The organism is Bacteriovorax sp. BSW11_IV, from assembly GCF_000447755.1.
GTDB lineage: Bacteria > Bdellovibrionota > Bacteriovoracia > Bacteriovoracales > Bacteriovoracaceae > BSW11-IV.
Window position 1 is genome coordinate 1 of the sequence record NZ_AUNE01000038.1, and the last position, 57,240, is coordinate 57,240.

Here is a 57,240-nt window from a genome sequence, read left to right on the forward strand (position 1 = left end):
ACATTTTAACAACATCAACTTTAGTACTGTGATTTAGTTACGCCGAATTCCTCATCTTAAACTTCAAGGATTCTTTCTCATCTTTTATCACCGAAGTGATAAACTTTAACTTTCTATTAAATTGTAAAAGAGCAGAACAATATTCACTCAAGTGGTGGAGATGACAGGAGTCGAACCTGCGACCCTCTGCGTGCAAAGCAGATGCTCTCCCAACTGAGCTACACCCCCACAGTTAATTTCTCAACCGTTTCGTAAGTGCGTTTCGTTCTGAGGTGACGCTGAATTTAAGGCACCCTAGTTAAAGTGTCAACACTATTTTCACTTTTTTTTTATTTTTTTTGATTTTTTTTACATTTTTTTTCAAAATGATATTAATTATTTATACATTATTATCTTAAGATAATGCTTAGTATAAGCTACAGCTTAAAAAAGCCCCTTTTTTGAGGATTACACATGAAAAAGACCGCGTTTTTCACCATGCTCTTTCTAAGTTGCCAGCTCACTTCGTGCTTTTTTCAAGAAAACATTAGTAATAAAGACAAAAAAAGTGCTGAAAATGAGAATAATTCTCTTTTATTAGTAGATGAGACCGGTACTTCTACTATTTCTGCCGTTATTAAGACTGTTCATGGAAATATAACGATCAAATTTTTTCCAAAAGATGCTCCCGTTAATGTAGAGCGCTTTCTAGAGCTTATTCAAAATGGCTTTTACGATGGTTTACTATTCCATAGAGTAGAAAAGAACTTCGTTATTCAAAGTGGTGATCCTACCAATACAGGTAACGGTGGTAGTGGAAGAAAACTACCTGCAGAGTTTAACTCTCATATACACACACTTGGCACTGTAGGAATGGCACGTTTTCCCAATGATATTAATAGTGCTGATTCGCAATTCTACATTTCTTTAAGTGAAAGTCCTGAATTAGATGGCAAGTATACTATTATAGGTAAAGTAACCAAAGGCCTTGAGATACTTCATAAAATTAATAAGGGTGATAAAATTATTAGTCTTATTCTACTTAAGTAATCCATTCTTGGAGCACATTCTCTTATAAAACATTCACATTAACTTCCAGTATTCATATGATCTTCTTAATCGGAGGTTGTATGAATTTCTTTTTCCTTTTCTTTTTTTTATTAAACCAATCATACGCTATAAGCTTTAGTAATGGAGATACTTTCACTTCACATAAGTTGAGGGGTTCGATTACTATATTATGCAAAGACAATGATCACTCTATGATTAAGAATACTTTTAACTGTGAAGACGAACAGTTGTTTCCCTCTTCATTTGATTATTTTGTTGATGATTTTTTAGACGCTGATTTATTAACCATTTCATATAGAGATCATCACGGTGATGAAAGGGATATGAGTCTTTTTTATGATCCGTCTAACTATAGAAGCGCAAGTAAAGTTAATCTCTGGGCAAATTATTCTAAACATCCTCCACTCCTACACTATGGAGAAAACTTACTAAGTATTAAGGCAATGAAAAAGGGTCTTACTGTTAGAAGGCAGAATTTTTCTGTTTTTGTGGAGAAGGGTTCTAATAAAACTTGTAATAATATCTCCCTTTTCACCCTAGATACAAATGAGTGTTCAAATAAGAATATGGCCTGTTCCTTATATTTTAGTAGTGAAATTTCCTGCAATTAAAAAAAGGCCCATTATCGGGCCTTTTTTTATTCTGTTATTTTGTTTCGATTTTTGAATATCGTATTTTTCAAATAATACTGCCTTAGTGAACAGTAATTCTCTCTCTGTCCTCTCTTTGATACATAGTTATATCTTCCAGAAACTTTCTTATGCTCTACATAGTCATTCCATGCTAATTTTGGACCGTTTTTATACTCTTGCAAAGTAACACCATTACATCTATCAAATATTTTACTTAAAAATTCTCTATTATTTTTCTGGTCACCAGCATAAGGAAGTAATCTAAAACATAAGTTTGCGAGTACATTTTCGGTCATTTTTGCTTTTTCTAACGTCTTATAGATTTGATCTGCAAAAGTTTCAAAGAATATGTCAGTCGTCTCTACTGTAATACCAAGGGAAGTTTCAAATCCAGTCTCAACGACTTCTAGAGGTAAATCTCCTTCTTTTCCATAGGTAGATACAAGCGAGTGTACAAGATCAGATCTTGTCGCATAAAGTATATCTTTTATTCTCTCGGAAAATTTATCATCAGAAACCATCGCTTCCACTTCATAACTCACAAATGATCGAACTTTTCCAAAAAAGAAATCAACTCCTCTATCGTTCAGTTTTAGAATTTTACTTATACATATTGATACTTTTAAAGCTCTTTCATCTATTTCATAATCAATATCTGGCAAAGTTAAATCTGATTTTTCTTCTGTCGTTCTACACAATTCGGGCCATTGGTCGTTAGCAATATCCCTGTGAGCAAGAGCACTTTTTAATAAATAAAGAATCGTATCGTTTATTGCCTTTGTATTTTGAACATCTTTAATTCGATCAAAGTAAGCGTTAAAAATAGTTGGTATCCCACTCTCACATTCTTCAGGATCTTTTACACATGCAATTTCTGTCAAATATGATGAAACTCGTTCGGCGTTCTTAGAAATCATTTTCAAAGAATTGTATGCATTAGTTTTACCTATACTTCCAGTATCCCTTCTTGCCCCGGCCAATACTTGAAATGGATCTGCTGAAATAGTCTTTGCTCTCATAAGATTAACTTCATCAAGTGTCACTTCAACAATTCTCAAAGCATTTGATGTAAATTGAATCCAGTTTTCATCTGAAAAAGTTAATCCACTTGATCTTACATAAGTTCTAAAACTATCACAGGGTGTTCCATCTGAATTACAACTTGGTACATTAGTTATTGCTGGATTGAAAATTTGATAGGCCAACAAACTCATAGATCTCTTTTCAAAAATTGGATTCTCAACCTTGCTTTCACAACTAGATCCATAACAACCAGATGAACCAGTTGATTCAGTTGATGGACTAAGTGTTGGCTCTTTTAAGATATTTGCAAGTCCAACAATACCACCTGCAATAACTTCTGTTTTTTCCACAGTTGTTGTGGCAGTGGAAATCAACTGCCTTCTCATATTTTCATAAGTTTTAATATGATCTTTAATTTTAGTGAGCAGTACCCATTGATCAAAAGGCTTTGAACGCCTTTGCATCTCCCCCTCATCTGAAATCGGACTTCCCGCATGGATTTCAGTTAACCAACGTCTTAATTCGACCATATGTTTAGAAATAAGATCAATACCTTCAAATCGATGAATATCTTTACCAAATTCTTCTTTATAAGTGTCGATTAGGTCCAATGTATCTGCAGCATCACAATATTGATTCGAAAGAGCTTCCGAAACACATCGAACAGCCGTAGGCATTTGAATATCACTTAAATTTTCTAAAAGTTTATTGTGCTTGAAATTAGCAATGAATTGTCCGATTGAATTTACTAATACGCCTCCAGTTGCCAAAGCAATTGCTGTCCCTGGATCAGTGAAAGAACTCGCGGCCATTAGCCCATTACTAATTAATGAAGATATATTTGAAGTTTGCTTATCAAAACATTGTGGACTTTCTGCCCATGACTGTAAAAAACCGTTCACACTAGTTAAAAACTGTGATGTTCCTAGACCAAAATCTTTAGATAAATAGTTAAAACGAGCAATTTCAGATTCAAGCCCTATAATTTCAGATTGTGAATTAAAAATGGCCTCTTCCAAATATTCTCTCTCTGTTTCAGAGAGACCCGGCATATTCATAGCAATTACTTGCTTTCTTACCTGTTGTTCTAGCTTTAATTTATCACCACGAATATTTCTATAAATTTCATAATTTGAATAAGTTTCATGAAAAGGACCAAAAACTCCTGAAAAATCACTACCTGAGTAACAACTTGAATTCTTTTTTATGTCTTCAACAACTGAAATAAGTTTCTGAACATTAATTAATGACCCCCTAACTGCTGAAGTAACAGTCTGTGGACATTGAGAAGAATAGGCATTTAATAAAATTTGGGCCGGCGACAAAGCGGCTAATGTAGAAAAAGAACCCAAAAAGAGTGCCAATGAAATCCATTTCATAATTTTCATCCTGATTTTTTATAAAATTGTAAGAAATTCTCCAAAGTAATGGCAAATTTTGGACTATTGACTAAATATTTAAAATTGCGTGAAAAATTAAAATAAAAGAAAAAAGTTCTGAATATTAACTATAAAGCGTCAATCATTTGCAAGTATGTACAATCAGTGAACATCGAATTGCTGTAAATCCCCAAAAATCGACATTCTTTTTGGCCATAATCTTGCTCCATAAGAATTAAAAAACTTCATTGGATTAATTATGGTTAAAAAAAGACTTCTTCTCATTTCTTCCTTTATTTTAATTCAGCAAACATTTGCCTGGAGCTACACGCCCGAGAATATTTCACAAGCAAAGACAAGTGAAAATGGAATTACTTTAGTTGCGAAATTTCAAAATTTAAAAGAAAAGTCTGTCGAAGCAAGAAGTTGTGCAATCACAGATGAATTTCTAGAAAAACATCGAATTAATAAGATTGAACTACTTAGTGCAATTTCAAGATCTGAACTTGATATCATATGTACAAAGAATACAAATAGTCCTGATATTAGTGAAAAAGACTTAGCAATTTCAATTCAGGCCCATATCCAAGAAAAGAAACAGAAGAAATTCTTCTTCGATTAACAAAAAAAAAGACCCTTTCGGGTCTTTTTTATTTTCCATCTCTTTTGTCGTCTTTAATGTAGATAAAAGTTTTAAGAAGGATTAGAGCTACAACCAGAAATCCGATAATCCACCAAGTTTCGAAATGAAACTGGCCATCTTTTATCGGCACAGTCTTCTCAGATACAATTGAAGAAGTTTTTGATTCGTTTTCCATAATAACATCCTTGTTACAAACAAATTCTATCTAAACATGCTCTCGATTACAAGTACTGCTGCATACAAAAATGCCGAACATGGAATTGCCGCAACAAACTTTAACCACTTTGTTTCTTCATTTAAGTGCATATAAAAATAAGCAACTAAAAATGCTTTTCCAAGCGCAAGGAAAGTAAGTGAACTTCCTTTTTGGAATTTTGTAAGACTCGCCATTCCAGGAATTACTACCTCAATAGCAGTAAGTGCAGCTAGAGCAACGAAAATAATCATATAAAGTTTAAAGTGGCTATGTGGCTTCGTTCCTTCTGACATATATACTCCTTAAAAATTTTCTGTTGAGTTAACTAACAAACCAACGTCAATCATCATTTTATTAACGCTGTCTTTGTCTGAATTATAGTACCCACGAATAAATCCATCGCGATCAACTAATACAAACTTTTCACTGTGGGCGATGTCCATCATTGTAACTTCTTCTCCGTCCACAAGTCCCTTCACTGGCATCTTTTCACCCATAGGAACATTGAATCCATTAACAATTGTTTTATTCAAGTCTTCGAATCCACCTGTTAAAAAATTCCAGATGTATGGATTAGCATTATGTTTACGTGAATATTTAAACAATTCTTCAGGGCTATCGTTCTCTGGATCTACAGTGAAAGAAACTAGAGCAATCTTATTTCCAAGGCCTCTTACTCTTTTTTGAATTTTTTCCATTTCCTGAGTTAGTCTTAAACAAGACGAAGGACAGTTTGTGAAAATAAAGTTCGCAATATAAGTTCTTCCCTTAAGTTCCTCAGTTCCAAATGGTTTTTTGAATTCATTTGTAAAACTATACACAGGAATTTGAGAAATTTTTGGCAATGGAGCAGGTAGCTCTCTCGTAATTGATCTATATATTGGATAAGAAAAGTTCGCGATTACAAAAAGAAGCCAGAAAAGCTTGCTAGTCACAAGCTTTTCTACTTTTGAATTATTTCTTTTGAATCCTAAACTTTTTGTCTCTTCCATAATTATTTAGAAATTGAATCCATTAATGCCTTTCTTGCAGGCGTGTTTTTAAGATCCATTAGATACTTCACGTAGTGAGCAACTGCCCATACGTCTTCATCAGAAATTGTATCTTTCCAGCTTGGCATTGCAGTTCCACCAACACCAGCATTAAGTCTGATATAAAGATCTTGAACTGTTGTTGCTGAACGAACAAAGTCCCAAGTAAATTCAGGTGGCATTGACTTAAATCCCCACTCTGTTTCTTGCATTTTGATCTTGTACATATCTGGATCGAAATCTGTAACTTTCTCACCGTTTACTTTAAGGTTGATGTCACTAAATTCTTTGTGACCAACATAAGCTCTGTGACAAGACTGACAGTTTGCAACCGCGTGATAAACTTCTTTACCTCTTTGGATAGCACTTGATTCGTGAGCTGGGCCATATGGATCTTTTGTAACAACAATCGCAGTTCCTAGCTTCTTATCCTTACCTTCCCAAACAGCTGGTGCGAAAGTTTTGATATATTGAACAACTGCAAACATTTGATCGTGTGTAAGGTCCCAAGGAAGCATTGCTGTTCCGTGTAGTCCTTCTTTAAGAATTTTGTAGAAGTCTCCATCGTGTGGAAGTTCACCAGTTGGAACTTGACCAAACTTGAATACACCTTTTGTAAAATCTCTTGGTGGCACTTGAAGACCTTTCGCCGCAACACCATGTCCATCACCGTTTACACCGTGACATGCCATACAGTATTCCGTATAGATTGACTTCCCTTTGTTTAGTGCAGCTTTTGGCGCATACACTCCACCAGCAAAAACTTTATCCTCTAAAAAGTGTTTCTCACCACATCCCACAAGAGATGCTAAAACACTGAATCCAATTAGAAGCTTAAATGCTTTTCTCATAGCTATCCTCATTATAAAACAAACATCACAACATACATTAAAAGCCAAACGATGCCTAAAAAGTGCCAGAACTTACTCACATTACTTACTGTAGTAATGTATTTGTCATAGTTCTTAGAAACCATCGCTGGAATCAAAAATAACAACGAAATCAAACCTGCAACGATGTGGGCCGCGTGAATCCAAGTTAGAGAATACATTAATGATGGGAAAACCCCACCTTCAACGAAAATTCCCATGTCTTTCATTGAGCTCCAAAGTCTGAATTGAACACCCATGAAGGCGCATCCAAGAACAACTGTGCCAATAAAAGGCAGAAGAAGATTTTCATATTTCTTCTGCTCGAAGAATTCCTCAAACTTCCAAAGGGCCAAACTGCTTAGAGCGATAATAAATGTACTTACCGTTGGTAAGAACAATGGCACTCTTTGCATTCCCATTGGTGGCCACTCGTCGGCCGTTACGCGATAAATCGCATAACCTAAAAGTAAAGTTGCAAAAAGCATTGAAAAAGAAACGAGAAGAAAGATCATCCCAATTGATGATGTGATCTTTCTACCTTCAACGCTTGCGATTTCTGTTCTTGCAACCATTTTTTACCTTACGCCAGTTCTTCAGTTTGATATTGGAAATCTCTTGAACCAGTTAGATTTGGGTTACCAAACTCGTGTGGTCCGCATTTAACAACAGGGATTTCCTTAAAGTTATAGTTCGGTGCTGGAGATGGAATAGTCCATTCAAGTGTTCCAACTTCCCAAGGGTTGTCAGAAGCTTTTTCTTTCTTAAAGAAAACAGCGTGAACAAAGTTAATTACAAAAATAATTTGAGATAGACCCATTACAATTGCTGACCAAGTAATAAATGTATTAATTGGAATCATCTTTTGCATGAAATCGTAAACAAATGGGTTGTATAGACGTCTGTGCATACCTGCGTACCCTACAATCATCATACCCATGAAAATTCCGTTCAGACCTAGCATTGTGATCCAAAAGTGAACTTTTGCCCAAAACTCGTTCATCATAGTTCCAAACATTTTTGGCATCCAGAAGTAACAAGCAGCAAATCCACCAAGAAGAACTGATGCGGCCATAGTGTAGTGGAAGTGACCAACTACAAAGTATGTATCGTGTAGGTAAAGGTCAGTTGTAACTGTACCTAAGTAAAGACCTGTAAGACCACCAAGACCAAATACGAATACTACCCCAAGAGAGAAAAGCATTGGTGAATGGAATCTGATAGATCCTTTCCAAATAGTCCCTAACCAGTTAGCAAAGAAAATTGCAGATGGGATAGAGATAGTCATTGTTAGAGTCATAAATGATTGAGTCAGAAGTGGAGACATCTGAGTCGTAAACATATGGTGACCGTAAACAATTGTTGAAAGAATTGTAATTGAAGTCATTGAAAGAGCTGTTGCTTTCGCTCCAAATGCTGGCTTTCTTGCAAAGAATGAAAGAAGGTCAGATACAATACCCCAAGCTGGAAGAATTAGGATGTAAACTTCAGGGTGACCGAAAATCCAAAATACGTGTTGGAATAAGATCGGGTCCCCTGTCCCAGAAGTTGCAGCAGCACCAGCTAGGAAGAAAGTTGTTCCGAAAACTCTATCAAAGATAAGAAGTAGTACACCAGCTCCAAGAACTGGAAGGAAAATAGCATTAAGAATTGCTGTTAGACCTAGACCCCAAACAGATAGTGGCATATCGAAATATCCCATCCCCGGAGCTCTAAGAACAATAATTGTCGTAATGTAGTTAATTGCACCCATTGTTGACGAAACCCCAAGGACAAAAATGGCCATGGCCCAAAGAGTTTGTCCAACACCTGGAGATCCAATTAGTGTTGAAAGAGTTGGATAAGATGTCCATCCACCTGCAGCGGCACCTAGAGGAGTGAATAGTCCAGCAAGAAGTAAAATCGCTGAAACAAACGCAATCCAAAAAGATAGCATATTAAGTAGAGGGAAAACCATGTCTCTTGCCCCAATCATTAAAGGAATGAGGAAGTTACCAAACGCTCCGATAAGAATTGGAGTGATTGCATAGAAGATCATGATCGTACCGTGCATTGTAAATAGCATGGCGTATGTATCTGGTGGAACTACTCCTCCCGTTTCTGGGAACATTAGTTTACCAATTAAAGGAAAAGCAACTCCAGGGAATGCTAGTGTCCAACGAATCATGAGTGCCATGATTCCACCAACACCTAGGAAGAAGATTCCGTACCATAAAAACTGCTTACCAATGACTTTGTGATCGAATGAAAAAATATACTTCGACAAAAAAGTCTTCGGCGCTTCGTGAATGTGTTGTTCAAAAAATGCCATTTTCTTATATCTCCTTAAAGAGTTCTAATTACTTTTAAATTACCAGTCCCAACGCCAGCCCCAGAAAAGTTCTGGATTTTCTGGATCATTTACTGATAATGCTTTCTCTTCAGCTTCATCCATCCAACGCTTGAAATCTTCTTCAGAGTAAGTTGTAAGGTGAGCTTTCATTCTGTAGTGATATGTTCCACACATTTCAGCACAAGCAATATCCCAATCCCCAGCTTTTGTAGGTTGGAACCAAAGTCTTGTTAAACGTCCAGGAATCGCATCAACTTTTCTTCTCGCATTCGGAAAATAAAGTGAGTGGATAACGTCTTTAGAAAGAATTTGGAAAAGAACTTTTCTCCCAACTGGAAGGCGTAGATCATTTAGATAAACTACGTCGTCTTCAGTATTGAAAACCCCGTCTTTACCTGCATAACGAAAGTTCCATGCCCATTGTTGCGCAAGAACTTCTACCTTAAGTGGATTCTCATCCTCTTTTGGCCAGTTAGCAAAAACGCCAATGTAATCATTGTTCGACATTCTTGTAATGTTCATATCGATACCAATAAATACCGATAGACCAATAATTGTCGCAACAATTACGTGAATCTTTTTGTTCCCGTAAGTGTAGTGCGCTTTCGGATGTCTTTTTGCTGAATAGAAAAAAGAAAAACCAAATAGCCCTGCACATACAAGCGCAAAGAAGAAAATGTTCAGGTAAGTCGTGTAGGCAAATAGCCAATCGATCAAGTGACCATGAACAGAAATATCTTCAGGAGGCGTCATGCGTTCCCAAAGACTCATTGATTTTGTTGCAGTATCAACAGCTGCAGCAGAAAGTAACGGCATAAAAAAACTCATAAACTTTTCCCTTCAAAAATCATGAAGTCATTATAAAAACATATGTCATATTAAAATCTGTTCTATTCTATATTTTTTTGGACGTTTTTTCTACGCTTTAAAGCTCGAAATCGAACCTATCTGAAGAAAATCATGGAACCTAGCAATAAAGGTAAATAAATTATCGACGCCCAAAAATAATTTCTTGCCCAATCTTTTTGCGATGCTTCATCAGATTTAAAGAAGCCAACAAACGAAAGTGCAACAAAAGCTAAATTTAAAATAAAACTAAACCAAGCAAAAACTTTTGTATTAAGCCCATTAACATAAGGCATAATCGCTACAATTGCGAGAACAACTGTAAAGGCCGCAATACCAATCTTCGTTGGACCCATTCCATTTTGGTTTGGATAAACTTTAATGCTCGCCGCACCATAATCCTGTGAATGATAAATTGAAATGGCCAGGAAGTGCGGAAGTTGCCACACGAAAAGAATTGCAAAAAGTACCCAGGCCATCACATCCATCTCACCCATAACAAGCGTCCAACCTAAAACAGGAGGGATTGCGCCAGGAATGGCCCCAACATAGACGGCCGTTGGGCTTTTTTGCTTCAATGGCGTGTAAGCATATAAATATAGAACTGCAGCGATCGCAGCAAGGTACGAAGTCACAGGGTTGATATAGAAATAAATGAGTGGCAAAGAAATAATCAGGCAGACCCAACCATAAACGAGGGCCACGATTGGCTTCATTCTGCCAGCTGGAAGTGGTCGGTCCTTTGTCCTCTCCATCTTCGCATCAACATCTTTTTCGATGTAGCAATTCAAAATGGCCGCGCCCATTACAACAAGTTGCACCAAAAAGAACGATAAAATGGCCTTAAAAAAACCGATTGGTTTAGGAGCGAGTAAAATTCCTACCCCAACAGTAACCATTACAAGTCCTGCAAGCTTTGGCTTTGTCAGCATCACAAGATCAGACCAAAGTGTATGAAGTCCACTTGGGAACATCTTTGATTCAAGATCTTCAAGCATTTTATTAATTGTCCAAAGTTTGAATAAAGCAATAATGGCCGCTGCAAAGTGAAGACTTACAAAAATATCTCTGTTTTCAAATTGAAGTAATTTTTTGGCAGTAAAGGCCAATACAGACAAAAGAACCAAAGTTAGCGACGTGCTTCTCATTAAACTTTGTGCAAACGAACTATTCAAGGCCTTACGACATAATACTACGACATTGGTACTAAAATAGAACGAGATCAGGATTGTCAAAATTCCTAAAAAGCGATGGGCCATATTCAACTGCCCTTCATTAATTGGAGGCCAAAATGAAAATTGCCCGAGTCCCTGAACGACACAAAGGTGAACATCTTCAACGCCGAGGCCACAAACTTTTCCTGCTCCTGATTTTTGAACAAGAAGTCCAAGCATTGCTTGGATGAAAACTAGAGCAAAGCAAAACAAGATACCATTACGAGTATTTGCTTTATAACCTTTTTTAAATTTTTCAATTAGCTCTTGAGCAATGTCAGTTTCTGTTAAAAGTGATTTTAGATTTACCAACGAGCAAATATAGAAAATAGAAAGAGCAAAGTGGCAAATTGAAACAAGTGTAGGCAACTTATAGATCGCACTAACAGCTCCTAGGCCGCCTTCTGTAATGATTATAAAAAAAGGAATAAGCGCTTTTTTCTTCAATACAGTGTCTGTTGTACTTTTTCTGATCGAGAAAGTTACGATAATCGTAAAAATGAAGGCCACCAGTCCGAGGATTCTGTGAAAAGTTGGCAGCATGCCTTCAACTGTGAATGATGTCTCATAACACACTGGCCATGAAGGACAATTAAGTCCAGCACCCGTTTGTTGCAATAGACCTCCGGCCGCCATTAATAGGAAGCCGATGAGGATGAGAATATTTATAAATAAAATATTTTTTTTCATTATTTTCTTGAATACATAGTATGGCCTGTCTTATACCCAAGAGGTCATGCTTGTGCAAGAAAAGGCGTACTTTTTATGCTCTGTTGTTCTTCTTTGGAGCGAGTAAATTTATGTCGCAAAAACAAGTATACTGGAAGCCCATTAACATTACCGCTGCCACTAAATGCACTGGCTGCATCGAGCGCGGAAAGTGGAAATATACGAGCGAAATCCCCGCAATTAACGACAATAAAACAGAAAAAATCATTCCTAAGTTATGAAATCGTAGTCTTGGATTAACGCCACTCATCAAAAAAAGTTTATAAGAAAAGAAACCTTGAATCAGTACTAATAAGATTGAATACGATCTGTGAATATAAAAGACTGGGCCTAGAGTTGAAAGCCAGGCCTCTCTCTCCCCTTCCAGTAATCCTTTTGCAACATGATCAACCGCCTCTCGAACTTGGGTCCCAAGAACAACTTGGATCATTGTCAGAACCATTACAACAATTGAAAGTCTTCTTAAAAGAGTAAAATCCGATTGTGACAGAGTCTTTGTGACAACTTCTTCTTCCAGTAGATATTTCTTTTTTTGTAGAAGTATAAAAACAATCACGATGGCCATTACCATGTGAAGGGTTATGATCACTGGTTTTAAATGTGTTGAAACAACGACTGCACCAAGCCAACCTTGGAAAATGACGGCAATCAAATTAAATTGCGCAAGCCAGAAAATTCGCTTATCTGATTTTCTATAAGAAAATGCTAAAACGGATAGGATGAGAATAAAAAATCCTGTTAGCATTCCAAATAATCTATTTAAATATTCAGTCCATGTTTTAACGACATTGAAATCAGCAATCTCTTTGCCTTTAATAGCAAATTGCATCTTATAATCCGTTGGTAACTGACTAATATCTGTTGGGGGGACAATCTTACCAAAACAAGTTGGCCAATCAGGACACCCTAGTCCAGAACCAGTGCTGCGCACGATGCCACCGATTAAAATTAAGATATAAACAGTTATAAGAACAATGTTAATGAAGCTTTTAAAATTACGTTTACTGACAAATGCCATGGAAAAACTCACCTTGGAAGATTGAGGAACCTCTTTCAAATACAGTAGAATAACTAAAAAAGTCAAAAGAACAAAAGGATGGTTTTGATCATGAACCGAAATATTGGCCCAACATATTATAGCGACTACTTACATCTGAATAAACTTCTTGATAGCCAACATGCTAAATCAAAAGAAGTTGGCCATGAGGCCCATGATGAAATGCTTTTTATTGTTGTTCACCAAGTATACGAACTTTGGTTTAAGCAAATCATCCATGAACTAAAATCAATTAGAGAGACTTTCAGTCTTCCTTCAATTGCTGAGAAAGAACTTTCAAAATGTGTTTTTCGTCTTGAAAGAATAAAAAAAATTCAAGGCCTTCTGTTAAATCAACTTGAAGTTATGGAGACGATGACTCCAATGGATTTTTTAGAATTTAGAGATCTGCTAGTTCCAGCTTCTGGATTTCAAAGCGTTCAGTTTCGAACAATTGAAATTATGATGGGATTAAAAACCACAGATCGTATCGATGTCGATCGTGAATTCTTTACTGGTAGACTAAATGACGAAGACAAAGAAGTTATCAATGAAGTTGAAAAACATGAGTCGCTACTTGTTTTAGTTCAGAATTGGCTAGAGAGAATGCCTTTTACAAAATTCGAAGGTTTCGACTTTTGGAATTCATATCGTGATGCTGTTGAAGGAATGTTTAAAAGAGATGAAGAAATCATTTCAGGAAATATAGCTTCTCTAACAGATAGGGCGAGAGAAATTCAATTAGAAAATCTTAAGGCCACAAAAGAAACTTTCAACTCACTTTTAGACGAAGATGCTCATAATAAACTCATTGAACTTAAGAAAAGAAAGCTCTCAAGAACTGCAACTTTAAATGCTCTTTTCATTCTCATGTATCGTGAGGAACCGATTCTACATCTTCCTTATGTATTTCTTAGAAACCTAATGGACATAGATGAGAACTTTACAACATGGCGCTATCGTCACTCCATCATGGCCCATCGAATGCTAGGAACAAAGATTGGAACGGGAGGAAGCTCTGGTCACGTTTATTTAAAAAGAGCGGCCGATAATAATCGTGTATATAATGATCTTTTTGATCTTTCGACATTTATTATTCCAAAATCTGAGATGCCAAAACTGCCTGTGCAACTAACTGATCATTTAGGTTTTCATTTTAGAGGTTAAAATGTTCAAGAAGTATTATTCAAGATTTCTAGAAGCAAATAAGGGCAAACTTCATATGGCCTGTCACAGTCACCACTATTGGCCAGACTGTACAAGAGAAGCAACGCTAGAGTATTGGGATGATACTGCAAAATATGTGGATGAAAAATGGGGGCATATATTTTCGAATGTTATCCCCAAAGCGCAGAGACTTATTGCTAAAAATTTGAATATTGTAAATCCCTCGAGGATTGCGTTTGCTCCAAACACACACGAGTTGGCCTTTCGTCTTTTGAGTGCTCTTGATTTAAGAAATGAAATCTCAATTCTAACAACTGATAGTGAATATCATTCATTCGAAAGACAAATTCAAAGACTAAGCGAGTGGGAAAACATTAAAGTAAAAAAAATTCCAGTTCTCCCTATCGAAACTTTTGAAGAGCGTTTTTTAGCTGAACAAGAACATACTTACGATCTCGTCTTCTTTAGCCATGTTTTCTTTAACAGTGGACTAGCAGTTAAAGGATTTAAGAATATCGTTAATGCTTTTTACAAAAAGAGTATTGTGGCCGTAGATGGTTACCATGGCTTCATGGCCATTCCAACAGATCTCAGTGATATCGAAAATAAATGCTTCTATATTGCTGGTTCATATAAATATGCTCAAGGTGGAGAAGGCTGCTGTTTCATGTCATGCCCAGACAATGACTTAAGACCAATGCAAACTGGCTGGTTTGCAGAAATGGATAATTTAGAAAATAAAACTGAAGGACAAAACGTTACCTACTCTTCAAGTGGATTCAAATTTGCTGGAGCAACAATGGATTTCACTGCGATGTATAGATTAAACGCGACCCTAGGACTGTTTGACCTTGAGCATATTTCAACTTCAGCTATTCATAAGCATATTCAAAAAATTCAATCAAATTTCCTTAAAGAACTTCCTGAGCATGGTCTCGTAAGCAAGAATTCATTGCTTATAAATGAAGCCGATTACCATGGGCATTTCTTTACATTTCAAATAGGTGATCCCGTAAAGACTAAAGAACTCTATAATCAATTATCAAAAATTGGTATTCAGACAGATTTTAGAAATGATCGACTCAGATTTGGTTTTGGGATGTACCATGATGAAAGCTTAGATTTCTCTTTTTTGAAAAATCTTAATTAAAGATTTTTAAGAAGAAGAAAATGGCCACTCCAGTAATTGAAACATAAATCCAAATTGGAAAAGTGAACTTTGCAATTTTCTTGTGAGATTTAAAATTCCCTCTAAGTCCGTGCCATAAAGTAGCAAATATCATGGGAACCATTACTGTGCTCAAAACAATATGAGTAATAAGAATGAAAAAATAGATTGGCCTAACTAGTCCTTCACCCAAAAATTTCGTATCACCATGGTAGTGGTGATAAATAATATAGCTAATAAGAAAACAAGCTGATGTTGCAGTGGCACCCAACATTGAGGCGATATGCTTAGACTTCTTCCCATTCTTAATAAACCAGTAGCCAACAATCAGTAAAATTGTTGTTAGAGTATTAAGAGCTGCATTCAGAGCAGGTAGATAAGAGATCATTACATGGTCTGAACTACGACCTTCATTCACATAAATTAACCAAAATAAAAAAGCGATAACCAGTGTGCTTACAACACCAATTACCGCATAGGCCTTTTTATCTACTGAGTTAATTTCGCTTGAGCTCATTACGCTTTTGGTTCAGTTATTTGATTCAAATTTCTATTCTTATAGATCGTTCTATAAAGAAGATAGAAAGGAATATAGATAAGTGCGATGAAAATCATTAAAGAATAAACAAGGAACTTATCTTTTGGATTTTGAAGAGAACCTGCGCATGCAGGACAGGCCATAACCTCTCCCGCAAACACAATAAATAAGAAAAAAATTGAAATTAAGTACTTCATCTTTTTATTACAGTAGGTAGATAAATGTGAAAACTAGAATCCAAACAAGGTCAACAAAGTGCCAGAATAGTCCAGCAATTTCTAACTGTCCGTAATCACCTTTATCAAATCGTCCATCAAGAGCTTGCTTATACATATAACAAAGGTAAAGAACACCAGATAGTACGTGGAGTCCGTGAAACCCTGTAATAGAGAAGAAAGTTGATGAAAATAGGTTATTTCCATGAGCATAGGTACTAAAAGTCATACCCATAGCATCCATCAAGTGATAGTACTCGTACGCTTGAATACCAAGGAAGATCGCTCCACCTACGATAGTTGCAAGCAACCAGTTTAGCATTTCCTGTCTTGCTCTTCTTTTACATGCATCAATAGACATAACCATAGATACTGAAGAACAGATAAGAATAAAAGTCATAATCCCTGAAAGGTGTACACCACCTAGCGCTTCAACTGGATTTGGCCAATCTTTAGTGGCACGTAAAACAGCATAAGCAATAAGGAACCCAGAAAAAGACATAGCATCCGTTCCTAAGAACAACCACATCCCAACTTTACCTGGGGAAGCTTTTCCAAACTGAGGATCGTTTGGATATGAGATTAGCCCATCGTGAACTTTAACTTCGTGAGTAGCGTGACCCATTTCTATCTCCTATAAGGAAACCCAGAGACTATTTTTTAGTCTCTGGAGAATATTTATCTTCACCAATTTCCAGAAGGTACTTAGTAAGTGCATTGATTTGCTTCTCAGCATCTCCACCAAATACTTCTGTATCTGTACTTTCACCATTTTCCCAGAAAGATGGCATTACTGTTCCTGGAAGAATTTTTTGTGGATCATGTAACCACTTCTTAATCCAGCTTGCTCTTAGTCTTCTCTTCGCAAAGTGAAGATTTGGTGCAGTTGGATCTTCTTTGTTAAATCCAGTAGTGTGACAAGAAGCACAGTCTAAACTCTTAAATAGTTTTACTGCCCCTTCTCTTTCACCAGGTAACCATTTAACTGTCTCATAGTTTTCTTCGAAAGTTTCTTGTCCAGCTTTTGCTTGGAACATAGCTACAATCTTATTTCTTTCATCATTTGAAAGAACAAATGATGGCATTCTTACGTTCAACCATGGTCTGATCTTATAAACATTGTTTAAGAAGAAGTGGAACCAATCAGCTTGAACTCTATGTCCTTCACCAACAAGTCTTGGTGGCGCTTCATTGATATCATCTGGATACATATTAACGATGTCTCCGAACATTCCATCAATTTGGTGACAACCAACACAGTTGAATTTTTGTACAACTTTCATACCTTCTGCAACAACAGCTTCTCTAGCATCAAGTCTCTTAACACCTGATAGAGGAACTTTATCTGCAACCTGTCCAAGTAGAGCTGTCGTAATTGTCTCAGCTTCTTTTTCAGACATATCGAAGTTAGGCATTCTTAGTAAATCTTTGAATGGCTTATCTACACCGTTATCCCATCTTCTAGGATTGATAAGGTGAGCTTTAATCCAACCATCTCTTGATTTTTCTACATCGTACTCGTGAGAGAAACCAAATTGAGTAAGTGGTTTAGAACCAACTTTTGTAAGTTCTGGACCAATTGGAGCTCTACCATCAAATCCTTCAATCGAGTGACATGAGTAACATCCGTACTTACCAACAGATCTGTAACCAAGCTCTAGAGTTCTTTCTCTATCGCTCATGCTAGCAAGCTTCTTCTTAGCAACTTCTTCAGTATCAAACGCAGAGAAGTACTCAACAAGTAGTTCATCTCTAAGTTCTTTGCTCATATCTTCAAACTTTAAAGATTCGAACTTCTTATTTTTCATGCTCATTAAGTAAGCAGTGATGTCATTAGCTTCTCTGTCTGTTAGACGGAAAGAAGGCATAATTGTATCTTCTTGGTAGTGAGATGGTTTCTTTAACCAAGACACTAGCCAATCTGCATCTACTTTAGACCCAATTCCAGTAAGGAATGGACCTGCGTGAGCATTAACTTTCTTAGATTCAGGAGCAAAATCATCTACTCCGTGACATGCCATACATCCTACAGACTTAACTAGCTCTTTTCCTTTTTCAGAATTACCACCAGAGTACTTCATGAAAGGCTTGTAAGGCTTAGACTTATCGTAAATGAATTCTGCAATAGCATTAACTTCTGCAATATTCTTTTTAATAAATTCATCTTTCTTCGTATTGTTCATTTGCATGAAGAAAGAAGGCATTTTTGCATGCTTATTAAATGACTTCGGATCCCATACCCAGTTTTTAAAGAATTCTTTATCAACTTTCGCTGCAATTTTCTCTAAACTTGGACCTGGTTTACGCTTATGCTCCCACCCTTCGATTTTGTGACAAGCATAACATCCAAACTTTTCAATATTTCTTCTACCTTCATTAAGAGCTGTTGCTCCAGGAAGATATTGAGTTTCAGTGTGACACTTAACACAACCGGCTTCAGAATGTTGCTTCTTGAACATTTCGATAGGCACTTTGTGTGGAGCATGCCAGTGATATTTCTGAATCCACTCAGCTTTTTGCTCTTCATTCTGAGGAATGTGAGCCGCTGAATTGAAATTAGTTACTCTATGACCTTCACCACCGTGACAAGTTGTACAACCAAATTTCTTCATCGGGTGAGTTGAATTTGCCCCAACCATCATATCAAGCTTCGGGTGAGTCTTGTGTGGATTCGGTTGATCTTCGTAACCTTCTTGATCAATAAAAGTGTGACAAGTAATACATCTATCAACCTTTGGAACGTGTTGGAAGTATCTATCATCAGTAATATTTTCAAGTACGATTTGGTGAATCTTCACTGTTGGATCTAAGAAATCAACAAAAGGAGCGTTTCTTAATGCAAAAAGTGGATTAAGAGCAAGCTTCGACTCCGCCTTCTGCAATAGATCAAGCTTCATAGTAATACCAGTAAGTTCTTTTTCTAATGTAGTAAGGTCAGATTTCTCAGCAGCAATTGCTTTGTTTTTTGTTTTTTCCTGAGCCTGAAGGGCCTTCATTCTGTCTTTCGATTCAGCGAATAGCCTTTTTTCTTCTCTTAGCTTCTTAAATAGGTCGCCTGCATTTGCTTTATGGTGAGAATGTGCGTTCTCCCACTTGAAAGTAAGTGCAGCAACTTGAGAGTTAAGACGACCATTGATAATCGTCTCTTCTTTAATATGCTTAAGAATTTGCTCTAATTCGTCAGTGATCTGATCAATTGTTTCTTTTTTAGAAGCAACGTTAGCTTTCGCTTCTTCAATTTTCTTTTCTAGATCAGCAACCTTATCTTTATCGATAGTTTTTTCTTCTTCCGCTACTTGTCCAGCAAGTTTAGATTTTTTAATCTTCATTGCTTCTACTTGGATAGCTTTCCATGGACGGATATAGTCATCCAAGAAAACCCATACAACCGTAATTAATAGCGCAACTGAGAAGAAGGCAAATACCTTGTTCAGTTTATCCATGTTAAAGGCCATTCCTGGCTCATTCTTTTTACTCATCGTCAAAAACCCTTTCTTTGTTCTCGGTTAGAGACTCAATTCCAATTCAGGAAGTGCAATAATGTACTTTAAGCTAAACAACCATCTAAGAACCATCTTAATTGGTAGTGAAGTCATTCCTAGTAGAAGGAAAATAAAGATGTAGTATCTTACTTTCCCCATATCACCGATTAACTTCTTCCCCCACTTAGTAGTGGCAGAAAGAGGTGGAAGAACAACAACATATACAGCTGTTAAGATAATTCCTAAGAACTCTCTTACGATCATATTGTGTGGCATTGGCATATTTAACCATTTTACCCACACAAACTCTGATAAGTTGACGTTATATTCGGCAACAACTTTGTGGAAATCCCAGAACTCAAACGGACCGTAGAATGTCCAGTTTGGACCTCTTAGGAATGTACCTACGATAATTAGGTAGATCCACAGAACTAGCCAACCGAACATGAAAAACCACATTGCCATTTTTCTCTCAGCAATAGTGAAGTATCCGTTACCTTTTGGATTTGTATCAATGTATGGAACTGCTAAAAGTCCAACAACGATTAGACCAGGAAGAACAACCCCTGCCATCCAAGGGTCAAAGTATACAAGCATTTCTTGTAGACCTAGGAAGTACCAAGGAGCTTTCGCTGGGTTTGGCGCCCAAGTTGGGTTAGCAGGTTCTTCAAGTGGAGCTTTAAAAATAATGGCCCAAACAACTAAGAAGATAGTTGTTCCGATCATACACATAAGCTCTACGTATACTAGGTTTGGCCATGTCCAAACTTTTTCTCTATTTTCAGGAGTAGCTTCAATTGGAGTTAGACCTTGTTCAAGTCTTTCGTCGTTTTGAGCACATCTATAAAGAGAGTACCAAGTTAACCATGCGATCAACACGATAATAATGTTGATAGGAATGTTGTCTGGCCAAAGAATAATGGCCACGAAGTTTGGATCCGTACAAAACCAAACTACGACTGGTAATAAAACTGCAAGTGAAATGTAAGCAAACTTCTTTGTCCCAACAATTCTATAATATCTCATCATTAGATAGTACAGAAGCGTTACCACAGGGAACGATCTAATTGGGTCTGCCATCCAGTTAATAAATTCTTTCATTAATATAATCCTTAAAAAATTATCCTAATTCTTATAGTGGTGCCGAGATACCACCGTCTTTTCTTACGCGCCAGAAGTGAACAGCAATTAGCGTTCCAACTACAAGCGGAATGAAAACACAGTGAAGAATGTAAAATCTAAGTAGCGCTGGCTCACCAACAAAACGTCCTGCTAGAAGCTGGAAGCGCACGTCGTTTTTATCCGATACCATTACGAAGTCACCGATTTGAGCTAGCGCCGCTCCTGGACCACCGTGCCCAAGGAATGGAGTAGCTTTTGCCATGTTCGAACCAACTGTAATCGCCCAAATAGCAAGCTGATCCCATGGAAGAAGATAACCAGTGAATGAAAGAAGAAGTGTAAGTACTAAAAGAATAACACCAACACCCCAGTTGAATTCTCTAGGTGGTTTGTATGAACCTGTCATGAATACACGGAACATGTGTAGCCAAACAGTAATAACCATCGCGTGAGCACCCCATCTGTGAATCTCTCTCATAATACCGAGAGGCACGTGCTCTTTAAGTGCGATAATATCGTTGTAAGCATATTCAGCTGTTGGTCTGTAATAGAACATTAAAAGAAGACCAGTAACAGTTAGGGCAAGGAAGATAAAGAATGTTAATCCCCCCATACACCATGTGTATCCTAGCTGAACACCTGACTTTTTTAACTTAATTGGGTGTAAGTGTAAAAATACGTTACCCGCGATTACGGCTGCTCTATTACGTGCATTATTAGGTGGCCCGTGTCTGAAGATTGACTTCCAAACCTGGGTCTCACGAACTTTGTCAGCAAAACCTTTTCCAGACATTTTTTCTTCCTTCTCTATTTATATCAAAATTAATTCAACTCAATTCAACTCAATTCAACTTTAGATTAAACGCCAATGTATGAATCTGGGTGATCCCACTGACCCATCTCGTATCTGAAGATCTTCGTCTTATCTACAACGATCTTTCCGTCAGAATTTAACGAGATTTTGTATCTCTCTAATGGTCTTGGAGCTGGTCCCTCAAAGTTAATACCACTCATGTAGTAACCTGAACCGTGACATGGACACTTAAACTTCAACTCGGCAGGTAACCAGTTAGGTACACAACCAAGGTGAGTACAGATATTTGAAAGGGCCACAAGCTTACCTTCTTGCTTAACCATCCAAACACCAAAACCATTTTTCCATCTCTCGTCTACACCGTTTTCATACTCCGTAGGAAAACCTGCAACGAAATCCATCTCTGGTTCGAAGTTAACGTTTGGATAAGTAAAGCGAAACGCTAAACTTCCAAGCCCCGCAAGCGCAGCTGTGAAAGCAACCCATCCTACTGTGATGAAACTAAAGAATTCTCTTCTGTTTAATTGTTGTCTGGTCTCTTCTGACATGACCTCAAATCCTCTTTTCAAAGAAATAAATTATTAAAGGAGTTGCATCCAAAGGATCCAACTCCATTATTAAATATTTAAATATCCGTTGCCAAATTATCGGTTGAGTTTATCACTTTTTCAACAAATTTAAAACTTCCTTGGCCTTAGATACAATCTTTACATCCTCATCGTTAACCGAGATTTCCCCGATTTTTTGAAGCAGTGCGCCCCACTCAACCTTTACAGCAGCGTTAATCACATTAAGCTTCAGCGCAGCAATTTGATCAACTGTAAATAAAGGAGATTTCCCTGCTTCTTCAGATGGAACATATTTTAATCTTAACACCTCTTCCAATACTGGAAGGGCCTTGTCACTTCTAAAGTAAATTAGTGAAGTCGCTGCAGCAAACTTAATACCGCTACCCTCATTATTTAACAGGGCTTCAATCTGAGCTTGCGCTTCAACAACTCTATGAGTTCCCAGCGCCAAAACTGTCGCTTGAACAAGAGCGTGATCCTCATTATTTAGATATTCCATCAATTTCGACCAATCAAAAGTTTCAATGTGAGGAATATTTCCAATTGCTACGATTGAATGGAAAACAATATTTTTATCTGTTTCTGAGATCGAGTCTTTAAGTAAACTTAATGAAAGAGGAGTGCGCAGCGCACCAAGAGCAACAACAACAAAATCTTTTGTTCTTGTATCAATAGTATTTCTGTAAACTGACTCTAAATTTTCTACTAACCATGGCACATCCTCTTCAGGAATTTTGCCTGCGCTGATCACTTTTGAAAGCTCAAGGGCCGCAACCCACTTATTTCCAAAAGTTTTCGACTGCATTTCTCGCACAAGATCCTTGTACGATTGATCAGTTGAAATCATCTTTGTTACGCCAAAAATCACCAAAGCACCGATTAATACGATAGCTATAGGGACCACAAGACTTCCCACAAAAGAGTTTTCCATTATTTTCTTGTCGATAGGACTCTGCTTATTCTCAGTCATAGGCATCTCAATGCTTTTCAAAATTAAGGATCTGTTTTATATGAAGTGGTGTCAGATTTAACAAATCTACATTACTATGACAATCCAATTAATTGTCATAAATTCCAATGGAAACTGATTTAAACAAAGAGTGATTATATGGCGTATTTACTTCGTGGACTTATTTTACTTATGGTAGCAGGTGTTCTACTCACTGCAGGACTAGCGATTGGCTTTATCCACCTTCCTTTGAACCATATTCAGGTGGCCATTCCAACGTTCATTTATACAATTTTCGCACAGGCCTTCGTCATGTTTTATTTCATTGGCGTATCGCGTCTGGTCAACAATATTCACCTCATTCTTCACTCTGAAAAAAATCTTCACGAATTATTTGAGGCTCCTCCTGCGGATCTTGCTCCTTATACTAAGAAAGTTGAAAGATTTGTTCACGAAGCAGATCTTGCAAAACGCCAAACGATTCCATGGACAATGCTGATGCTAATTCTTGGAATGATTGCCTTTTTATTAGGTGGTGCCCACGATACAAATCTGGTTCAAAAAACAACTCACTCTGGTGTTGTTTATGGATTTATTGCGGCCATGCTTATTGGTTTTTTTAGACAGTGGTGGTTTCTTGGGAAGGCCCACATTCTCTTAAGAAAAGTTAAAGGCCTTTTTGAAATTCCAGACGGAAGTATGTAGATCAACTACATCCTCTTGATCCAAATAAATACCTTGTTTTTTCCTGGAGGATTACGTCCAGCAGTTGTTCTACTTTCATAGATAATTGCTTCGTTTACTTCCATTACCTGGGCCATAAATTCTTTAAGATAGGTACGTGGAACATATAGATTGTAATAAAGACCGCCAGGAACATCGAGACCAGGTTTAACATTATCAACTTGAGTAACACCGTACTTATCAAGAAGTTGTGAGATTTTGACCTTGGCTAAATCGGCATCCGAGCTTCTCATCATTACACGGTAAACTTTAGTATTTCCGTAACTCGTATCACGATAACCGGCCTTATCCTCTTCATAAGCAGATTGCTCAAGATCAGCGGCATTAATATCTTTGGGTAAAGAATCCCATGAAGTCAAAACAACTTCCGATTCAACATCTTGCCTTTCTTGTTCTTCTAAACTTTCCCCAAGTTGATTCCCGAAATTCTCAACGTTTTCAATATCAGAGATATCTAATTTGAAATCTTTAGAAACTTCATCTTCATCTGCGGCCTTGAAGGATAAAGTTTTATCTAGCCACTTAAATTGGGGTTCATAAATACTGATTTTATCCGCGAGATAATCCTCATACCAATGGTTGATGTGAGTAACACCCCAAATAATCGCAACTGTAGCAATCAAAAGGATGATGGCCTCTTGAAGAATCTTTACTTTATTTGAGAATTTTTCTTTTCTCTTTATCAACTTTAAATCTTGGCTTTCACTTGAAAAATCTTTTTTTAATTTTTCTAAAAATCTCATCCAATCTTCATAAAGTGTAACTTCTAAAGATGGCATAATCTCTTCGACATAGGCCGAGATATCATAATTTTCAAATGTGACTGAATTTAAAATTGTCGCAAATCTAACATCAAGATTTTCACTTCCAAGGTTCCCAACTTGAAAAATTTCGCTGAAAAACTCTTCTTTATGGGGTGCAATATCTACAAAGTAATTTCTTAATATAACTGCAATGTGCGAAGGTGAAAGCTTTGATAGTTTTGAGAGTTCATAAATAGATAGACCCTTCTCAATAAAACAAAAGCAAATGAATCTTTCTTTGAGCCAGTTGAACCATGAAATCAATGGTCCAACTTTTAAAGATTCTCTCGCATAATTAAAACGATCAATAATTTGATCTAAGGTCAAATTAGCAGAAAAAAAGACAGACCAAAACTCTTCAAACTGAGCTTTATAACGTCCTTGCCATGTGACACTTTCAATATTGAGCTTTAGCCAACGCCTAAAGTCCTGAAAGTCTCCATCGCCAAAAATTAATTCCATCTTTTTTTCCATCTACTGACTTTAGCAAGATTTCAACAAGAGCGCTATCCCTTGTCCGCCTCCAATACATGCAGAAGCAACACCATAATTTAATTTATGATGCTTAAGTTGTCTTGCAAGAGTTAGAGAAATTCTTGTACCAGATGCAGCAAGTGGATGTCCTAGTGCAATCGCCCCACCCCAAATATTAATTTTATCAGCAGGAAGATCCAGATCCTTCATACAAGATAATGTCTGACCAGCAAAAGCTTCATTAATCTCAACTAAATCCATTTTAGAAAGTGTCATATTATTTCTTTCTAATAGTTCTTTAATGGCCGGAGATGGTCCAATACCCATAATCTTTGGATCCACTCCAACAACATGTCCATCAACAATTTCAGCGATAGGTGTAACATTATTTTTTTGACAAAATTCTTCAGAGGCAACAAGCACAACTGCTGCACCATCAACAATTCCTGATGCAGAACCCGGAGTAACAACTCCATTTTCTACAAAAGAAGCACGAAGTTTTGCCATAGAATCAACGCTTGCATCCTCTCTTAAATGTTCATCATTAGAGCAGATAGATTTCTTTAATTGAATCGATGCAATCTCGCCTTGAAGTAAATTATCTTTATAAGCTTTTAATGCTTTTGCATGTGACTCGTATGAATAGACATCGCAAGACTCACGAGTTACAGAGAATTGTTTTGACAAATTTTCAGCTGTAATACCCATTGGAGTGCCAGCAAATTTATCTGTAAGCGCATCTAAAAGCATATCTACACTTTTTAAACTTCCATACTTCGTTCCAAATCTCCCACCATAAGTTAGGTGTGGAGTCATAGACATATTCTCAGTTCCACCGGCAAGAACAAGTTCAGCTTCACCAAGTTTAATAAGTCTTGTCGCATCTAAAATTGATTGAATACCTGAGCCACATAGTCTGTTAACTACAAGTCCTGGTGTTTTTTCCTGACATCCTAGTTTTAAAGCAAGGTGTCTTCCGCCATACATGGCATCAGTTGAAGAAGTTATTACATTACCCAGAATTACCTGATCAATTTTATCTGGATTGATTTTTGTTTCCTCAAGGAGGGCCTTTCCCGCATAAACAGCTAAATCTACAGGAGTAATATCTGCTAAAGAGCCTCCAAACTTTCCAAATGGAGTTCTCTTTCCTGCGACTAAATATACTTTCTTACCATGATTTAAGGACATATTTTCCTCCCTTGAGGGCCATCGTTATTCTTCTCTACAATATATTAGGACGCTTCTTTATTTGAAGCAAACATTTGGAATAAGTTTATGTCAGAAATAGCACAAATCAGAGCAGCGAAATATCAGGAAAGCGAAAACAAGCGCTACGATCTTGAACTACGTAAACTAAGAAAGACTCACCAATCAGAATACGCTCAAGAAGTAAAAAAGCACGACAAAACAATGGATAGACTTGGTAAAGACTTTTCAACAGAAGTAACCAATCTTGAAAGTGAACTTGAGCAAAGACTCGTAGAAATTCGAGAGAAACAAAAAGATACACTTGTTACAGAAAAAAGAAGACTACAAGAAGAAATCGATAATCTAAAAAAATCGCATCAAGACAGAGTTTCTGAACTTAAAGAAAGTCAGGACAATCAAATTGAAGAGATGCTTTCATCTCATAAGAACACTCTAGACAACGCCCAAGAAAAGTTTAAACGCGAAAAAATGAAACTTGAGAGCTAAATCTAGTTAGGGGAATAAATGGAAAACCAAGGATCAATTTTTATCAATGGCAAGGCCCAGATTATCGAGATGCTTCAGTATATGACTGAAGAGGAAAAGATGAAACTTGTTAAGAACATTTATCATCGCAATCCGCAACTTGCTAATGAACTTTTTGAAAAGAGCTTAAAATTCGAAAGTATTTCAAGCCTTTCAAATGATGATATTCAAAGAGTACTTGGATATACTAACCCACAAGTTCTTGGAATGGCCCTAAGAGGCGTACCACAGAGTCTTCAAAGAAGACTACTTTCACTAGCTCAAAGACCATATGCGGAGACTGCATATAATGTTATGGTTTCTGCTCAAAACTATTCGGCCAAAGATGTGCAAAGGGCCCAAGAAAGAATTGTTGCCACTCTTATTAGTCTTTCAAAGAAAAACGTAATCAAACTTCAATAAAAAAGGCCTCTCTAGAGGCCTTTTTTCTTTTTATATTCTTCTAACGATTTTTTAATCTTCACTTCCTCATCTTGCCCGAAACCAAAGCCTTGTTCAAGATCATCAGAAATCCTATGAGCACGTAATATATCCATTGTATTTTCTAAACGACCGCTCATTAATGATATAAGATCATTCATCCATTCAGGACATGTTTTCATAGCACCTTTAAGATCGTTTCTCTTAATCATAAAAGCATTTGTTTCTTCAACTGCAACGGCCGATTCTTTTCTTGATGAATCGGAAAAGAATGATTCCAATCCAATAAACTCTTTATCTTTTAGTCTCGCAATCGCTACTAAGCGACCAGCATCTTCTTTTATCAGCTTAACGATACCCGATTTAATTAGATAAACGTAATTTGAAGGTTCTCCTTCAACATATAAAACCTGGCCTTTTTTAAACTTTATAGGCTTTGGCCCTTCATTATTTAAGAAATCGTTCATCTATTTCTCCAGAAACGGCCGTTCCGTAACGTAGACCGTATGTACTCATAATTAACTTTTTAACTCCAAGACCTTTAACAAATAAGCTAGCACTTGCTTCTCCACCATTCATAACCTTTGCTCTTTTTCCCAAAAACGGAAATTCTTCAAGAATTTCCTGAGCATTACGGCCGATATATTTATGAATGAAATTTTCAAATTCTGCTGTTGTTAATTCTAAATTATTAACAACACTTGGGTCAAAAACTTTTAAACCTTTAAACATGGCACCAATTGAAGTCATGCAACCTGCAACACAAACAAGTTCATCTGTTTTGTACTGAGCTTTGATATCTTCACTAAAAGGGAGATTTGTCTTCTCTTCAAAAATTCCCTCGCTAAGCCACTCTTGTGCGCGAACAGCACCAATTGGAATACTAATTGATTTTTTTATTTCAAAGGGAGTGTGCTTTACTTTAATAAACTCAGTTGAAGCACCACCAATGTCCATAATGACGTATTCTTCAGATTTTGCCCCAAGACTAGCGCCCTTGGCCGTGTAATATGCTTCCCCTTCACCAGAAATTATTTTAATTTCAAAGCCAATTTCATTTTTAATTTTTTTAAAGAACTCTTTGGCATTTTTAGCGACACGTGAAGCTTCAGTTGCAGTAACAAGGCAATCTTGCGCTCTAAGATTATGTTTGTTTAAAATATCTTTATACTCATTAAGAGCAATAAGAGTATCTGCCATTGATTCTTTGTGAAAAACACCTGTTTTATCAAGCTCTCTTCCAAGACTTGTAATATGAGAACAATCCTCCAATTCTCTAAAGGAAGAATCGCTCTCATAATCTAAAACAAGAAGTAGAACACTATTTGAACCAATATCAATACTTGCTCTTAACATTTTACTTTCCTACAACTTTAGAAACATTTTCAGGAAGAACTGGCTTTATTAAACCATTCTCACAAAAAATTCCTGTAATAGTTTTATGGTCTGTAACATCAAAACTAGGATTTAGAGCTCTTGATTTTTCTGGAGCAACACGTATTCCTCTAAATTCTAAGATTTCTAATTCATCTCTCATTTCAATAGGAATTTCGTTACCCGTTTTCATATTTAGATCGAATGAAGTTATTGGAGCTACGATATAAAAAGGAACATTATAGTGATTCGCAACAATACTAAGTGTTGAAGTACCAACTTTATTTGCAGTATCTCCATTTGCTACGATTCTATCTGCACCTGCAAAAATAGCATCCACACCCTTTTCTTTTAGAAGATATGAACTTGCTCCCTCTACAGTAACTTGATGTGGAATTCCTTCTTTAGATAACTCATAGGCCGTTAATCTAATCCCTTGCATGTATGGTCTAGTCTCAGATGCAAAAACATGCTTGATTTTACCTTTCTTATGAAGATAGCTAATTACTCCAAGAGCTGTTCCCATTGGTCCACAAGCAAGGTATCCAGTATTACAAATCGTCATTAAGGTATAAGGGCCTTCATGACCTGTTGAACGCTTTAATTCTTCTTCTGCAAGTTGGGCCATTTTATAATTTTTATTATGTAACTCTTCCATCTGTAGGTGAGCATGTTTCTCTAAAATTTCTTTTAAACCTTTCAAAGAGCCATGTTCATTAAAATATTTTTTCGCCTTATCAACACAAACATTTAATTCAAATTCTAAATTAACAGCAGTTGGGCGTGATGAATTAATATAGTTAGAAACTTCAATAAACTTTTCTAGATTTATATCATTTTGAAGGGCAATCACCTGTCCCCAAATTCCAGTAAAACCTATTAGAGGCGCCCCTCTAACAACCATATCTTTAATGGCATCAAAAACTCCTTGAACAGAATCAACTTCAATTACAATCTCTTCAAGTGGTAACTTTCTTTGGTCTAAAAGATATAGTTTTTCATTTTTCCAAACTAATGGCTTCAATATTTCTGTCATTCAAATAATCCTTTCAAAAGCTTTTTGGCGTCTTCTTTAGACTTACCCTTTAAAAATTTATCTATTTGTTTATTAATTATTTTTTTACTTTGTGCCTTTACGGCCTTTTTCCCCATTTTTTTTACTGTGTAATCATAATTTGGTAATAATGAAAATCCTTTCCCTTCAATCCTCACAGGAATAGTTTTCATTCCAAAATCTTTTTCAATTGTTTTCGATAATTTTCCAGAGCGATCTCGTAATTCAAATTGTAAATAACTACCCTTTTCAACTAAGCTAATTTCACCTTTTCCTGATAAATCAGCTACTTTCTTACCAATGACAGATTTAAGTCCGATTAATTTAATTCTTTCATCATTGAGGTCATAATTGCTCGAGATCGAATCGATATGGGGAGCACTTTCCAGCTTAAATTCTTTATCAATAAAAGGAGCTAAGGCCGGAATATTTTTTACATATTGAGTTAAATATTTTCCCCCATCAAAACCGGCAACACCAAAACTTTGAGCGGCCATCTTTCCTTTTGCTTTATAAGAAATTTTTGAATTTATTTCAAATTCGCCTTTAGAATCAAAATCTACTAGACCTGTCGCTTCCTTGAAGTCATCGAATGAATATAATCCATTGAATGCGGAAAGGTTTAGACGATTAATATTTACGGAAAAATCACCTTTTATATGATTCCCAAAAACTGCAAGAAATTGTCCCTTTAAAATTCCATCGCCAATATTTAGATTCATATCAGTAAGTTTCATACTTTTATTTGTAACAATTAAATCTAAATTCCCATTAACAGGAGCTTGACCAATCATACAATTTTGGAAAGTTGCAGAAAGGACCATCGGTAAGATAAATAAAGAATCTTTCTCTTTTGCTTTTTCCTCTGATTCTTTTTTTAATATCTCTTCACTACTTGCGCTCTTCGTTCTAATTTTCTCAATGTATTTAACGTTTTGAAAATGAACAGCTACATCTATTGGTGCCAGCTTTTTAATATCAAAATCAAGAGGGTCAAATTTTAATGAAAAATCTGAATCAATCTGACCATCAAAAGCATTTGTCACAACATGAATTTGTGCTTTCTCTTTAGTCCAACTAAATTCTACGGCACTTTTTGATTTGATTTTATTTCTTATGATTACGAGATCAGGACCTAATCTCCCCTTAAGATCAGGAATCACTTTATTTTCATCTAGAGCTAAAGAGCCTTCCAAGTTTAAAACGGCCTTTGAATAATCAATCTCATTTAAATGATCTTTTACTGTTAGATCTCTTAGAATTGAAGGTAAATGTAGTGAAAATTTCACATCATTAAAACTAGTTCTCTTTTTTTCAATTATTACGGTTGTTGAAAAAAGGCTATCATCCCCTATTGTTCCCTTCACCGTGGTATTTATAGTTTTATCACTTGTAATTTTTAACTTAGCTTCTGCACTTATGTTTGGAATATTTCCAATTTTTGAAAAAGATATATTTGTAAGTTGATTGTTTAGAGTTAATTGTATCTCTTTTTCTTTAATGAGATGTGATACATCGAGCTCTCCAATAATCATGGCATTTAATGAAACACTATCCTTTTTCTCAAAGGCCGTTATAACTTCGAATGAGGCAATTCTCGAAAAGCCGAGATCGTTTACTTTGACCTTATCAACTTTTAAAAGTGTTTCTTCTTTATCTTTAACATACTTCACAACTGCATTGTAGACACCTACATCAACAAGAAAAGTAGCAAATGGACCAAATTCTAGACCAATATCTTCTTCTACATCCTGATTCTTCGAAGAAGATTTAGGGCCCTGTGCCTTTATTTCAGAATTTTTTAAGGCGAGGGTCCAATTATTGATTTTGTTCACATCATGAACATTGATTTGGGGTTCTTCAATTCTAACAGTCGCCTTTCCTGTTCCAAGTAAGAATGGGATAAGAGCAATTTTTGCTTCCGCTTTAGAAAAATGAAGTAGTGGTGATTGATCTTTTTTCAATTTTAAATCAAGATCTAAAAAATCAACTGTTATAGTTAATCCGAGAGAATAATCAACTTTTTTCAGTTGAACATTAGCTGAAGGAAATACTTCTTGAATTTTTTCAACTACAAGAGAATGTATTTTTTCAGGATTGAGCTTCTTGCTGGCATAGAATATCCCTCCAGCAGCAAGAAACGATAAAAGAACGAAGATTAATCCTAAAACTTTAAGTAACTTCCTCATGAAGCCCTCTCTTATATATTCTTAAAGAAGCGTTAGTGGAGCAAATTTCACCATAAATTTCTTCTTCGCTCCATCAGAAAACTTGATAACAACTTTTTCATCATTCCCAAGACCTTCTGTTTCTAAGATTATACCTTGACCATAAAGGCCATGGGCAACTTTGGTCCCCTTAGGGAATTTAGGCTTTGGCATATCTGAAGGAGTAGACTGAACTTGATATACAGGTTCATCATCGTAATGACCTTCTTGGGAATAGTCGTCTTCCCACTCTCTTTCAAAAGTTCTTCCTCTTGCAGATGTGGCACCGTTTGGTTTTCTCCAAAGATAGTATTTATCAGGTATTTCATTAATAAAGCGACTTGGCCCGTTAAATTTTAACTGACCAAATAACATTCGCCCTTGAGCAAACATAATATAAAGTCTCTTCATCGCTCGAGTCATTGCAACATAGAAAAGTCTACGCTCTTCTTCTATTCCATTTTCTCCATCTTCGAGACTTCTAAAGCTTGGAAATACATTTTCCTCTGCTCCGGCCAGGAATACATAATAAAATTCCAGACCTTTTGCTCCGTGAATCGTCATCAATGAGATTTCACCGCTGTTTGAATCGGCTTCTTCTATATTTGAATCCAGAGTTATTGTTTCTAAAAAGCCAGTTAAAGATGGATTTTTTGTCGTTTCTTCGTATTGCTTAATAGCGTTAGTTAATTCTTCAAGGTTTTCAATTCTCGCTTGAGCTTCATATCTTTCAGAACTCGATTTTAAGAAATCATAATAACCTGATTCATGAAGAACCTTCTCATACAGAACACTAGGAGATACTTCCTGAGTTTCGAGAACTTTGACTTCGTTAATTAAAGTCGCAAATTGAGAAAGTGACGATTTCACCTTCGCACTCATTTTTAAATGAGAATATTCTTCCACGTTATCAACAATTCCAGAGATGACTTCCCACAAAGAAGCGTTATTTCGAACAGCTTCTTCTTCGAGCTTTCTTAAACTTGTTGCCCCGATTCCGCGAGTCGGTACATTAATAATTCTACTCAGAGCGAGAGAGTCCTTACCATTTACGATTAAACGTAAGTATGAAAGAAGATCTTTAATCTCTTTTCTATCGTAGAACTTTACTCCACCTACAACACGGTAAGGAAGATTTGCTCTTCTTAGATAATCTTCAATAATACGAGATTGAGAATTTGTTCTATAAAAAACAGCAATCTCACGACAAGGAACTTTATTTTTAATTAATTCTGAAACTTGATTTGCAATAAATTCAGCTTCATCTTTATCGCTGTGGCATTCGATGATTTCGATAGACTCCCCTTCTGGGTTGTCTGTCCACATGCTTTTTCCTTTTCGCTGTGTGTTTCTTGAAATTACACAAGAAGCTGCTTCAATAATATTTTTAGAAGATCTGTAGTTCTGTTCAAGCTTTAGTAACGTTGCGCTTTTAAAAGTTTTCTCAAAATCTAAGATATTCCTAATATCAGCACCACGCCATGAATAGATCGATTGATCTTCATCACCAACAACACAAATATTGTGGTGAGTTTCGCTAAGCATTTTAATTAAATCAAATTGAGCCCTGTTAGTATCCTGATACTCATCGACTAAAATATATTTAAATCTTTCTTGATAACGCTTTAATACGTCAGGATATTTTTCAAATAATTGGATTACACCTGTAATTAAACCACCAAAGTCTGTAGCGTTGGCCTTATGTAGTTCAGCTTCATACTCTGTATAATAACCAAAAAATGGGTCACCTTTGTCAACTTCGTACTCTAGATTCTCCTCGTCACGCCCGGGATAGTGACCGTGATTTTTTAAATCGTCGATGTAGTAAAGAATTTCAAATGGATTAATTTCTTTTGTACTAATACCTCTTCGAGCAAGTAAAGTTTTAGCGATGGCCTTTGACTCTGAAGTATCATAGATCGTAAAGTTACGACTTAGTCCTAAATAATTTGCTTCGCTTCGTAGTACTCTTGCACAAAAAGCGTGAAACGTAGTGACTTGCAAAGCACCGATGTCACTTTGAACAAGGGTAGAAACCCTCTCTCTCATTTCTTTTGCGGCCTTATTTGAAAATGTAAGTGCAAGTACTTGATATGGACTAATATGAAGCTCTTCCAAAAGATAAGAAATTCTTGTTACAAGTGTTCTTGTCTTTCCCGATCCTGCACCAGCTAGAATCATTACAGGCCCTTCCGTATTTAGAACGGCCTGTTTTTGAGCTTCATTTAATCCATTTATATTCATTGATTACTCTACAGTTACTGACTTCGCTAAGTTTCTAGGTTTATCGATATCCGTACCTTTAAACTTGGCCATATAGTATGAAAGAAGTTGATTTACTACGTTCACATATAAAGGTGAAAGTTCATCTAGTCCTTCAAAATCTAGAGGAATGTAATAATCACTTAATTCCTCGGCTTCTTTATTTCCTCTTGGACCTATCGTTACGATAACACCCTTTCTCGCTTTAATTTCTTGAACGTTTGAAAGGGCCTTCTCGAATAACTCAGGACCAACAATTGCAATATTTACTTTTTGCTCGTCGATCAAAGCAATTGGACCGTGCTTTAATTCTCCAGCAGCATATCCTTCAGCATGAACGTACGCGATTTCTTTTAGCTTTAAAGCTCCTTCTAGAGCGACGGGGAAATAAACCCCTCTTCCAGTAAAAAAGAAACCTTCATAGTTATAAATTGATTCAGCAACTTCTTTGATCTCCTCAGAGCGAGCAAGAAGCTCATCAACTCTTTGAGCGAGAAGAGCAAATTTCTTAGTCATTTCAACTTTAAATGATTCATTTTGAAATTCTTCATTTAACGAAGCACTAAAAATTCTTCCTGTTAGAACTTGTTGAGTAAAGGCCTTTGTACTTGCAACACCAATCTCAACACCTGCTCTAATTAAAAGATTTTCAGTACAGTCGCGAAAAAGAGTTGAGCCTTCAACATTAACAAGTGACAGAGTTTTCAACCCAGCTTCTTTGCAAAGAGCTTGAGCTGCTAATGTATCTGCTGTTTCACCAGATTGACTGATGAACAATCCCAGTTCATTTGGCTTGATAAGTGGTTCTCTATATCGGAATTCGCTTGCTAACTCAGGTGAACAAGAAATTTTATTAAATTTTTCTAGATAATCCCTAACCACAAGACCTGCATAGTAAGCTGTCCCGCATGCTGTAATATGAACTTTAGAAAAATCCATTTGTCTCGCTTTCTCTAGAGAATCACGACCTTCACCTTGAAAGTAAAATTGAGTAAGAGAGCGAATTAGCTCTGGTTGCTCATGAATTTCTTTAAGCATGAAATGCTCAAAATCCCCTTTATCAGCAGGATCATGAACCATGTCTTGCTTTTTAGAAAGGTAGCGTTTTGATTTTTCTTTATCTAGTTCATAGAAGTTTAGAAGATTTGTATTTCCTACACTCAAGTGACAAAGAACTTTGTCTTCAGGGAAATAGATTTTATCAACCATTCCAGCAAGAGCATAAGGGTCAGATGACACAAGGACTTCTGAACTTACTGTGTTAATCCCACATACTAGTGGCGCTCCGCTTTTAATTGCAAAGATTTCGCCTGTTTTTCCATTTAGAATAACAAATGCCGAGTGACCTTTTACAATTTTATATGTAGCGATGATTGCATCGATTAGTTCAAAACCATTTTCAACATGATCAACAACTAGGGCCAAAAATACTTCAGAGTCTGTTTTTGAATTAAACTCATAACCTTTTTTCAAAAGACCATCACGAAGCTCACTAGCATTTTCAATAATACCATTGTGCACGAGTGATAATTCATTTTTTGAGTGAGGGTGAGAGTTCGTATCGTTAACCTCTCCGTGTGTGGCCCAACGAGTGTGACCAATACAAGAGCGGGCCGATATATTTTGTTCTTCTAGAATTTTTTGTAAATTTTCAATCTTTCCAGTTTTTTTAAATACTTTTAAATGATTCGTTTCATCAACAAAGCTAACGCCTGCTGAATCATATCCGCGGTATTCAAGTCTTTTCAATCCTTCAATAACAGATTCAACAGAATTTTGAGGACCAAGATGGCCAACAATTCCACACATAACGACTTCCTTGCTACGCACAATGCGAATAGTATTAGACTATCAAAAATAGCACTATTACTAAGGAATTCCAAGTTTGTGGAATGAGTCAAAAAACAAAAAAGGGTCCCGAAGGACCCACACTTTTAAATATTATTTCTTTTTGATGAAACGATGGGCCATACCATCTTTTGTCACTTGCTTAGTGCGCGAGATGGCAAAGGCTCCATTGGCCATAGAGTGGGTCACTGTAGTTCCACTGGCCACAAAACAATCTTCACCAATTTCCACGGGAGCAATTGTTTGAGAATCAGAACCAATAAATGATCCTTTACCTATTTTAGTTACGTGCTTATTGGCCCCATCGTAGTTACATGTAATGAAACCACAACCGATATTTACCTCATCACCAATAAAAGCATCTCCCACATAGCTTAAATGAGAGACCTTAACCCCTTTTTCAAGCTTAGATTTTTTAATCTCTACAAAGTTTCCAATCTTAGACTCTTCACCAATATCTGCTCCTGGACGCAAATGCGCAAAAGGACCGATACTTGCTTTACCATGAACAACGGCACCATCTAAATATGAGTAAGCCTTAATATGGGCACCATCCAAAATTTGAGAATTTTTGATTACTGCACCTTGCTCAATTTTAACGTTTTCCCCAATTTTCGAAGTTGCATCGATGGAAACGTTGGCCTCAATTATTGTTCCTTTCCCAATTTCAGTTGTTTCAATATTGATTAGAGAAGGATTCTTAAGGATAACACCATTTTCTAACATTAACTTTTTTGCGATACCTTTTCTGAATAATTCCTCGGCCACCGAAAGTTGGAATAAATCATTCACACCGAGAAAGCATGATTTATCTTCGAAACAAACGGCTTCAACAGCGTAATTCTCTTTGAAAAGATCTGTTAAATAAAACTCACTCGCCTTATTATTTGATCCTATATCATAAATATTTTCGAGAACAAATTTCGTTTTTAAGATATAGACACCAGAATTAACTTCATTAATTTTTAAAATTTCTTCACTACCATCTTTCTGTTCAACGATGTTAAAACCCTTTTCTTTACGAACGATACGTCCATACCCAAACGGATTTTCTTCTTTGAAGGTTGCTGCTACTGCGTCCAAATTTTTAGTTTTTATTACGTCCATTAGTTTTGATAGGACATCCACACTTAACAGAGGAGTATCTGCGCAAAGCACGATTGTATATTCTGTGCTTTTCGAATTTTCCGTTTTGTCGAAATATGTTTTTAAAGCATCTGCCGTACCAAGTTGCTTTTCTTGAAATGCAAAAGATATTTTTTTCTCTGGATAACCACTTTGAATATAACTTTCTAACAATTCTCTTTTATGGCCTGTAACTAGAGTTACGCTTGCACTTTTTGAATTGTTAAAATATCCCCACACTGGAGAAAGAGCATAATCAATTAATTTTTTGCCCATAAATGGAGCTAATGGTTTTGGAACATCTAGTTTAAGTCTTGTTCCCATTCCTGCGGCAAGAACTACCACCCCATATTCTAGTGACATAGCTTTTCCTTTCGTTTTAATGACCGTGCTTTTTAGTCCAATTTTTCAAACAGCGTCTACAAGGGAATATAATACAAATAAAAGGAAGGATTTGCGAACGAAAACCAATTTTGTCAGTTTAATATCTTAAAAAAACTTCAATAATTATGACAAAAAGTTTAAAGACTTCGCTTTTTTTCCCGATTGGTACTACTGAATGCAGTTGTGATTGCAATGCCATTAGTGGAGGAAAAATATGGTGACTAACTATGAGGGCGACAACATTGAATTCAAAGACAAGCTACCCCTCTTACCTATAAGAGATCTCGTTGTCTACCCATTCATGATCCTCCCTTTATTCGTCGGAAGGGACTCCTCGATCAAAGCCGTTGAACACGCTTTAAATAATTCTGAAAGACTAATCCTTTTAGCTTCGCAAAAAGATATTGTTGCAGAAACTCCAGCGCCATCTGAAATATATGAGCTTGGAACAGTTGCTATGATTATGAGAATGAGAAAACTTCCTGATGGTCGTATTAAGATTCTCGTTCAAGGTCTTTCTAAAGCACGCATTATGAGCTTCGAACAAACTGAGCCATTCTTTATTACTAAGATTCAAAAAGTAGAAGATGTTGCTTGTACAGAAGACATGGTTGCCGTTAATGCTTTAATGAGAAATATTAAAGAGCAACTTGAAAAGGTTATCACGTTAGGAAAAGTTCTTTCTCCTGACATCCTAATGGTATTAGAAGATATCCAAGATCCAGGAAGACTGGCCGATCTTGTGGCTTCAAACCTTAACCTCCACGTTGGTGAAGCACAAATCATCCTAGAAATTCTTGATCCTGTTGAGAGACTACACAAAATTAGTGAAATCCTCTCTAGAGAACTTGAAATCCTAGCTATGCAACAAAAGATTAGAAGTGTTGCAAAAGATGAAATCAATAGAAATCAAAAAGAGTATTTCCTTAGAGAGCAAATCAAAGCTATCAAAAGTGAACTTGGCGAAAACGCCGCTCCAGAACCAGAAGATGAGATCTCTGAATTTAGAGAAAAAATTCTTAAATCTGGAATGCCTGATGAAGCCGAAAAAGAAGCTCTTAAGCAACTGCTTAGGCTTGAGAAGATGCATCCAGATAGTTCAGAATCAACAATCACAAGAACTTATCTTGAGTGGTTGACTGATCTTCCATGGAGCAGAAGCTCTGAAGAACACTACGATCTAGATGCAGCTCTTGAAATTTTAGATGAAGATCACTTTGATCTTAAGCAAATCAAAGAAAGAATCCTTGAATTCCTAGCGGTCAGAAGACTTAAAGGAAAAGATATGAAAGGGCCAATCCTTTGTTTCTCCGGTCCTCCAGGTGTTGGTAAAACATCTCTTGGAAAATCAATTGCTAAGGCCACGGGTAGAGAGTTCGTAAGAATTGCTCTAGGTGGTGTGAAAGATGAAGCAGAAATGCGTGGTCACAGAAGAACTTACGTTGGTTCAATGCCTGGTAGATTCATTCAAGCTCTTAAGCAGGCCGGGACGAATAACCCAGTAATCATGCTAGACGAGGTTGATAAATTAGGTGGAGACTATAAAGGTGATCCATCAAGTGCTCTACTAGAAATTCTAGACCCTGAACAAAATAAAACTTTTAGAGATCATTATCTAAACGTAGACTTTGATCTTTCTAACTGTATGTTCATTGCGACTTCTAACGTTCTTGAAAATATTCCAGGACCTCTTAGAGACAGAATGGAAGTCATTAATCTTTCAGGATACTCGCAAGAAGAAAAACTACAGATTTCGAAGAAATACCTTATCCCTAAGCAAATGGATGAAAACGGTATTACAGATGAACATGTAAAATTTGAAGATGAAGGTATTGCAAGCGTAATTAAGCAATACACGTCAGAAGCTGGACTTCGTAACCTTGAGAGAAGAATCGGTGCACTTTGTAGAAAAGTGGCCATGAAAATCGCAAAAGGTGAAGTTGGTAAAACTCACATTATTGGTGACACTGTAGAAAAATTCTTAGGGCCACCTCTATATACTCAAGAAGATCACCAAGATCGCGACGAAGTCGGTGTATGTACAGGACTCGCGTGGACAGCTCATGGTGGAGAAATTCTTTACATCGAATCAACTATGATGAGAGGTAAAGGTCTCACGATGACAGGTCAACTTGGCGAAGTCATGAGAGAATCTGCACAGACAGCGATCGGTTATATCAGATCACGTGCAGCTTATCTTGGAATTGACGACGAATTATTTGAGAAAAATGAAGTGCATATCCACCTTCCAGCAGGAGCAATTCCTAAGGATGGACCAAGCGCAGGTATCACTTTAGCGACGACTCTTGTCTCTTTATTTACAGGAACACCTGTTAGTAAAGACGTTGCGATGACTGGAGAAATTACTCTAACAGGAAAAGTACTTCCAATCGGTGGTTTAAAAGAGAAGGCCCTAGCTGCAATGAGAATGAATATTGGAACTGTAATCATCCCATGGAAAAACAAGAAAGACCTTGTTGATATCCCAGAAGAATACAGAGAAAAAATCAACTTCGTTCCAGTAAAAACGATTGATGAAGTTCTTGATATCGCTCTAATCGATTGGGCAGAGAAAAAGAAACTTTTCAGAAAGAAAGTTGGATCTCCAAATGCTGTTCCAAAAGAAAAAGATTCAGACCTACCTCCGGTAGCTGCATAATAAAAAGCCCCGCCAGTCGGGGCTTTTTTTTTCAACAAGTGGCACTTTTTAACTTCTTTAAAAATCTCAAACATTGTTTAGAATTTAAACATACAAATTATTTGGGATTTTTATGGCCGAGCAAAGAAATCAGAATTTTAAAGTATTAGTAGTCGACGATTCGGACTTTTCTAGGAAGACCACTGTGGAAATTCTAGAAAGGCACGGTTTTAATGTTGTAGGAAACGCCAGTAGTGCTGAAAAAGGTCTTCTTCTTGCGCAAAGTACTAGAGCAAATCTCTATATAGTTGATGTCGTCATGCCTAAAGTGAGTGGTATAGAGTTCGCCAAAAGATTGATGGAATTGAGAACTGGTGTATATATTATCATGACTTCTTCTCTCGATATGGAAAGTGTTGTGATTGAATCAATTTCTAATGGGGCCATTGATTTTTTAACGAAGCCATTTACAGAAGAAACACTGATTAATTCGGTTGAAAAAATTGAAAGAGAATTCGACAGGGATAAGTAATGTTTTTATTTAAATTTATATTTAACTTTTCTTTGAGCTTTATTCTTCTGTCTATTCCAGTCAAGAATAAGCCCGTTTTCTCACATATTTATGATGTAACGAAACCCTACACTCAAAAAATCATTACTTTTAGTGAAGAAACATTCAACACTATTTATGTTGATGTTTCGGCCGTAATGAAAAAAAGCTATTCAAACTCAAGTCCAGAATCTTTAGAAGAAGATTCCCTTAGCCTAAGTGCATCAGCTTCTGATGAGATAGATTCTCATGCTGAGAGCTACACAGACGAAGAGAAAGAGGCCTTAAAGAAGATCTTTGAATCACAAGGCCTCTAAGCCATCAAATTTAATCCCTAACTTCTGAAGAACTCTTAGCCTCAGTCTTAGGCTTAACAGCGTCTGGTGAGCTATTTTTAGCTTCAGAAGATGCTACTCTTGAATCTAGGTTTGCCATTGTTCTAGCGCAATCATCTGTTGCCATTTCACCAACAGCTAGAGTTGAAAAAGAAGATACGATAGCTAGAGTTAAGATAAGTTTTTTCATTTGGTCCTCCCCAATTTTCTTATTTCTATACCAATACTATAAGCATGATATGTGCCAAATTTTGTTTTGTGATTTCAGTGATTTAAAAAGAAGGGATTGTATAAATTGCAAACAATGTCGATAAATTAGACGAAAAATAATCGGAAGAACACCATTCACATATTGGGGGGGGAAGGTAATGGTGTTCTTCCAACTATATAGGGGGGGATTAATCTCTGGCTTCACCAGCAGATTTAACGTTTTTCACTTCTTGTCTAACTTCAACTTTTTCAGTTGGCTTAGATGAGCGAACAGAAGCTTGATCGATTCTTGAACACTCTTCAGTTGTAATTTGTCCAACTTCACCAGCAAAAGAAACAGTTCCTAATAATAGTCCTAAAATAATTGTTACCTTTTTCATAATTGCCTCCCAAGCAGTTATTCATTTGTTATGCATTTATATATGCGAACAACGTGCCAAAACTATTTGTTGCAGTTACAACGACTTAGCGACAAGGACTATATAGGTGATTGTTTAGTAGACAGTCATATGACTAAAATTTGAACAAAAAAAGGCCACCTTGAAAGGTGGCCTTAATATAAAAACACTAAATGAGATTAGATTTTAGTTGCCTGAACCTTGAGTTCCTGGACGACCAGCGGCATCTTGAACACTAGTATCAGAAGAGCCTTGTTGTGGATTTGGAACAGATTTTCCACCTGCTCTAAGCGTATCCATTACAGCTTCACAAGTTTCATCTACAGCACCGCCAGCTGTAACTCCAGAAGAGTTATCGGCATGAGTATTACCAATAAGTGTAAACATTCCAATGAAGAGAGAAAGTGCAATTGCTTTTTTCATAAATACCTCACATTTCCTATTATAATCGAGTTTCCAGTTTTTCAAAATTTGGGCCTTTTGGGCCAAAACAGTGGCAATATTAATTGCCACTACATATTTAAGCTAACCCCAGCAGGCTTAACAATCGATAGAAGTGATTGGAATGCCTTAGTTACTTGAAGTGCCATCTTATGTCCTGCCTTAGACTCGACTTTTTTAATCTCTCCATAATTATCGTAAGCTACGTTAATTTTACCAACTTGATCCATTGCGATCTCAACAGGCTTTCCAAGAGCATTGTACTTGAATGACAGTGTTCTCTTAGACTTCGAAGCCATGTCCTGATCTACCATCTTCTGAATACGACCTTTTGAATCGTAAATTAGAAGAACAGCTTTTTCCTTATTGAATGCTTTTTTAAGGTTACCTGTTTTGTCATACTCAAAGTTTGTCCAACCTTTGTTATCTACGACTCTTGTAATCTTGTTAAACTTGTCATGGTAAGCAAGTTCAACGTAATCACCGCGAGAAGAAGACTTCTTAGTTAATAAACCTTTGCTGTTATATTCAAAAGTTGTAACTTCTTTTCCTCTCGTAATTTTAAGTGGAAGAGAACAACATTCAGAATAAATTGTTTCAGTTTTAAGACCATTAATGTCAGTTAAGATTCTGTAAGTATAGTGTGAACCATCTGGTTTCGTTTTAATTTCATACTCATAACGATTAGAAACCTCTCTTCCACCTGGTGACTTTTTCCCTACAACTGTCCAGTAATGAAATTCTGGATTCTTAGGATTTGAACCATAGTCATAAGAAGTAATCTCACCATTTTTTTCTTTAACAGAAGCTACGAACTGAGTCTTTGGAGTATAAGCGATATCCATTGAAGAACCATCTTTATAACCAATCTTGATCATATTGTGATTTGTATCGTATGAATACTTGAACACGTTTCCAGCAACGTCAGTTGATTCAGTTAAATCATCACCATTGTACTTATATAGTGTTTTCTTTCCACCTGTAGAGCTGATTGACTTAACTTTTCCGTCTTCGTACCAGTCAAAGAAAAGTTGCTTACCTTGAGAATCTTTGATTGATTTAAGCTTTCCACCTTTCCAATCTAGATTAACAATGTATCCGTTCTTATCTTTGATTTCTGTAAGATTTCCATCTTCATCAAATAGTTGCGACTTTCCGTCGTTATATGCTCTTTTGAAACCGTTTTTAACTTTTTCTACAGTTTGAAGACCTCTAACGTTAGAATAAAGCATTGTTCCTGCAGCAATTTCAGACTTCACTTTATATCTCTTAGCATAAGCTTGTCTTAGGTCTGCATCGTTAGTTAGTTTTTCAACTAGCTTGTCAGCAACGTTTTGGGCCAGAGAAGTTTTCTTTCTCATTGCCTCAACAATTTTCTGAGCTGCTCTTTTTGGATCTACGGCCTCTTTAGGAGTAAATCTTGTTAAAGCTCCTGCACCATACTCATGTACGACAACTGAACCATCAGCTGATACCGTTAGAGATGTCTCATAATCAGAACCCCAACCAAATCCAAACCAACCTTTTTCAGTTGATTTCGAGTTATACGTTCTTGAGATCTCTAAATCATGACCGCCACCCGGTACGATAATATCTGAATACGAAATGAAAAAGTTTCCGTTTTTCAGGTTCACACCAGCAAGCGCCGTAAGTGGCATTAAAAGTAGAAGCAGTAATTTTGTTAAAAACTTCATTGTCTAATCCTTATTTCCAACACAGAGTTCATCTTCTCTAGTTTCTGTTCGGTAATTATAAAAAAACACTTTAGGAATATATTAAATTTTAATCTTCACAATCTTCATAATTACGGTAAGTCCCGCTATTGTTAGGAGTAAAGCACCGATCATTATTATAATACCAAGTGGCTTTTCAAACATCCTTTCCATAGATCGCGGGTCCGAAAAGTAATAAATAATACCTATTGCAAACGGCATCGATGCAATTGTAAACCCTTGAAATTTCCCTTGTGCCGTATAGGTATCAACCTTCTGCTGTAAACGAACACGCTCTCGAATTACATCAACAATAGTGTCAAAAACTTCAGCAAGGTTACCCCCTGTCTCCCTCAAGATATTAACACTCGATACAAACATATCGTTATCTTCTGTCGGCACTCTTTTGGCGAGGTTTTCAAAGCACTCTTCTAATGGCACACCAATTCTATTTTGTTGTAAAATCAGATTATATTCTTGAGATATGGGTGCTGGCATCTCATCTACAACCATCCCTACCGCCTGTGGTAGTGATAAACCGGCCCTAATTCCGTTCGAAAGAAGGGTCATGGCATCGACCATTTGTGCGGCATATTTTTTAATTCTTTTCTCAACTAAATAATCCATAAAAGGCTTAGGAATTTTAAAGCCTAGAAATGTCATAATTAGGCCCATGATTAGACCAAGAATCCACTTTCCAATAGCTCCAAACAAAAGAATAGTGATTGCACCCGAACCAACAGATAGGGCCAACAGAGCATAAGTGATTTTATTTGGATCAATCTCAATGAATAACAACTCTAGTTTTTCGAGAATATACGTTCTCGTTCCAAGCGTTTGCCTTTCAATGAATTCAAAAATATTTACTGCATACTTAAAACTGAATGCAAAAATCATGATCCCAACGAGACCAATCATACCTTTTTGTCCTAACAATTCTAAAAATACAGACATCTCTTACCTACTTCTTAATCGGCTTTTTAGGTGGTACCTTTCCGCCTGGCGCTGGTCCACCTGGTCTTGGAGCCCCTTGATTTCCAGGGCCCGACTGTGGAGTTTGTGCAACAGGCGCCGAAGGCGTATTACTAAATAGCCCACGAGGAATGTTGTAACCTTTCTTTTCGAGGATCTCGATGAATTTAGGAATGAAACCACTCGCTTGAAATTCACCGATAATCTTCCCGTTTTTATCCATGTCTTTTTGGTTGAAAGTATAAATATCCTGCAATGTAACGACATCACCTTGCATTCCACCAATTTCTGTAATGTGAGTGATCTTTCTCGATCCATCATCAAGACGTTTTTGCTGAATAATAATATGAACAGCAGCTGCAATCATTTCACGAATGGCCTTAGGAGTTAAACCAGCACCAGCATACTGAACAAGAGTCTCAATACGACCAATACACTCTCTAGGATTATTTGAGTGAACTGTTGTCATAGAGCCGTCGTGACCAGTTCCCATGGCCTGAAGCATATCAAGAGTTTCACCACCACGACACTCACCAACGACAATTCTATCTGGTCTCATCCTTAGGGTTTGTTTTACAAGACAGCGGATATCAATTTCCCCATCGCCTTCTAAAGATGGCGGACGTGTTTCTAATCGAACAATATGATCTTGAGGAAAGTTAAGCTCGGCAGAGTCTTCGCACGTAATGATACGTTCATTGGCCTGAATGAAACCACCCAAGATATTTACAAGAGTCGTTTTACCGGAACCAGTACCACCACTTACGATAATATTTCTATGGGCCTCAACTGCAATTCTCATAAAGTCGGCCATATTCTGAGTTAGAGTACCAAATTTAACAAAATCTTTGTATGTCAGTCGGTGCTCTGGGAATTTTCTGATTGTAATTACACAACCATCAATTGCTGAAGGTGGGATAATAGCGTGTACACGTGATCCATCTTTAAGACGAGCATCTACATAAGGAGTTTTCTCATCAATACGACGACCAATTGGAGCAACAATTCTTTCAATTACGTTTAGAACTTGCCTATCATTTGTGAAGGTAATATCAGACTTTTTAATCTTACCACCATGTTCATAGTAGATTTTATTAGGTCCAACAACCATGATCTCTGAACACTCTTTATCGGCCAGAAGATCTTCTAGTGGTCCAAGCCCTAGTGCTTCATCTAGAACTTCTTTTACAATTCTGTTCATATCTTCACGACTTTTCAGAATTGACTTCGTATCTTCTTTACCAAGAATTTCTACGACTTTTTTCTTCGTTTGTTCACGTAAAATAACTTGCGCCTTAGGATCTGAATCATCAGTTTTTTTAAGATCCATTTCATCAACAAGCGCTTTGTGAATTCTGGACTTTAAATCAGTCCAAACGTTTTTAGATTTTGGATCGACTGGACCACCAGACGCTCCTCCTCCAGAATCTGCCGCTTGCCCCATATCTTTGGGACGAGCAATCGCTTCTAGAGTTCTAAGAATATTCTTTTGTTGAATTTTACTTACACACTCAATAACACCGCGAGAAAAAGCACTTCCTTTTGCAACAAGTACGGCAGGCTTTTTTTGGTTTAGAGCAAGGACACATGTTTGTTCGTCTTTTGGAACTGCAGCAAAAACTGGTTTTCCGATCGTTTTCCCAATAACCTCAGTTGTAACAGGATGTCCCTTTTGATTTTGATTCACAATGACTTGAATCATATCTTTAGGAAAAAGCATCGTTACAAGATCTGAGTACATTCTCTTAGTCTGATTCAAAGCAAGAATATCTGGAGTCACAACCATAAAGATCATTGTAGAAAACTCTAATGCCTTTAGTGTTAATGGTGTCAGCTCAGATCCACCATCAATGATCGTTATAGGAAACAAACCAGTCGCGGCCTTAAGTGTTTTCCCCATTCCTTCTGAATCAATAGAGTCACTTTCATTAGGATCAGTTGGCATACTGATATAATTGACGCCACTTGGATGCGGAGTTATGAATTGAATAATACTTTTTGGATCAATTGCTCCACCAAAAGAAGCAATATCGCGTACTGTTTTTTTAGGTTTGATACCTGTAATAAAGTTTTGATCCCCACTAGCTCGTTGATCAAAGTCCATAAAAAGAACTTTCATGCGTGCTTCTGTGGCATATGCAAAAGCTAAGTTGGCAGCAAATTGAGATTTCCCTTGTCCGCCCTTAGCTCCAATTACTGTGATAATGTGACCTTTGGCCATTATCTTGTTCTCCTTCTAAACTTTCTTTGTATTTCTTCAGTACCCTGTGAGGCCGACTGAATGATCTCAGGAGTGACGAAGACAACAAACTGACTTTTGGCAGTTGTATATCCTTTAGACCTGATGAAAGAGAGAAAGCCTGTACCATTTTCAACTTGATCAACACCATTAGGTGAATCTTTATCATAAGAAGTTGTACTAGAACTTACGACAACTCCACCAACGACAGCTGATTCTTTAGATTTAACAACAACTGATGTACTAATATCGTTCGCAAATTTTTCTGGCGGATTACCTTGAGTCGAGCTGACCGAAATCCCTAGAGCAAGATCAATACTTTCCCCTGCTAGAATAGTTGGTGTCACGTTTAAATTAAATCCGGCCTCAACACTTTCTGCTCTCGTAAATTCTTGAGTTCCTACACCAAAAGTTTTTGTCGAACTTTTCTTCAGAGTTCCTCTTGTTTGGTTTTTAGTAACGATAATCCCAGATTGGATAACTCTTGCATATCCAGCGGCCTTGGCTGATGACAACTTCGGAAATAGGTTTGAAATCGTTCCAGTAAGTGTCCCATCAGATTTTGTAGTCACACCACCATCCGTTGTTTTACCGAAACTAACACTTCCACCACCGTCACTTAGAGTTGGAGTCCATTTGAAACCAAAAAGCTTATTGTATGATTTTGTTAATTCTACAAATTGAGCTGTAATTTTAATCAATTTTGGCGGCGGCTGTGGCTGACTTTTTTCATTAACAACAATAAAGTTATTTATAATCGCCTTCTGACTCGAAGTTTGGACCGCATCTTTTCTTCTGGCCAAACTTTCAATTCTGTCTGGGATATATGCAACAGCAATTTGCTCGGCACGAACTTTATCATTTGCATTTGTTACAATACCCTCTAACCAGTAGGCACCATTAACAACTCTTACAGTTACATCTCTCATGGCACTTTTTTGAATTTCTTCCTGCATTTTTTTAGCAATAACTCTTTGAGTTTGTGGTGAAAGCTCAACTAGTGATAGGACATCAGGATATTTTTCCAAGATAGTAACAACGCGTCCAATATCATTGGGAACAACTATGTTTCCACCAATGTAAACCAGATCACCTTTTACACCAATCTCAAGACCTTCAACGTCACCGAGGAAATCTTTAAGTTTTTGTACAACAGTAGACTGATCATTTGCCGTAATATTAATAAGATATTTTGCTTTAATATCACCAACTGTATTTCTAATTGTTAAAGAAGTCTTACCAGGCTTTCTTCCTTTAAAAGTAATCTCTCTTTTCTGAGGAATAAGCTGATAGTTTAGAATTGATTCATTACCAATTTGAACTTTCGTCGAAGGGGCAAAGTCTAATTTTTCAATGTGATCAATCCCCAAAACAATATCAACGATCTTCTCAGGAACCTCTTGAGCTTCCTGCGAGAAAGTATTTATTGTTATCAATGCTAGAATTACAAATAGGTATTTTTTCATATTTATTGCTTATATTTGTCAGAGAAAAATTGTTTTGCTTTAAGTGCAGCATCTTCTCCAAGAACATCATAAAGTCTTGTGTCACCAATATTTACTTTTTGCTTATCGTTTACGTTCCTTAAACTTAGAATTGGTTTGAATGACCCATAAGTTAATAGGAAAAAGACTTTTTGCACTTGAAATGGATCAAGCTCAAGCGTTACAGTGTTGTAACTTGAATATGTATTTAAATGCATTTTCTTAATTACTGTTGGTGTTTCAACACCAATGATAGGTAGGTTATTCGATACACTCATACCAGTAGAAAGAACGCGAACGTCTTGTAAAATTGTCTTTGCCGCCTGCTTATCTTTTTGCCCTGATGAATAATCAAGAGCTGCAATTACATCGACTCTATCACCTGGCTTAATAAGCTTACTTACGGCCTGTTGATCATTTAAACTAATCGCAATCGCTCTTTTCCCAACTGAAACTTCTCGAGAAAGACCCGTTTTCTCACCAGGAAAAGTTAATCTCGGTTTTGTAATTTGTTCACCTTTCAAAATCGGAACTGTCGCAACCGTATTTTCAACTTCTCTCATTGTTTTAAAGTGTCCGGGCGCTAAAAAGTTTTGCGGAACGTTTTTAACTGTAACTTTTGAATCATCAATAAGCTCAAACTCTTTAATATCTGTTTTTGCAACGACAACTGAACTCATTGTTCCATAGAGTTTTGTAAAATGTGTTTTTTGATCTTCTACGTATGTATAAACCATGAACATGGCAAATAACGAAATAACCAAAGCTAATGTGAATGAACGTGTATTCATAGGGCCTCTTTACCTAAATCCTCGTTTTAATTAAATTTTAACATCTAAGGATTTCTAAAGAAGGCGGCAATAAATGCTCTTACTTGATGATGCAGCTCCCAAAGCCTCTTTGGAAGTAGCTTCGAGTATAAATATTGTTATCTATTTTATAGGTTTCTCCACACAGGCCATAGAAAGTAAATACTCTAACAAAGTCTGTGATGACCTCTACATTTTGATCCTCACATTCTTCTTGAGGTATTTGAGCACCAGGAATTCTATTATATTTATAACAAGAGCCCCCGTATTGATCATTACCGGAGCCCGCACTTTTGAATGCACCATAGCCGACAACAAAAACAGCTGACTGAGTTGCTCCAGCTTGAGTGTAAATTCTTAAATCCTCTGCTGTTGGAAATGTTGAATTACTTAACAGTAGATTTGTATAAGCATAACCCCGAGTTGCTTTTTGTTGATTAATAGATGCATTAATCGCATTACCCGAGTTAATAAGTACTGTTACGAGATACATTAATAGAGGTAAAAAAATAATGAACTCAAATAGAGCTTGACCACTTTCCTTTGGATTTAAATCATCTCTACGCTCTCTCATTGCTAGCATCCGTTATCAAAGAATGTGGCATGGGTTTCACAAGATCCGATGACACTAGTTATTGCACTACAAACTTGGGTCAGACACTCAAAACGACTTGGCTCCCTACCAAGAAAAGATTCTGAAACTAGATTCATCTCTTTTCCTGCACCGATAAGCATTGGAGAAGGAAATCGTTGTGTAAAATTAACGACAGTACCTACATAATATTTTTTCCCTACTGTCTGGGGATCATTAACTGAGATTTTGTCATCAATACCAGGAATAAAAAGACCAACTCTATAACTCAAGAAAGTTTTCTTTGCTTCATTAAATGCAATTGCATCTGTTCCAATTGGATTTGATAAATTATCGTCAAACACGAGATATGTGCGACTGGCCATATAGTTGGCATAATGAACAAGGTAGCCATTGGTATAGGAAAGAGACAATCTTACAAATAAGAAAATAAATCCAGCTGCAAAAATAAATGTCGTTAGAAATTCAATCGTCGATTGCCCAGCTTCACTAATCTGGGTATGTTTTGATCGGTGTAAAGAATCTCTTTTCGCCGCTTTCAAGATCATATGTATCATGCGCTCCTGCATAGCCATTAACATTTAAGTTAACCCCATCAACTCCATGACGGTAAGAATATTCAACTTTCCTTCTTAGTATATCAAAAACCTGAGAATTTGGTCCAAATAGTTTCAAGAAGGGCTGACTTCTAAATATAGTCATTCCTAAGGTAACAAGAACTGAGAGTAATAAAATATACTCTACGGTACTTTGTCCTGCCTGTTTTTTTCTTAAATCAGATTTAGTTCTTTGCATCCAAATACTATCCAAGCTAACAACACTAATGGAGTATAAGGAAATTTTTTTCCAAACACACCTGCAATTATTTTCTTCTCTTTTATACCCAAGTAAACCAAAATTTTTTCTCTATTTAAAATAATATTTTTAATGGCGAGGGTTCCACCTACAATTACTGTTATCCAAGTTAAATAGTATAAAAACTCAATCTGTTGGCGCTCACTTAATATGAGTAAAAAGCTAGAAATGAACTTTACGTCCCCTGCACCAGCAACGTTAAATACAAAAAGAATAAACCCTACTGTTACAAAACAAACTGGTATGACTAAGGCCTTCCAATCAAATATTCCATTCATGGCATTATATGAAGTGATTAATCCAAAAATTAAAATGTGGAATACACTCCAGATATTTGCGACTTTACGAACCTTCAAATCAACATAGGACACTATTAAAAGTTCAATAATCATGAATATGAACAGAGTTGTAAAAATCATTAGAACCTTTTATTGATGTAACCATTATGAAAACAGTTACGATTACAGGCTCCAACAGATAGCTGCTGAGTTAATTGATAGGCCAGTCCGCCAATATATGTCCCAAATGAAGTACTGATGATCTTAACCATATTCACTGAAATGACGGCTAAAAATCCAAAGATAATAAGATATTCAATGAGGGCCTGCCCCTTTTGCTTTTTCATGGATTAATTTTAATTGAATATCAAATAAACGACAAAGAGAAGGAATCTTATTCCCTCCCTAAGCTATAGAAATGTGAGTTCGAAAAACTTAAGATACAAATTGATCTTAGATTTCGTCGAACCCACTCATGATTTCTTCATTAGCTTTACCAAAAATACCTTCAGTCAATTTCGTTAACTGACCTTCAGCACTTTTCTTAAATCTGAAAACGATCAATGCAACTACGGCCACTAACAGAATATACTCTGTTGAGGTCTGTCCATCTTCGTTTCTGAGAAATTCTTTAAACTTCTCCATATTCACTCCTCTTAAGAACTACTAGTCTTATCGTAAACCCCTCCAAAAAAGTTGAGGATTTTTTTAACTAAGAAGCTCTCTTAACAATTATTATAACGCAAGAGGCAATAAAATCAGTGTTTTTGTTGAAAAATAACTTATTTTCGCCATAACCTATAGAAATGACAGGTCCATTACAGATTTGATAGTCGGCCAATTTAAAAAGCTGTATAATGTGAATTGGGTCCGGTAGTTGGCAAATACGAGTTTCGCCCTACAAATAGTTTATTCGGAGCGGTCCCTGATTACGGTGAGCAAGCTCATAATTCATGTATTGAGTTCAGTGAGAAGCCTAAAGTAATTAACAACTGCTGCCACCTGTCATATGACGGGCGGAACCGAAAGATCACCTACTGGACCCGTCATAAACCTTCGTGATCACTAACCCTGTTATTGACAGTCAAATGCTGAAGCTTCATTATTAAGTTTATGGAAAACTTTATTTCACCTGAACATATCTCGACAAAATGGATTGAAAACCTGGCCCTTGAAGAACTCAACATGGAAGAGTCAGGAATTATCAGTTTCAACAATCATCTCAATCCAGCATTTTTGCTAGAAGAATCGTCAATTGATTTCATGAATCAATTGAGAGATCGTTTTGAAATCTACGTTTCGAGATTTAATGAATACCGTGGTGTTCAAAATGGTGGCATTAAAATTTTTAAAATTTCAAATACAGTGAATGACTTTATGCTCTTTAGAAATTCACTACGCCTAATATTTGCTCGCAAGGCCCACGACCTTATTACTATTGGCTTTCTTGCTAATGGGAAAGATCTCTTTTCTGCTAGACTATCACATGAAGAAGATCATGGAGCCCCTAGTCTACACGAAATCAGAGCACACGTTGGTCCATTTAATAAAATCACTTGGAGATTTGCTGGTGAGATTGTTGATGTGGATGCACTAGTTCGTCATTACCTAACAGAGTTCATCAAAAACTCTGCTAGATAAAATTGACTCCATCACTTTTTTTCTGACCTGAGGCAGTCTTTTTGACACCTTTAAATCGGCCAAAAGAATATTGAATTGATTCTTCAATTGTAGGCATTTTAATATTTAAAAACCCTTCAATATTGGAAACATCCATATCATAGTAGAAGTTCTCCGCGACGTGAGTAGCGGCCTGACTTGCAAGAATTGGAAAGGTCCACTTACCCTTATCAATAAATGTAGGATTATCAGAAAAGGTCTCCGCATACTTTTTAGCAAAAGAATACATAGACATCTGATCTGTAGAGGATATTTGAAATAATCTATTTTTTACTTCTTTTTCAAAACAAATTTTTAGAATCATTGCAAGATAGTAAACATCCAAAAATCCTGTGTTCACATAATCATCTAGCATCACGTGGTCTTTTTTATTTAATCCTCTTTGGATGAGTTCAAACCAAGTATGTCGCTTTGGTGTAATTGAGCGCCCATAGAGTTTGCAACATCTAAAAAGAACATAGTTCAGTGATGTTTTTTGAACGTAGAATTCTGCAGATGCTTGAGTTTTACCATATGAAGTATTTGGGTCAGGTATATCCATCTCTAAATACTTCTTCTTCTCTCCTGAAAAAACAAAACCTGAAGAAATATAGCAAATTTGAGTTTTATAACGAGCGCAATAGTCTACAACATTAAAGAGTCCTGATGTATTCAAGGCATCGGCCATATCTTCCCTTAGAGCACAATCAACAAGAGAAGACATCCCTACTGCGTATATAGCAATGTCTGGCTTAAACGCGAAAAGCACAAGCTGGACTTCATCTTTTTGAAGGACATCACAAGGAATGGTCAACACACCAGGTATGTGTACTGGCGTTTTGTTAAAGGTACCAATAATACGAAAGTCTTTTTTCAAAAACTCAGCAAGATTAGACCCAAGAAATGATGATATTCCAAAAATAAGTATTGTTTTTTTTCTTTTTGGAACAATTGTCGTTACATCGTTCATTTGTCTATTTTAATGGTATTTGGAACTTTAGATAATGAGGAAGAATTTGCGTTTTTGCAAAATAAAGAAGGAGCTCTTGCCTCATTCAAGGCCAAGAGCTCAAAGAAAGACTAATTATTTTAATAAACTTAAAGCAATGTTTGGTGTCTGATTTGCTTGTCCAAGCACAGATGCACCAGCTTGCATCAAAATATTGTTCTTCGTCATTTCAGCTGACTCTGAAGCAACATCTACATCTCTAATTCGCGACTTCGCAGCACTTAAGTTTTCTTCACTTACACCTAGGTTGTTAACCGTAGATTGCATTCTGTTTTGAAGCGCACCAAGGTTTGCCCTAACACCGTTGACCTGAACAAGGGCATCGTCAAGTTTCTTAAGTGAAGCTTGTGAGCCTTCTTTAGATCCGATAGTTTCGGCTGACAATCCAAGTGAAGCAAGTGTTGCATCTGACCCTGTTCCATCGTACGACAATCTGTCGAGGATTGGATCATTGTTAATTCCAACTTGGAATTCCATGCGTCCACTTGTCCCATCGAGAAGTTTGAGTCCGTTAAACTCACTTGATCTTGCGATTCGATCAATCTCCTCTTTGAGATTTTGAAACTCGATGTCTGCGAATCTTCTCTCGTCATTTCCAAGCGTGTCGTTGGCAGATTGAACAGAGAGCTCTCTAAGTCTGATAATGATGTTAGATATCTCACTCAATCCTCCTTCGGCCGTCTGGATAAGAGAAATTGCATCGTTCGCGTTTCTCTTGGCCTGTCCTAAACCTCTGATTTGTGCTCTTAAGTTTTCACTAATTGCTAAACCAGCGGCGTCGTCGCCTGCTCTCGTGATACGCTCACCACTTGAGAGCTTTCTTAAGTTATCGTTCAAATTTCTATTTGTTACACTTAACGTTCTTTGCGCAGATAGCGAAGATACGTTTGTATTTATTCTTAAACCCATGATTAATCTCCTTCAAACATCTCAAACCTCCTGTTTAGTGTCGAGAGCATCATGCTCTCCTATAATTGTTAATTTTTTATTTTCTACTTTAAGCTTTTTTAAATTTAACTAGTCTTTCTTTTCTTCTTCTTTTTTTGTATTTCGAGGCCGTCATCTACTTGCAGGATGGACGACTGCCTTTCAGGAATTATCCTGTTGTACTAGTCATAATCACCTCAAAGCTTTACTAATTACTAAGTCAATTTAATCCTGTGGGGCTATCTCAATTATCCTTGAGAAGCCGCCTGGATTAGATTCAATGCACTCTTTGTACTTGTGTTTGCTTGTGACAACACTGAAGTACCAGCTTGCATTAGAATGTTTTGCTTAGTTAGTTCCGCTGTTTCAGCTGCTACGTCTGTGTCTCTAACACGAGAATTTGCTGCTGAGAGGTTCTCTACACTCGTTGCAATGTTGTTAATTGTTGACTGAAGTCTGTTCTGAAGAGCACCAAAGTCAGCTCTGATACCTGAAACAGAAACAATCGCTTGGTCAATTGAAGATAGAGAGTTCTGGGCAGAAATCTTATCAGCAACTGAGGCAAGGTTTAGACCTAGGGCCGCTACGTTTACGTCTGCACTTGATGCATCGAAAGTTAGACGGTCACTTATAGGGTCATTTCTCGTTCCGATTTGGATATCAAATACCGCACCAGTACCATTTAATAGAGGTACTCTGTTGAACTCAGTTGAGTTAGCGATACGGTCGATCTCTGATGTTAACTGTTCAAATTCAACGTTAAGGAATTTTCTTTCAGTTGCTCCGATAGTATCAGAAGCAGCTTGTACAGAAAGCTCTCTTAGACGAATTAAAATGTTTGATACTTCACCTAGGGCACCTTCAGCGATCTGAACTAGAGAGATACCGTCTTCAGCGTTTCTTTCCGCTTGGCCTAGACCTCTAATTTGAGCTTTAAGGTTTTCCGAGATTGCTAAACCAGCAGCGTCATCCCCTGCACGGTTAATTCTTTGACCCGATGACAATTTCTCTAAAGATTTGTTCATCGATAGACGCGTCCCACTCAAATTCCTCTGAGCATTTAGCGACGCTACGTTTGTGTTAATACGAAGTCCCATCACATCCTCCTTGATTGGGTCCAGTAAGAATCCTTCCTACTGAGAGACTTTTAAATTCTGTGAGTTCCGTCCCACAAAAAGTTCTCATGTTTCATATCGACGGGCTGAAAAATAACTTTAGAAAAAATGTAAAAAAAATGAACATTTTTTTTGAAAAAAACTTAAACACTAAAAACCATATAAATACAACAACTTAACCCACTAACCAGACTCAATCAGTCAGACATTTTTAAGAAATTTAGACAATATTTCTCACAAAAAAAGTCGAATATTGATTAAAATTTAAGCAATGAAATCTAAATTAATGAATTTTTCTCATTCAAGTCTGGCCAAACATCCAGAGTACTATAAAGATACGCTTCGATTAATCGAAACTTCTCTTCACTATAATGATAAAAATCATTTCGAAATAGATTTCTATCCTCTAATGAATCCGAATAATTTTAGAAACAATCACATTCTTATTAACAATGAAAAAAAAGTTATTGCACATATAGGCTTCAAAGAACGTGAACTCATAATAGAAAAGAAAACTTTCCCAGTCGTACTCGTTGGTGGCATCTGTGTCGATGAATCACTTAGAGGGCAAGGTCTTTTTAAAGTTTTTTTTGAAGAATGTTTACAAAGCTATATTGAAAAAAATGCACTTATTCTTTTATGGTCAGATCAAAGTATTCTCTATGAGAAGTTTGGCTTCTATCAAGCTGGTAGCATTAATCAAATGGGAAATAATATATTTGATTTTAAATCAGCTCCAGAATTCATTGCAAAAGGATCTCTTGATGACAAAGAAACTTTTGATGAAGTTAAATCGATTTATAAAGCTGGCATACAAGATAAATGTCTATGCTTAGTGAGAAGCGAATCTCACTGGAATGAAATACATGAAATAAAATCTACAGAGCTCTACTTAATTAAAAGAGCACAAATCACTGAAGGGTATTTCTTTAAAGATAAGGGAGAAGACTTAAGTGGGATCATTCATGAAATTGCTTTTAGAGACAATGCTGAATACTATCTAGATCGATTAAAAGAATATCAGATATGGATTCCAGAACATAAGTACAACAAGTATCCAGGTATTAAAAATCTTTATACGTGCTTTATGAAAATTGGTTCTCACGAACTATTTAAAGATCTTATCTTCTCTTATACGAATGAAGCCATCGAAATACTGAAAATAGAGCAAAACAAAGTTACATTTTCATTTGAAGGTGGAACGCTTGAACTTAGCACTGCGAATTTTATTCAAGTGGTTTTTGGTCCAGGAAGAGCACAGGAGCTTTCTAAACTACGCCCCCTTTTTATCGGAGGCGTTGATAGTATTTAGTTCTTACGAACGATTCGCCAAGAGTTTAAAATAATTACAACAGCAATCCCCCAAAACAACCACGATACGGTTGGTATTGAAGACAATGAAGTTATCTGTTCATTTCTAATGAGAAAAACACCAGATATAAAAACAATTCCACTCAATATAGAGTTGCCCAAAAAAATGAGCGAAGCACTAAGTGCTGAAAGCTGTTTCTCATGTCCCTTATGGATAATTTCAAAAGCGTAACCATTCTTTGACCATTCTTTTAAAAACCATCTCAAGTG

The 57,240-nt window shown here is 36.6% G+C and carries 58 protein-coding genes, 1 tRNA gene and 1 other RNA gene (1 of these 60 only partly in view); 14 read left to right on the forward strand and 46 right to left on the reverse strand.

Translation table 11 applies throughout. The features are described from left to right. Positions 1–152 precede the first annotated feature (152 nt). Positions 153–228, reverse strand: a tRNA-Ala gene (locus tag M899_RS10220). Positions 229–453: 225 nt separating this feature from the next. Here M899_RS10220 and M899_RS10225 point away from each other — a divergent pair. After that, positions 454–1,029, forward strand: a complete 576-nt coding sequence (locus M899_RS10225; protein WP_021271435.1) for a peptidylprolyl isomerase — start codon at positions 454–456, stop codon at positions 1,027–1,029. A gap of 212 nt (positions 1,030–1,241) precedes the next feature. Then, positions 1,242–1,661, forward strand: a complete 420-nt coding sequence (locus M899_RS10230) for a hypothetical protein (RefSeq protein ID WP_034728820.1) — start codon at positions 1,242–1,244, stop codon at positions 1,659–1,661. A gap of 26 nt (positions 1,662–1,687) precedes the next feature. Here M899_RS10230 and M899_RS10235 read toward each other — a convergent pair whose 3' ends face one another. Beyond that, positions 1,688–4,084, reverse strand: coding sequence for a hypothetical protein (locus M899_RS10235; RefSeq protein ID WP_021271403.1), 2,397 nt, complete (start codon positions 4,082–4,084; stop codon positions 1,688–1,690). Between the two features lie 259 nt (positions 4,085–4,343). Here M899_RS10235 and M899_RS10240 point away from each other — a divergent pair, with 259 nt between their 5' ends. Continuing rightward, the gene (locus M899_RS10240; protein ID WP_021271418.1) at positions 4,344–4,706 is read left to right on the forward strand and encodes a hypothetical protein; all 363 of its coding nucleotides are present in this window, start codon (positions 4,344–4,346) and stop codon (positions 4,704–4,706) included. Positions 4,707–4,734: 28 nt separating this feature from the next. On the opposite strand, the gene M899_RS18400 is transcribed toward M899_RS10240, so the two are convergent. The 9 genes from M899_RS18400 to M899_RS10280 all read right to left on the reverse strand — a co-directional run bounded on the left by M899_RS18400 (position 4,735) and on the right by M899_RS10280 (position 12,962). Then, positions 4,735–4,902, reverse strand: a complete 168-nt coding sequence (locus tag M899_RS18400) for a hypothetical protein (RefSeq protein ID WP_021271398.1) — start codon at positions 4,900–4,902, stop codon at positions 4,735–4,737. 26 nt (positions 4,903–4,928) lie between these two features. Beyond that, positions 4,929–5,216 carry a cytochrome C oxidase subunit IV family protein gene (locus M899_RS10245; RefSeq protein ID WP_021271466.1) on the reverse strand — a complete coding sequence of 96 codons (288 nt, stop codon included), beginning with the start codon at positions 5,214–5,216 and terminating at the stop codon, positions 4,929–4,931. A gap of 9 nt (positions 5,217–5,225) precedes the next feature. Continuing rightward, the gene (locus tag M899_RS10250) at positions 5,226–5,915 is read right to left on the reverse strand and encodes an SCO family protein (RefSeq protein ID WP_021271377.1); all 690 of its coding nucleotides are present in this window, start codon (positions 5,913–5,915) and stop codon (positions 5,226–5,228) included. A gap of 2 nt (positions 5,916–5,917) precedes the next feature. Next, positions 5,918–6,805, reverse strand: coding sequence for a c-type cytochrome (locus M899_RS10255; protein ID WP_021271426.1), 888 nt, complete (start codon positions 6,803–6,805; stop codon positions 5,918–5,920). Between the two features lie 11 nt (positions 6,806–6,816). Then, positions 6,817–7,398 (reverse strand): cytochrome c oxidase subunit 3, encoded by a 582-nt coding sequence (locus tag M899_RS10260; protein WP_021271457.1) that lies wholly within the window; start codon positions 7,396–7,398, stop codon positions 6,817–6,819. Between the two features lie 8 nt (positions 7,399–7,406). Then, positions 7,407–9,134: a cytochrome c oxidase subunit I gene (locus tag M899_RS10265; protein ID WP_021271432.1), complete on the reverse strand. Its 1,728-nt coding sequence runs from the start codon at positions 9,132–9,134 to the stop codon at positions 7,407–7,409. A 39-nt stretch (positions 9,135–9,173) separates the two neighbouring features. After that, positions 9,174–9,983, reverse strand: coding sequence for a cytochrome c oxidase subunit II (locus M899_RS17765; RefSeq protein WP_021271392.1), 810 nt, complete (start codon positions 9,981–9,983; stop codon positions 9,174–9,176). Positions 9,984–10,099: 116 nt separating this feature from the next. Then, entirely contained in the window at positions 10,100–11,905 is a 1,806-nt protein-coding gene (gene cyoE / locus M899_RS17770) for a heme o synthase (RefSeq protein WP_021271453.1), read from the reverse strand. 73 nt (positions 11,906–11,978) lie between these two features. Then, entirely contained in the window at positions 11,979–12,962 is a 984-nt protein-coding gene (locus M899_RS10280) for a COX15/CtaA family protein (protein WP_021271406.1), read from the reverse strand. A gap of 90 nt (positions 12,963–13,052) precedes the next feature. Here M899_RS10280 and M899_RS10285 point away from each other — a divergent pair, with 90 nt between their 5' ends. Further along, positions 13,053–14,147, forward strand: a complete 1,095-nt coding sequence (locus M899_RS10285) for a tryptophan 2,3-dioxygenase family protein (RefSeq protein ID WP_021271388.1) — start codon at positions 13,053–13,055, stop codon at positions 14,145–14,147. Position 14,148: 1 nt separating this feature from the next. After that, positions 14,149–15,297, forward strand: coding sequence for an aminotransferase class V-fold PLP-dependent enzyme (locus M899_RS10290; RefSeq protein ID WP_021271437.1), 1,149 nt, complete (start codon positions 14,149–14,151; stop codon positions 15,295–15,297). Here the strand turns inward: M899_RS10290 and M899_RS10295 are convergent. The 8 genes from M899_RS10295 to M899_RS10325 all read right to left on the reverse strand — a co-directional run bounded on the left by M899_RS10295 (position 15,290) and on the right by M899_RS10325 (position 23,025). Next, positions 15,290–15,832: a DUF420 domain-containing protein gene (locus M899_RS10295; RefSeq protein WP_021271379.1), complete on the reverse strand. Its 543-nt coding sequence runs from the start codon at positions 15,830–15,832 to the stop codon at positions 15,290–15,292. The two genes, M899_RS10290 and M899_RS10295, sit on opposite strands and share 8 nt — an antisense overlap. Continuing rightward, positions 15,832–16,050: a hypothetical protein gene (locus tag M899_RS18405; protein ID WP_155897180.1), complete on the reverse strand. Its 219-nt coding sequence runs from the start codon at positions 16,048–16,050 to the stop codon at positions 15,832–15,834. The genes M899_RS10295 and M899_RS18405 overlap by 1 nt, the downstream gene beginning before the upstream one ends. A gap of 7 nt (positions 16,051–16,057) precedes the next feature. Next, positions 16,058–16,693, reverse strand: a complete 636-nt coding sequence (locus M899_RS10300; RefSeq protein WP_021271417.1) for a cytochrome c oxidase subunit 3 — start codon at positions 16,691–16,693, stop codon at positions 16,058–16,060. A 28-nt stretch (positions 16,694–16,721) separates the two neighbouring features. Next, a complete protein-coding gene (locus M899_RS10305; RefSeq protein ID WP_021271414.1) occupies positions 16,722–19,547 on the reverse strand; it encodes a c-type cytochrome in 2,826 nt (941 codons plus the stop codon). Positions 19,548–19,574: 27 nt separating this feature from the next. Continuing rightward, the gene (locus M899_RS10310) at positions 19,575–20,651 is read right to left on the reverse strand and encodes a cytochrome B(C-terminal)/b6/PetD (protein ID WP_021271461.1); all 1,077 of its coding nucleotides are present in this window, start codon (positions 20,649–20,651) and stop codon (positions 19,575–19,577) included. A gap of 31 nt (positions 20,652–20,682) precedes the next feature. After that, positions 20,683–21,465, reverse strand: a complete 783-nt coding sequence (locus M899_RS10315; protein WP_021271390.1) for a cytochrome b N-terminal domain-containing protein — start codon at positions 21,463–21,465, stop codon at positions 20,683–20,685. Positions 21,466–21,530: 65 nt separating this feature from the next. Beyond that, positions 21,531–22,034 (reverse strand): QcrA and Rieske domain-containing protein, encoded by a 504-nt coding sequence (locus M899_RS10320; RefSeq protein WP_021271405.1) that lies wholly within the window; start codon positions 22,032–22,034, stop codon positions 21,531–21,533. Positions 22,035–22,146: 112 nt separating this feature from the next. Continuing rightward, entirely contained in the window at positions 22,147–23,025 is an 879-nt protein-coding gene (locus M899_RS10325; RefSeq protein WP_021271427.1) for a HEAT repeat domain-containing protein, read from the reverse strand. Between the two features lie 138 nt (positions 23,026–23,163). On the opposite strand from M899_RS10325, the gene M899_RS10330 reads away from it, so the two are divergent. Continuing rightward, complete coding sequence (locus M899_RS10330) at positions 23,164–23,709, forward strand: hypothetical protein (RefSeq protein WP_021271465.1); 546 nt, start codon at positions 23,164–23,166, stop codon at positions 23,707–23,709. Positions 23,710–23,714: 5 nt separating this feature from the next. Here the strand turns inward: M899_RS10330 and M899_RS10335 are convergent, their stop codons facing one another. Continuing rightward, positions 23,715–25,025: a hypothetical protein gene (locus M899_RS10335; RefSeq protein ID WP_155897181.1), complete on the reverse strand. Its 1,311-nt coding sequence runs from the start codon at positions 25,023–25,025 to the stop codon at positions 23,715–23,717. 9 nt (positions 25,026–25,034) lie between these two features. Beyond that, the gene (locus M899_RS10340) at positions 25,035–26,216 is read right to left on the reverse strand and encodes a thiolase family protein (RefSeq protein ID WP_021271382.1); all 1,182 of its coding nucleotides are present in this window, start codon (positions 26,214–26,216) and stop codon (positions 25,035–25,037) included. A gap of 87 nt (positions 26,217–26,303) precedes the next feature. Between M899_RS10340 and M899_RS10345 the strand changes: the two genes are divergently transcribed. Beyond that, positions 26,304–26,723, forward strand: a complete 420-nt coding sequence (locus tag M899_RS10345) for a hypothetical protein (protein ID WP_021271415.1) — start codon at positions 26,304–26,306, stop codon at positions 26,721–26,723. Positions 26,724–26,741: 18 nt separating this feature from the next. Further along, positions 26,742–27,164, forward strand: coding sequence for a FliG C-terminal domain-containing protein (locus M899_RS10350; RefSeq protein ID WP_021271401.1), 423 nt, complete (start codon positions 26,742–26,744; stop codon positions 27,162–27,164). Positions 27,165–27,175: 11 nt separating this feature from the next. Here M899_RS10350 and M899_RS10355 read toward each other — a convergent pair whose 3' ends face one another. From M899_RS10355 to glmU, 7 genes are all read right to left on the reverse strand, one after another. Beyond that, the gene (locus M899_RS10355; protein ID WP_021271472.1) at positions 27,176–27,649 is read right to left on the reverse strand and encodes a Crp/Fnr family transcriptional regulator; all 474 of its coding nucleotides are present in this window, start codon (positions 27,647–27,649) and stop codon (positions 27,176–27,178) included. Next, positions 27,630–28,538, reverse strand: coding sequence for a Ppx/GppA phosphatase family protein (locus tag M899_RS10360; RefSeq protein WP_021271479.1), 909 nt, complete (start codon positions 28,536–28,538; stop codon positions 27,630–27,632). The genes M899_RS10355 and M899_RS10360 overlap by 20 nt, the downstream gene beginning before the upstream one ends. Position 28,539: 1 nt before the next feature. Next, the gene (gene mtnA, locus M899_RS10365; protein WP_021271454.1) at positions 28,540–29,592 is read right to left on the reverse strand and encodes an S-methyl-5-thioribose-1-phosphate isomerase; all 1,053 of its coding nucleotides are present in this window, start codon (positions 29,590–29,592) and stop codon (positions 28,540–28,542) included. After that, entirely contained in the window at positions 29,589–31,799 is a 2,211-nt protein-coding gene (locus M899_RS10370; RefSeq protein ID WP_021271448.1) for a hypothetical protein, read from the reverse strand. The genes mtnA and M899_RS10370 overlap by 4 nt, the downstream gene beginning before the upstream one ends. Before the next feature lie 21 nt (positions 31,800–31,820). After that, positions 31,821–34,061 carry an ATP-dependent helicase gene (locus M899_RS10375; protein WP_021271462.1) on the reverse strand — a complete coding sequence of 747 codons (2,241 nt, stop codon included), beginning with the start codon at positions 34,059–34,061 and terminating at the stop codon, positions 31,821–31,823. A 3-nt stretch (positions 34,062–34,064) separates the two neighbouring features. Further along, positions 34,065–35,888, reverse strand: coding sequence for a glutamine--fructose-6-phosphate transaminase (isomerizing) (gene glmS / locus M899_RS10380; RefSeq protein ID WP_021271473.1), 1,824 nt, complete (start codon positions 35,886–35,888; stop codon positions 34,065–34,067). A 132-nt stretch (positions 35,889–36,020) separates the two neighbouring features. After that, positions 36,021–37,415: a bifunctional UDP-N-acetylglucosamine diphosphorylase/glucosamine-1-phosphate N-acetyltransferase GlmU gene (glmU, locus tag M899_RS10385; RefSeq protein WP_021271471.1), complete on the reverse strand. Its 1,395-nt coding sequence runs from the start codon at positions 37,413–37,415 to the stop codon at positions 36,021–36,023. 235 nt (positions 37,416–37,650) lie between these two features. Between glmU and lon the strand changes: the two genes are divergently transcribed. From lon to M899_RS10400, 3 genes are all read left to right on the forward strand, one after another. Continuing rightward, positions 37,651–40,095 (forward strand): endopeptidase La, encoded by a 2,445-nt coding sequence (gene lon / locus M899_RS10390; protein WP_021271411.1) that lies wholly within the window; start codon positions 37,651–37,653, stop codon positions 40,093–40,095. A 112-nt stretch (positions 40,096–40,207) separates the two neighbouring features. Then, positions 40,208–40,606 carry a response regulator gene (locus M899_RS10395; RefSeq protein ID WP_034728825.1) on the forward strand — a complete coding sequence of 133 codons (399 nt, stop codon included), beginning with the start codon at positions 40,208–40,210 and terminating at the stop codon, positions 40,604–40,606. After that, positions 40,606–40,941: a hypothetical protein gene (locus tag M899_RS10400; RefSeq protein ID WP_021271463.1), complete on the forward strand. Its 336-nt coding sequence runs from the start codon at positions 40,606–40,608 to the stop codon at positions 40,939–40,941. Before M899_RS10395 ends, M899_RS10400 begins: the two co-directional genes overlap by 1 nt. Positions 40,942–40,951: 10 nt before the next feature. Here M899_RS10400 and M899_RS10405 read toward each other — a convergent pair whose 3' ends face one another. The 14 genes from M899_RS10405 to M899_RS10465 all read right to left on the reverse strand — a co-directional run bounded on the left by M899_RS10405 (position 40,952) and on the right by M899_RS10465 (position 51,594). Beyond that, on the reverse strand, positions 40,952–41,149 hold the full coding sequence (locus M899_RS10405; RefSeq protein WP_021271393.1) for a hypothetical protein: 198 nt from the start codon (positions 41,147–41,149) through the stop codon (positions 40,952–40,954). A gap of 208 nt (positions 41,150–41,357) precedes the next feature. Next, entirely contained in the window at positions 41,358–41,549 is a 192-nt protein-coding gene (locus M899_RS10410; protein ID WP_021271442.1) for a hypothetical protein, read from the reverse strand. A 204-nt stretch (positions 41,550–41,753) separates the two neighbouring features. Continuing rightward, on the reverse strand, positions 41,754–41,990 hold the full coding sequence (locus M899_RS10415; RefSeq protein ID WP_155897182.1) for a hypothetical protein: 237 nt from the start codon (positions 41,988–41,990) through the stop codon (positions 41,754–41,756). A gap of 89 nt (positions 41,991–42,079) precedes the next feature. Beyond that, the gene (locus tag M899_RS10420; RefSeq protein ID WP_021271436.1) at positions 42,080–43,702 is read right to left on the reverse strand and encodes a DUF6531 domain-containing protein; all 1,623 of its coding nucleotides are present in this window, start codon (positions 43,700–43,702) and stop codon (positions 42,080–42,082) included. A gap of 81 nt (positions 43,703–43,783) precedes the next feature. After that, positions 43,784–44,674, reverse strand: a complete 891-nt coding sequence (locus M899_RS10425; protein ID WP_021271443.1) for a type II secretion system F family protein — start codon at positions 44,672–44,674, stop codon at positions 43,784–43,786. A 7-nt stretch (positions 44,675–44,681) separates the two neighbouring features. Further along, positions 44,682–46,913, reverse strand: coding sequence for an ATPase, T2SS/T4P/T4SS family (locus M899_RS18225; RefSeq protein ID WP_021271455.1), 2,232 nt, complete (start codon positions 46,911–46,913; stop codon positions 44,682–44,684). Next, a complete protein-coding gene (locus tag M899_RS10435) occupies positions 46,913–48,397 on the reverse strand; it encodes a pilus assembly protein N-terminal domain-containing protein (protein ID WP_021271469.1) in 1,485 nt (494 codons plus the stop codon). Before M899_RS10435 ends, M899_RS18225 begins: the two co-directional genes overlap by 1 nt. A 2-nt stretch (positions 48,398–48,399) precedes the next feature. Next, the gene (gene cpaB, locus M899_RS10440; RefSeq protein WP_021271483.1) at positions 48,400–49,206 is read right to left on the reverse strand and encodes a Flp pilus assembly protein CpaB; all 807 of its coding nucleotides are present in this window, start codon (positions 49,204–49,206) and stop codon (positions 48,400–48,402) included. Between the two features lie 79 nt (positions 49,207–49,285). Then, positions 49,286–49,798 carry a hypothetical protein gene (locus M899_RS10445; RefSeq protein WP_021271477.1) on the reverse strand — a complete coding sequence of 171 codons (513 nt, stop codon included), beginning with the start codon at positions 49,796–49,798 and terminating at the stop codon, positions 49,286–49,288. A gap of 2 nt (positions 49,799–49,800) precedes the next feature. After that, complete coding sequence (locus tag M899_RS10450; protein WP_021271421.1) at positions 49,801–50,364, reverse strand: hypothetical protein; 564 nt, start codon at positions 50,362–50,364, stop codon at positions 49,801–49,803. Further along, entirely contained in the window at positions 50,306–50,611 is a 306-nt protein-coding gene (locus M899_RS18570; protein WP_196801756.1) for a hypothetical protein, read from the reverse strand. Before M899_RS18570 ends, M899_RS10450 begins: the two co-directional genes overlap by 59 nt. Continuing rightward, on the reverse strand, positions 50,587–51,063 hold the full coding sequence (locus tag M899_RS10455; RefSeq protein WP_155897184.1) for a prepilin peptidase: 477 nt from the start codon (positions 51,061–51,063) through the stop codon (positions 50,587–50,589). The genes M899_RS18570 and M899_RS10455 overlap by 25 nt, the downstream gene beginning before the upstream one ends. A 26-nt stretch (positions 51,064–51,089) precedes the next feature. Further along, a complete protein-coding gene (locus tag M899_RS10460; RefSeq protein ID WP_021271445.1) occupies positions 51,090–51,296 on the reverse strand; it encodes a hypothetical protein in 207 nt (68 codons plus the stop codon). Between the two features lie 106 nt (positions 51,297–51,402). Continuing rightward, entirely contained in the window at positions 51,403–51,594 is a 192-nt protein-coding gene (locus M899_RS10465; protein WP_021271389.1) for a Flp/Fap pilin component, read from the reverse strand. A gap of 219 nt (positions 51,595–51,813) precedes the next feature. Between M899_RS10465 and ssrS the strand changes: the two genes are divergently transcribed. Beyond that, a non-coding RNA gene (ssrS, locus tag M899_RS18230) (6S RNA) lies at positions 51,814–51,997 on the forward strand. Positions 51,998–52,062: 65 nt separating this feature from the next. Next, positions 52,063–52,590, forward strand: a complete 528-nt coding sequence (locus tag M899_RS10470) for a hypothetical protein (RefSeq protein ID WP_021271420.1) — start codon at positions 52,063–52,065, stop codon at positions 52,588–52,590. On the opposite strand, the gene M899_RS10475 is transcribed toward M899_RS10470, so the two are convergent. From M899_RS10475 to M899_RS10485, 3 genes are all read right to left on the reverse strand, one after another. After that, positions 52,583–53,578: a sugar nucleotide-binding protein gene (locus M899_RS10475; protein WP_021271409.1), complete on the reverse strand. Its 996-nt coding sequence runs from the start codon at positions 53,576–53,578 to the stop codon at positions 52,583–52,585. The genes M899_RS10470 and M899_RS10475 overlap by 8 nt on opposite strands. Positions 53,579–53,692: 114 nt before the next feature. Further along, positions 53,693–54,526: a flagellin N-terminal helical domain-containing protein gene (locus M899_RS10480; protein WP_021271430.1), complete on the reverse strand. Its 834-nt coding sequence runs from the start codon at positions 54,524–54,526 to the stop codon at positions 53,693–53,695. Positions 54,527–54,792: 266 nt separating this feature from the next. Further along, positions 54,793–55,641 carry a flagellin N-terminal helical domain-containing protein gene (locus M899_RS10485; RefSeq protein WP_021271425.1) on the reverse strand — a complete coding sequence of 283 codons (849 nt, stop codon included), beginning with the start codon at positions 55,639–55,641 and terminating at the stop codon, positions 54,793–54,795. Between the two features lie 289 nt (positions 55,642–55,930). On the opposite strand from M899_RS10485, the gene M899_RS10490 reads away from it, so the two are divergent. Continuing rightward, the gene (locus M899_RS10490; RefSeq protein WP_021271433.1) at positions 55,931–56,971 is read left to right on the forward strand and encodes a GNAT family N-acetyltransferase; all 1,041 of its coding nucleotides are present in this window, start codon (positions 55,931–55,933) and stop codon (positions 56,969–56,971) included. Here M899_RS10490 and M899_RS10495 read toward each other — a convergent pair. After that, on the reverse strand, positions 56,968–57,240 hold the end of the coding sequence (locus M899_RS10495) for an ABC1 kinase family protein (RefSeq protein ID WP_021271383.1). It continues 1,455 nt past the right edge of the window; the window shows 273 of its 1,728 coding nt (coding positions 1,456–1,728); its start codon lies off the right edge, out of view — the gene reads right to left on this strand; it ends in the stop codon at positions 56,968–56,970. The two genes, M899_RS10490 and M899_RS10495, sit on opposite strands and share 4 nt — an antisense overlap.

What these genes read in the sequence shown, in the direction of transcription:
- M899_RS10355 (WP_021271472.1), bottom strand. Translation starts at nt 27,649, where the DNA reads ATGAACGATTTCTTAAATAATGAAGGGCCAAAGCCTATAAAGTTTAAA.
- M899_RS10370 (WP_021271448.1), bottom strand. Translation starts at nt 31,799, where the DNA reads ATGAGGAAGTTACTTAAAGTTTTAGGATTAATCTTCGTTCTTTTATCG.
- M899_RS18570 (WP_196801756.1), bottom strand. Translation starts at nt 50,611, where the DNA reads ATGCAAAGAACTAAATCTGATTTAAGAAAAAAACAGGCAGGACAAAGT.
- M899_RS10255 (WP_021271426.1), bottom strand. Translation starts at nt 6,805, where the DNA reads ATGAGAAAAGCATTTAAGCTTCTAATTGGATTCAGTGTTTTAGCATCT.
- M899_RS10225 (WP_021271435.1), top strand. Translation starts at nt 454, where the DNA reads ATGAAAAAGACCGCGTTTTTCACCATGCTCTTTCTAAGTTGCCAGCTC.
- M899_RS10335 (WP_155897181.1), bottom strand. Translation starts at nt 25,025, where the DNA reads ATGGAAAAAAAGATGGAATTAATTTTTGGCGATGGAGACTTTCAGGAC.
- M899_RS10325 (WP_021271427.1), bottom strand. Translation starts at nt 23,025, where the DNA reads ATGACTGAGAATAAGCAGAGTCCTATCGACAAGAAAATAATGGAAAAC.
- M899_RS18225 (WP_021271455.1), bottom strand. Translation starts at nt 46,913, where the DNA reads ATGGCCAAAGGTCACATTATCACAGTAATTGGAGCTAAGGGCGGACAA.
- mtnA (WP_021271454.1), bottom strand. Translation starts at nt 29,592, where the DNA reads ATGACAGAAATATTGAAGCCATTAGTTTGGAAAAATGAAAAACTATAT.
- M899_RS10485 (WP_021271425.1), bottom strand. Translation starts at nt 55,641, where the DNA reads ATGGGACTTCGTATTAACACAAACGTAGCGTCGCTAAATGCTCAGAGG.
- M899_RS10285 (WP_021271388.1), top strand. Translation starts at nt 13,053, where the DNA reads ATGAACCGAAATATTGGCCCAACATATTATAGCGACTACTTACATCTG.
- M899_RS10235 (WP_021271403.1), bottom strand. Translation starts at nt 4,084, where the DNA reads ATGAAATGGATTTCATTGGCACTCTTTTTGGGTTCTTTTTCTACATTA.
- M899_RS10475 (WP_021271409.1), bottom strand. Translation starts at nt 53,578, where the DNA reads ATGAACGATGTAACGACAATTGTTCCAAAAAGAAAAAAAACAATACTT.
- M899_RS10340 (WP_021271382.1), bottom strand. Translation starts at nt 26,216, where the DNA reads ATGTCCTTAAATCATGGTAAGAAAGTATATTTAGTCGCAGGAAAGAGA.
- M899_RS10330 (WP_021271465.1), top strand. Translation starts at nt 23,164, where the DNA reads ATGGCGTATTTACTTCGTGGACTTATTTTACTTATGGTAGCAGGTGTT.
- M899_RS10315 (WP_021271390.1), bottom strand. Translation starts at nt 21,465, where the DNA reads ATGTCTGGAAAAGGTTTTGCTGACAAAGTTCGTGAGACCCAGGTTTGG.
- M899_RS10425 (WP_021271443.1), bottom strand. Translation starts at nt 44,674, where the DNA reads ATGTCTGTATTTTTAGAATTGTTAGGACAAAAAGGTATGATTGGTCTC.
- M899_RS18405 (WP_155897180.1), bottom strand. Translation starts at nt 16,050, where the DNA reads ATGAAGTACTTAATTTCAATTTTTTTCTTATTTATTGTGTTTGCGGGA.
- M899_RS10260 (WP_021271457.1), bottom strand. Translation starts at nt 7,398, where the DNA reads ATGGTTGCAAGAACAGAAATCGCAAGCGTTGAAGGTAGAAAGATCACA.
- M899_RS10460 (WP_021271445.1), bottom strand. Translation starts at nt 51,296, where the DNA reads ATGAAAAAGCAAAAGGGGCAGGCCCTCATTGAATATCTTATTATCTTT.
- M899_RS10345 (WP_021271415.1), top strand. Translation starts at nt 26,304, where the DNA reads ATGTCAGAAATAGCACAAATCAGAGCAGCGAAATATCAGGAAAGCGAA.
- M899_RS10320 (WP_021271405.1), bottom strand. Translation starts at nt 22,034, where the DNA reads ATGTCAGAAGAGACCAGACAACAATTAAACAGAAGAGAATTCTTTAGT.
- M899_RS10230 (WP_034728820.1), top strand. Translation starts at nt 1,242, where the DNA reads ATGATTAAGAATACTTTTAACTGTGAAGACGAACAGTTGTTTCCCTCT.
- M899_RS10265 (WP_021271432.1), bottom strand. Translation starts at nt 9,134, where the DNA reads ATGGCATTTTTTGAACAACACATTCACGAAGCGCCGAAGACTTTTTTG.
- M899_RS10445 (WP_021271477.1), bottom strand. Translation starts at nt 49,798, where the DNA reads ATGAGAGAGCGTAGAGATGATTTAAATCCAAAGGAAAGTGGTCAAGCT.
- M899_RS10400 (WP_021271463.1), top strand. Translation starts at nt 40,606, where the DNA reads ATGTTTTTATTTAAATTTATATTTAACTTTTCTTTGAGCTTTATTCTT.
- cpaB (WP_021271483.1), bottom strand. Translation starts at nt 49,206, where the DNA reads ATGAATACACGTTCATTCACATTAGCTTTGGTTATTTCGTTATTTGCC.
- M899_RS10300 (WP_021271417.1), bottom strand. Translation starts at nt 16,693, where the DNA reads ATGGGTCACGCTACTCACGAAGTTAAAGTTCACGATGGGCTAATCTCA.
- M899_RS10450 (WP_021271421.1), bottom strand. Translation starts at nt 50,364, where the DNA reads ATGATCTTGAAAGCGGCGAAAAGAGATTCTTTACACCGATCAAAACAT.
- M899_RS10465 (WP_021271389.1), bottom strand. Translation starts at nt 51,594, where the DNA reads ATGGAGAAGTTTAAAGAATTTCTCAGAAACGAAGATGGACAGACCTCA.
- lon (WP_021271411.1), top strand. Translation starts at nt 37,651, where the DNA reads ATGGTGACTAACTATGAGGGCGACAACATTGAATTCAAAGACAAGCTA.
- M899_RS10280 (WP_021271406.1), bottom strand. Translation starts at nt 12,962, where the DNA reads ATGGCATTTGTCAGTAAACGTAATTTTAAAAGCTTCATTAACATTGTT.
- M899_RS10455 (WP_155897184.1), bottom strand. Translation starts at nt 51,063, where the DNA reads ATGATTATTGAACTTTTAATAGTGTCCTATGTTGATTTGAAGGTTCGT.
- M899_RS10350 (WP_021271401.1), top strand. Translation starts at nt 26,742, where the DNA reads ATGGAAAACCAAGGATCAATTTTTATCAATGGCAAGGCCCAGATTATC.
- M899_RS17765 (WP_021271392.1), bottom strand. Translation starts at nt 9,983, where the DNA reads ATGAGTTTTTTTATGCCGTTACTTTCTGCTGCAGCTGTTGATACTGCA.
- M899_RS10305 (WP_021271414.1), bottom strand. Translation starts at nt 19,547, where the DNA reads ATGAGTAAAAAGAATGAGCCAGGAATGGCCTTTAACATGGATAAACTG.
- M899_RS10480 (WP_021271430.1), bottom strand. Translation starts at nt 54,526, where the DNA reads ATGGGTTTAAGAATAAATACAAACGTATCTTCGCTATCTGCGCAAAGA.
- M899_RS10250 (WP_021271377.1), bottom strand. Translation starts at nt 5,915, where the DNA reads ATGGAAGAGACAAAAAGTTTAGGATTCAAAAGAAATAATTCAAAAGTA.
- M899_RS10310 (WP_021271461.1), bottom strand. Translation starts at nt 20,651, where the DNA reads ATGAAAGAATTTATTAACTGGATGGCAGACCCAATTAGATCGTTCCCT.
- M899_RS10490 (WP_021271433.1), top strand. Translation starts at nt 55,931, where the DNA reads ATGAAATCTAAATTAATGAATTTTTCTCATTCAAGTCTGGCCAAACAT.
- M899_RS10375 (WP_021271462.1), bottom strand. Translation starts at nt 34,061, where the DNA reads ATGAATATAAATGGATTAAATGAAGCTCAAAAACAGGCCGTTCTAAAT.
- M899_RS10410 (WP_021271442.1), bottom strand. Translation starts at nt 41,549, where the DNA reads ATGAAAAAGGTAACAATTATTTTAGGACTATTATTAGGAACTGTTTCT.
- M899_RS10245 (WP_021271466.1), bottom strand. Translation starts at nt 5,216, where the DNA reads ATGTCAGAAGGAACGAAGCCACATAGCCACTTTAAACTTTATATGATT.
- M899_RS10395 (WP_034728825.1), top strand. Translation starts at nt 40,208, where the DNA reads ATGGCCGAGCAAAGAAATCAGAATTTTAAAGTATTAGTAGTCGACGAT.
- M899_RS10420 (WP_021271436.1), bottom strand. Translation starts at nt 43,702, where the DNA reads ATGAAGTTTTTAACAAAATTACTGCTTCTACTTTTAATGCCACTTACG.
- cyoE (WP_021271453.1), bottom strand. Translation starts at nt 11,905, where the DNA reads ATGAAAAAAAATATTTTATTTATAAATATTCTCATCCTCATCGGCTTC.
- M899_RS10405 (WP_021271393.1), bottom strand. Translation starts at nt 41,149, where the DNA reads ATGAAAAAACTTATCTTAACTCTAGCTATCGTATCTTCTTTTTCAACT.
- glmS (WP_021271473.1), bottom strand. Translation starts at nt 35,888, where the DNA reads ATGTGTGGAATTGTTGGCCATCTTGGTCCTCAAAATTCTGTTGAATCT.
- M899_RS10360 (WP_021271479.1), bottom strand. Translation starts at nt 28,538, where the DNA reads ATGTTAAGAGCAAGTATTGATATTGGTTCAAATAGTGTTCTACTTCTT.
- M899_RS10295 (WP_021271379.1), bottom strand. Translation starts at nt 15,832, where the DNA reads ATGAGCTCAAGCGAAATTAACTCAGTAGATAAAAAGGCCTATGCGGTA.
- M899_RS10470 (WP_021271420.1), top strand. Translation starts at nt 52,063, where the DNA reads ATGGAAAACTTTATTTCACCTGAACATATCTCGACAAAATGGATTGAA.
- glmU (WP_021271471.1), bottom strand. Translation starts at nt 37,415, where the DNA reads ATGTCACTAGAATATGGGGTGGTAGTTCTTGCCGCAGGAATGGGAACA.
- M899_RS10290 (WP_021271437.1), top strand. Translation starts at nt 14,149, where the DNA reads ATGTTCAAGAAGTATTATTCAAGATTTCTAGAAGCAAATAAGGGCAAA.
- M899_RS10435 (WP_021271469.1), bottom strand. Translation starts at nt 48,397, where the DNA reads ATGAAAAAATACCTATTTGTAATTCTAGCATTGATAACAATAAATACT.
- M899_RS10415 (WP_155897182.1), bottom strand. Translation starts at nt 41,990, where the DNA reads ATGAAAAAAGCAATTGCACTTTCTCTCTTCATTGGAATGTTTACACTT.
- M899_RS18400 (WP_021271398.1), bottom strand. Translation starts at nt 4,902, where the DNA reads ATGGAAAACGAATCAAAAACTTCTTCAATTGTATCTGAGAAGACTGTG.
- M899_RS10240 (WP_021271418.1), top strand. Translation starts at nt 4,344, where the DNA reads ATGGTTAAAAAAAGACTTCTTCTCATTTCTTCCTTTATTTTAATTCAG.